The following is a 42,236-nucleotide window of genomic DNA, read 5'->3' as shown; positions in this document are numbered from 1 at the left end:
TAAGGCTGTCGCCGCGCGGCTCGCCCGATGCTTCGAACACGCTTATGACCCCGGGCGTGCGGCGCGTGCGGCGCGCTGGGACAGAGCGGCGAAGGCGTCACGCAGTGGGTCCGGGCCGATGACCTCGATTTCGGTGTCGAAACGCGCCAGCGTCGCGGCGAGTGCGGCCCAGGACCAGGAACCGGTCAGCAGTCTGGTTCGGGCGGGGCCGAGTTCCTCGACGATTCCGTCGCCGGCGAACGGGGCCACCTGTGCGGCGGGGAGGTCGAGGATCACCTCACCGCGACAGGGCCAGATGTTCGCGCTGTCGGAGCCTTTGAACCGGGCGGACAGGAACGCGGCGACGTCGCCACCTGGCACTTGCCTGGGGGTGAAGCGCGGCCCGTTGGGGACGCGCAGCGCCATCCGTTCGGCACGATAGATCCGCCAATCCTGCCGCTCGGGATCCCATCCGATCAAATACCAGCGTCCACCCCGGACCACGAGGTGGTGCGGCTGCACCCGCCGTGCCGGTCGCAACCCGGGATCCTGCGGCCCTGCCGCCGACCGGTAGTCGAGCCGCAGCTCCTCTGCGGACCGGACGGCGGCGCTCAGTGCGAGCAGAACGGCGGTGTCGACCTGGGGATCGGCTCCGCGTCCGGCCGATTCGACCGCGGTCACCTCGAGGGCGTCGACGCGCTGCCGAAGGCGGGACGGCAGGACCTGCCGCACAGTCGCCAAAGCGCGTGCGGCGGCCTCTTCGATACCCGCTCCCGTCCCGACCGCGATCCGCAACGCCACCGCGAGCGCGACCGCCTGTTCGTCGTCGAACAGCAGCGGGGGCAGCTGGCTGCCCGACCCGAGCCGATAACCACCCTCGGGTCCCTTGACCGCCTGGACGGGGTAACCGAGCTCGCGCAGCCGATCGATGTCGCGGCGAACCGTGCGTTCGCTCACAGCCAGCCGCTGGGCGAGCAGTATTCCCGGCCAGTCACGGCGGACCTGCAGCAACGACAGCAGCGAGAGCAGGCGGCGGGAGGTCACCTTCGAAGAGGCGGTCGGCATGGTGACCAGGCTGCCATAAATAGCGGACGTTCTCTGACCGGTACTGCTGACAGGGTGGCGTTGTCGCCGGAACCCTCCGGCGGCGAAATCACCTCCGAAGGGACCGATCACCATGCCGGTAAACGCTGTCGCCCACTTGAACTTCCACGGTCAGGCCCGTGCGGCCCTGGAGTTCTACCAGTCGGTGTTCGGCGGGCAGACCACCATCGCCACCTACGGCGACTTCGGGATGCCCGCCGAGTTGCCCGACGCAACCAAGGTGGTGTTCGGTCAGGTCATCGCCGACAACGGCTTCCGGGTCATGGCCTACGACGTGCCCGGTGCGGACGCACCGGTCGCCCAGGGCGCGCCCACCACCCGCCGCGCGAACGGCGCCACCCTCACCACGGAACCGTTCTTCCTCTCCGTCCGCGGCGACACCGTCGAGGAGGTCGGCGCGCTGTGGGAACGCCTCGCGGACGGGGCAAGCGTCATCGAGGAATTCGGCCCGGCGCAGTGGGCGCCCGGGTTCGGGATGCTGCGCGATCGCTTCGGCATCACCTGGATCCTCGACGTCGCAGCCGAGTACGCCCAGGCCTGACGCCATAACCCCGGGGTGCGACCGATCCGGTCGCACCCCGGGGTGCCCCTCGCGCGAAATCGGGATAGCCAGCAGCACAGGCAGTTTCGGGTGCCTCCAGCGAGCCGCGCGTGGCGCACACGCCGCTCGGCACGCACGTCGCGCTCGACCTGACGGCCACTTCGGTCAGCATCCGGACCGAGGACGGGAAATGAGACTTCCAGGAAAGGTTATGAGCGAGGGTAGTGACTGGTAGCGACCTGTATTCAACCGGTCTGTATTCCCCTGATCGCCTGGTGTTGGCGGCGTCGCCGCCAGCGTGACCAGGCCCAGATGTGGTCGGCAGCATGGCGCGGGGTGAGTATGAACAAACTGGCCGGTGCATTCCAGATCGTCATTCGACCTGGATCGACTCGAGCGCGGACCAGTGGAGGTACCCCATCATCTGGGGCTGGGTGATGCAGGAGCAGCATCGCTTCGACCAGGCCGAGGCCCAACGCACTTTCACGGCCGAGGCTCCGGATCGGTTCTGGTTGGCAGACATCTCCGAACATCGGACCACCCCATCATCGGCGGTGGTCCGGTCGAACGGATCATCAGGGTGGCGAATCGCGGTTCAATGCCATGTCACTCCCTATCACCAGCAGCCGCCCAACCGGCCAGCGGCGCGTCCGGATCCGACAGCCGTCACCGATGCGGTGACATTTTGTTCCACCGGGCGAAACTTGCGGACGGCGGCCTGGGCCAGCCCTCTCGGGCGATCAGACACGGGCCACTTCGATGATCGCGACGGCGGCACCGAGTGTAGCTATCCCGAGATGGCCGATGACCCAAAGGTGTTCGAGCCGGATACGGGAGAGCAATTTGTAGTTGCGTTCGTGGCTGAGCCGGTTGGCCAGCCAATCGTCTTCGATGAACAATTCGGGAAAGAGTGCGTCCAGCCGCTTGCGCAGGCGCTGCGCGGCGTCCATGTGCATCTTGAAGCGTTCGAAGTATTTGGCGGAAACGAGCGCGCCGAACAACCCAAGTGCGCAGACACCCCATGCCACGACACTGTCGAGTCCGTTGTCCTTCTGCACCGCGACATAACCGAGTCCGCCGATGGCGCCGATGACCACGAGGATGGTGATGATCGCACGGTGGTTCTCGGATTGACGGCCCTGGGCCCGCTGTTCGCCCCACATCCGGAGCAGGACATCGGCGCTGTCGGGCGACTGCGACACTCGTTGCTGCACGCGCCTTTCAACAATCGATTCCGCAGCAGGGCGCGTTGCCAGCGGCGGATCGATCAGCCCGTTCGACCGCCCTTGAACCCGTTCCCATTCGATTCGCCAAGCATCGACGTCGCCGTCGCAGGCTCTGACGAAAGCCTCGGTCGTCTCCCACGTGGGCAGGTGGTCGCCGCCCGCGGCTTCCGACAGCGCCGTGCGAGAACGACCGGTCATCCGAGCCATTTGGAGATACTTGGGATTACCGGCTTCCACGCGCAGCCGCCGTAGCTCGGCGGCGAAGGCTTGAACGGGGCCGGCCGAGGGGTCGAGAGGGCGCTCCGGGCGTGGCATGGCACGGTCCTCCGGGACAGCTGGTACGAGGGCGAGATCGTCGTCCGGGATTCTAGTCGTTCGGTTCCGCCCACTTTCGGACCACGCTCTCACGCTCGGCCGCGAGGACATGTGTCGTCGTCTCGCGGCAGATATCTCGCCCCGCAACCGCTGCGCGCCAACTCGACCAGCGGAGCCAGCCAGACCCGTCACGAGCTGCGGCGGGGCGTGTGCCGCTGTTGGACGATCACCGGATCGACGAGTTGACCGCAGCCACACTTTGTTGACCGTCGGCGGGCCCGGCAAATCGTTGTCGCCAGTACAAACGAGAACTGATCACATCGGGAGTACTGGAGGGAGGACAGTTGCGGTTTCGACTGCTCGGTCAATGGGCTGTCCACGACCACGAGGGAACCCCAATACTGCTGCGGCCGAAAGAGCGGCATCTGTTCGCGAACCTCGTGCTGTTTCTCGTAGAGAAGGAATATGTCGCAAAGTCGGAGCTCCACGAAAGCGTCTGGCCCGGGGAACGATTCAGCAGGAAGCTCGACAGCCAGCTGCACAATCTGCGGATGAAACTCCCGGAGGACGTGCCGACCGCCTTCGACAAGTCGCAGGTGTGCCGATTGGCGGTGGGCCGGGAGCAAGTCGACGTGTGGCGATTCCACGACCTGTGTGTCCAGGCACGGAAGCGGCCGGACCTGTGGGAAGAGGCGGTCGGCCTGTGGCCCGACGGCGCGACCTCGCAGCTTCCCGACGAACACCCCGCCTACCGTCTTCTCGAACAGAACCTGCGCCGAGGACTGCACGCGCTCGCCGCTCGGCGGATCGCGGCCGGTGACGCGAACGGCGGAGAAGACCTGCTGCGCCGACTCCTGAAATACGAGCCGGAGAACGAACAGGTCTGGCTGACCTTGATCGAGCTGACACTCGAACGTAGCCGCCCGGCCGCGGTACTCGTCCTCCGCGACGCGGAGACCGCCATGAAGGATCTCGGAATCGACGCCGACCGCATCGGTCGACAGGGACGCGACCTGATCCAGGCGACGGCGATTTCCCAGACACCCGAGGTACGGGTTCCGGCCGGTCGCAGCCCGGCACCGGTACACCGGCCCGATGAGGTGAAGGGGATACTGGGCCGCCTTCGGCGAGCCGCGGTCGTCGGTGTCGACGGTGCACCGGGAACGGGGAAGTCATGGTTGGGCACGATCGCCGCCGAAGGATCCGGCTACGAGGTCGTCCGGTGGACGTTCGGCCGCGAGGCTGCCGCCGAGGCCGGTCCGCTGATCGGGGCGATCGCGGACCACGTCGCACGTAGCGACATCGAGGTCGCCGCGCGCCCCGTGCCGGGTTCGGCCGACGCGATCGCGGAAGCCTTCGACCGGGTACCGTCGCTGCTGCTGCTCGACGACATCCACCGGGCAGTCCGAGACAGCGCGACCATGGCCTTCCTCTCCCGGCTGTTCGATCGGCTGCGCGCGACGGACAGTCGCAGCCGAGTGATCGTGATCGGACGCACTGTTCCGGCGCGACTTCTTGGCGAGGACATCCCCGTGACCGTGGGCGGCTGTACCGAAAAGCAGTGCCGGGAATTCGTATCCGCGGCGGGTGTGCGGCTGACGGACCGCCGTTTCCAGCAGTTGCACCTGCTGACTGCCGGGAATATCGCGCTGCTTCGCCTGTTCGTCAAACACGTTCTTCACCACGCAGATGGCGAGGCCGACGTCGATCGAGCGCTGTCGAGACCTTCCACTTGCAAGGGGGTGTACGACTACGTGCTCGCGAATCATCTCGGCGAAGTGACGTCGGTGGTGTTCCCGTTGGTGCTGGCGATGAGCGTGGTGCGCACTCCGCTGCCCGTGTCGTCGCTGTGGGAAGCGGCGCGTGGGCTGTTCCTCCCGCCGATCGAGACCGTCGAACTTCTTGTTCGGCAGCATGTCCTCGAGACGGTGCCCGGGACCGGCCGGAGTTACCGGCTGGCCGCGTCGGTCCGTGCGGTCCTGCTCGACACAATGCTCGACGTCGACGCGAGCGCCCAGCATGCCATTGCGGCGGACCTCCAGCGGGCTAGCGGGCGGATCGGCGAACAACTCCACCATCTCCGCGCCGCGGGCCCGACGCCCGGCACCGTCGACATCGTGAATCGCACCTGGGGCGCTGCGGTGGTCGGCGGTTTCGGCGCGGAGCTGCTCGACGTGCTGAACGACTGGCCCGTCGCGGCCCGCGTCGCCTATCCACGAATCGCGCTGGTCCGGCACGAATTGACACGATCGCTCACCGCTCTCGGCGGTCCGGGGCAACACCGCGATCCGAGCGGATCAGCACCGGGCGCCGCAGAGCGACCGCCGCACCGCTTGGTGCGGTGACAGATCCGGCCACAGCGTTGTTGTCGGCGTCGCGTGAATCGCCGCGACAATGCGGCTCAGCGTGACCACCCGAGCACGGAATCCGGCCCGTCCGAGCAGTGTCGTGAACTCGTCGGTGCCGAGGGGCCATTCGCCGTATTCCGACAATTTCCGCAGTGCGTCGCCCCGGCTCAGGTAAGGATAGAACGTCTCGGCGACCGCGGCGCGCATCTGTGTCCGGTCGAGCGGCGGCTCGGGCTGGATCTGGTCTGCGAGCAGCAGGATCCCCCGCGCAGCCAGGATCCGCCGGAATTCCTGCAGTACCCGTAGTTGCCGTGACGGTGGAACGTGGTGAATGGTGAAGGTGGATACAACGATGTCGAATGAGCCGGACTCGAAGGGCAGGGCGGCGTTGTCGGCCTCGACGAGCGTATATCGTCCGGCGTGGCTGGGTTCGATCCGTTTCGCGACCGCGTCCAGCATGCGGGGAGCGATGTCGCAGCCGACGATCTCCGAATCGGGGTGCAGGTTCTGGATGAGACGTTCGAGCGCTCGGCCGCTGCCGGTCCCCGCGTCCAGAGCGGTGCACGGACCCTGCGGTAGCCCGTGCAAAAGTTCGTCCAAAACGGCGCTACGAATCGGAGCCTGCAGGAAGTCCGCGTCGTAGGCCATGGCTCGGTTGTCCCAGTGCCGTCGGCGGTGGGCGAGCGTCGGTTCCTCCCGAAGCGATCGGGTGTACGGGCGGTTCGTCGCAGGCATCAGATTCTTCTCACGTCGACGGGATCTCGTCCGCCGCAGTATTTCGACAGAAGTTCGACGAGACGTTCTTCGGCCTGCATCAGTTGCGCATGCGAGTGCATCGGACTGCCGTGCACTACGAACAGGCAGTCCGTCGTGCTGGCGTCCACCTTCGATTTCTCGCACTGACGGACCTCCAGGCGACACAACACATCCTCGTCGTCCAGGTAGGCATACTCGCCCGCCGATACCTCGACGGGCTCTTCGGCGCCGAGCGGCACGAAACGCTCGGCACCGGTAGTCATCGCCAGACGCAGGTTCCCCGACAGCTCGGCCAGGTCATGAGCCCCGAAAGCCAGCCGTGTCTCGGCGGAGACGAGATTGTAGATGTCGACGAGCGCGTTGATCCGGGGCAGCCTTCCCCGGCGATGCAGTGCCCGCAGCAGCACCTCGGGCGCCGCGAGTTCGCCCTTGGCGGCACCGCCCAGGGAGGAGTGCACGTCACGGAAGGATTTGAGATATGGCTCGTGTTTCAAGGTGTCGATACTCGACGCGTGCAACAGGGCCTGTTCCACGGATTCGATCTCGGCGCTGAGAGCCTCGCTGTGGCTCCCGGGTACCTGCAGGCCGGACACGGCGAACGCGATCGCCTTGATACCGAGCTCTTCTACCCGGGACTCGACTTCGAGTGTAATCAAGCGTTTTCCTCCTGGTTGTGGTGGGCCGGGCGATAGCCGGGGGTCACTCCGAGGCGCCGAACCGTTGGCGCCATGCCTCGACCTGTTCCTGAAGTACCTTCGTGAAAAGAATGCCCGGATTGGTGATCCGAGCCCCGGCGCGAATCCGGTTCAATTCGTGATCGGCTCCGGGCCAACCGGTTCGGGCAGGGACGTCGTGCACTGCCGCGCTGATCGCCGCCGCGGTCTGCGGTATCACTGGTGCCGATAGAACCGAGATGGCCGAGATGAGGTTCACCGCGGTTCGCACGGTCGACGCCGCATCGTCGGGGTCGGAGGATAGAGTGTGCCATGGTCGCTTGACATCCCAGTACTGATTGCCCAGTGACCAGATATGTCGCAATTCCGCCGCCGCCACCCGGAAATTGAGCCCTGTCAGCGCCGCGGTATACCGGGCGATCCCCGTGCGCACCTCGTCGGCCAGCTGTTCTTCGGGGGCTCCTGGCGTTCCCGCGGTCGGCACCTCGCCCGAGAAGTGCTTGTCAGTGAATGTCAATACTCGATTGACGAAGTTTCCCAGCACATCGGCAAGATCTTTGTTGACAGTATCCGCAAAGATTTCCCAGGTGAAATCGACATCGTCATTCTCGGGCGCGTTGGCGATCAGGAACCATCGCCAGTAATCCGGTGGCAGCAACGCGATGGCATCGTCCATGAAGATTCCCCGACTCGCACTCGTCGAGAACTTTCCGCCGTAATAGGTCAGCCAATTGAACCCTTTGATGTAATCCGGCAGTTTCCACGGTTCAGCGCTACCGAGCAGCGTGCAGGGGAAGCTCAGGGTATGGAACGGAATGTTGTCCTTCGCCATGAACTGCGTGTAGACGACGTCGGCGGCGTTGTACCACCACGATCGCCAGTCGCGATGGTCATCGGTATGCTGGCTCGCCCATTCTCGGGTCGCGCCGATGTACTCGATCGGCGCGTCGAACCAGACGTAGTACACCTTGTTCTCGAATTCCGGCCGGTCGACCGGGACACCCCATTCCAGATCCCGCGTTATACACCTGTCCCGCAGTCCTTCGTCGAGCCACTTCCGCGCGATGGACGTGGTCAGCGTCGGCCACGCCCGCCTGGTGTCGATCCAGCGGCGCAGCCGGTCCTCGAACGCGCTCTGCCGGAGGAACAGGTGCCGGGTCGTCCGCACCTCCAGGTTCGTCGCACCGGAGAGCGTCGATCGCGGATCTACCAGTTCGAGCGGGTCGAGCAGCCGACTGCACGACTCGCACTGATCACCGCGCGCCCGTGGGTACTGGCACTGGGGACAGGTCCCCGTGACATATCGGTCGGGCAGGAAACGACGGTCCGATGGAGAGTAGAGCTGTTTGATCTCGCGTTCCTCGAGATATCCGTTGCGGTCCAGCCGATCGGAGAAGTATCGGGTGAGCTCGTGGTTCTCCGGTGAGGAACTGCGTCCGAAATGATCCCAGGACAGCCAAAATTTGTCGCCGAGTCCGCGCTGTCGTTCGAACTGCGTGTCGCAGTACTCCTTGACGCCGACGCCCGCATTGATCGCCGCTACTTCGGCGGGCGTGCCGTGTTCGTCGGTGCCGCAGACGAACAGCACCTCATGGCCCTGCGCTCGCAGGAAGCGGGAATAGACATCCGCGGGCAGCATGGATCCCACTAGATTCCCCAGATGCTTGACCCCGTTGATGTACGGAAGGGCGCTGGTTATCAGGAATCGCGACATGTAGCTCCTCGGTGACGTCGGGGTACCAGCCGGTGCATCATCGGTTCGGGCTCGACTCGAGGCCGAGTGCTCGGGCCATTTCCGCGGTGTGGCGGGTCTGCTCCCAGGGAAAGGACGGCTCGGTCCTGCCGAAGTGGCCGTACGCGGCGGTGTCGACATAGATCGGCCGGCACAGATCCAGGTCGCGAATGATTCCCGCCGGACGGAGATCGAACAGTTCACGCACGACCTTGGCGATCTTTTGCGGATCGGCCCGCTCGGTTCCGAAGGTCTCGATCATCACCGAGACGGGTTCCGAAACTCCAATGGCGTAGGCGACCTGCACCTCGCACTTCGTCGCGGCACCGGAAGCCACGATGTGTTTCGCGACCCAGCGCATGGCGTAGGCCGCCGAGCGATCGACCTTCGAAGGGTCCTTGCCCGAGAAGGCGCCACCGCCGTGCCGGGCCACGCCCCCGTAGGTGTCGACGATGATCTTTCGGCCGGTCACGCCCGCATCGGCGTACGCGCCGCCCAGGACGAATTTGCCGGTCGGATTGAGGATGAGGCGCAGGTCATCGTCAAGAAGCTCGTCCGGTATCGCCGGCCGAACGATCGACTCGAGAATTTGATCTCGCAGATCCCCTCCGACGTCCACCGCGGCATCGTGCTGAACGGAGATGACGACGGCAGGCACGCCGATGGGCTTCCCGTCTGCATAGGCGACGGTGACCATCGCCTTCGAGTCGGGTCGCAATCCCGCGATCTCGCCGGCCTTCCTGGCTTTAGTCGTGCCTGCCGCCAGTCGGTGCGCGACAGCGATCGGCAGCGGCATCAGTTCGGCCGTCTCGTCGCAGGCGTAGCCGTACATCATGCCCTGGTCGCCCGCACCCTGATCGAGGGCGTTCGCGTTGTCGACGCCCTGCGCGATATCCGGGGATTGGCGAACCAGTGCGGTCAGCACCTGGAGGTTGCCGGGTTCACACGCGAAGGAGTCGCGATAGGCGTCGTCGGTGTAACCGATTCGCTCGATCGTCTTCTCGATCACCTCGTGCGGATTGACGAGAGCGGTGGTTCGGACTTCCCCGGCCACGACAACGAGGTTCGACTTCAATGCCGTTTCGACCGCGACACGGGAGGCGGGATCCTGCCGCAAACATTCGTCGAGGATGCCATCGGAGATCTGATCCGCGATCTTGTCGGGGTGACCTTCGCTGACCGATTCGCTGCTGATGTAGTGAGACATTGCCTACCTCGATGGGGGTCGCTGGAGCGTTCGCCGCCAGCGTCCACGTCGAGTGTCGAAACAGTGTCGAAATGGTCGGAAGTCCACGCCGAACCCGGAAGTGGCGATTGCGCGTCTTCGACGGTACTTCGACGATCGCAGCCGGACTGATGCCGAAACCCCGAGCGGGTGTTCCCGATCGAGCTAGAGTCGCCGCGTGCCGCGCAGTCCCAAGAACGAACCTGCCCACACTGTGTCTCGCGATACCGCCCCGCACGAATACCGGATGACGAATCCTCCGCCCAAAACTGCGGGCGACTTCTACCACGTGTTCCTGTGCTACAAATCCGAGGATCTCGCCATCGCTCACGCCCTCTACTCCGAACTCGTGGATCGTGGAATGCGGGTGTTCCTGGATGTCATCACCGGCGAGGACTGGGCGCCGTTGTCGGCTTCGATCTCCGATGCGCTGGCGCACTCGCGCACGCTGGTTGCGTTGATGACGGAAAACTTTCCGATCAGCCCGCACTGCCGTGAGGAATTGCACGTCGCGTTGCTGGCGTCGCACTACCTCGACGACGGAGACACCTCGCGGGTGATGGCGATCGCGCGTGGGATTTCGGCCGACGAGGTGCGGCCCAAGCAACTGACCGTTCACCGGCTGCCCTTCGGTGGCCTGCCACCCGGTGAGCTGGCGGGCACTATCATCGCCAATGTCGATGCCCACTACGGGGTGTTCGGGGATGCCCCGACAGGGATGCCACAGCCGGACTGGTATCCGCGCGAGCGCCCGACCGAGCGATTCTTCCGCGGTCGCTATGCCGAGTTGTGGGATATCCACTCGGGATTGCGTGCGCGGCAGCGCACCCGGGATCGCGGGCTTCCCGTGGTCTCCGTGACCGGTGCGGGAGGCCAGGGCAAGACGTCGGTGTGCCTGCATTACGCACGCGTGTTCGGGCGAGACCATCCCGGTGGGGTGTTCGTACTCGATTTCGGCGGCAGCGGCGACCGCAGTGACGCACAGTCACGGTATGCGCTGCAGAGCCGCTACCAGGAACACCTGGCCGAAATCGCGAAACGTCTGGAGGTCGGCGGACCGGAGGATGTCGCCGCGAAACTGGAACAGCGGGGCTGGCCCTATCTGTGGATTCTCGATGACATCCCCGCGGCAGCGGACCCGGAAGATGTGGTAGCGATGTGCGCGCCGACCGCGGCAGGCCGAACGCTGGTGACCACGCGCAACCCCGAACGGTACGCCTCCGCCACCATCGCGTTGGACCGACTCGATCCCAGCTCTTGCGTTGGCCTGCTCACCGCGTATCGGCCGGCGCAGCGGTCGGAGCGAGGCGCGGTCCGCGACATCGTGTCGATACTGGGCGAGCATCCCCTGGGCCTGACCATCGCTGCAGGACTGACCACCACCGCGGAGTTCACCGGGTATGCAGAGCTGCTCGAGCAGCTATCCTCCACCGAACCCGACGAACTCGAAATTGCGCAGTGGACACCGGACCTCCCTGCCGGGTGCGCTGTTCCGTTCAGCCGCACCGTGCTTCGTTCCTTCCGGACGCTGGGCCGCGCCGGTCAAGACGTACTGAGCGCGGCCAGCACCCTCGCTGCGGCGCCGATCCCGCGCGCCTTACTCGCCTCGATCGTGGCCTCGGTGACCGATGCAAGCGAGCAGGAGATCGGCGCGGGAATCGCGACTGCTTCCGCGCGCAGCCTGCTCGAAACCGACGGTCCGGACTACCGAATGCACGCGCTCGTCGCGCGAGCGGTTCGGCTGCTGGCTCGACCCGCGCCGCGGCGCAAGCGGTTCCGGGATGCGGGGCTGATCGAACTCACCGCTGCAATGGAGAACACCCGCGAGAGTGGAAGGCACCCACAAGTCAGGAAGTATCTCCCGCACATTCGTGCTGTCGCCGGGTTCGGCGTAGCGGGTGATCGCTGGCAGGTGGGCGACGACGAACTGCACTTGCTGAACGAAGCAGGGCGAGTACACATCGACCTCGATCGTCGAGCGTTGGAGATATACCAGCTGCTCTACGACGCCTGTCCGGTCGAAGCGGTCGGTATGCACACCCACTGTGTCGCTCTCAATGGGCTGGCCGTGGCGCACGAATACTCCGGCGAATACACAACCGCGTCGACCCTCGAGCACCAGCTGGTAGACCTGCTGACGGCCGAATGCGGTAAGGACGCTCCCGAGACACTGACCGCACTGAACAATCTCGCCGTCCTACAACACAAGATGGGCCACCACGACGAGGCATACGACATGCAGGTGGAGGTCTACCGAGGACGGCGACGTCACCGTCGGCTCGGGCCCATGCACCGTGAAACGCTGGTCGCCTGGAATAACCTCGCCATCTACCGCGGCCACCTCGGTCACTCGCCGGAGCAGCGACGTTTCCATCGACGTGTCGCGCACCGCCTGTGGATCGCGGCTTGCGACCGTTGGTCTGCTGTCGCCCGACCAGACGACCGGGACGCCTTGGACGCACTCCACGGTCTCGGGTTGAGTTATCGGGCGCTGGGGGACCGCGAGCGCGCCTTGCCGATCATCACCGACGTCTACGAGCGGCGCTCACGGACACTGGGGCTCGACCATCCCGACACACTGGATGCCATGGAGAACATGCTGATCGTGCAGGAGGAGATCGATGAGCGAGACCGGTGACACCTTCGACTTGCTGCTGTGGCGTCGTCTCGAAAACCAAGGCCCCGATCATCGCGACACCATGGGGACGCTGGCGAATCTCATGCGCGGGCGCTTGCGCGGTGGCACCGCTGCGGACAGCGAGCTTGCCGACCTGCCGGAGACCGTCACCGCCAATGGTGTCCGCCTCGCTGGCGATGGAGTCGATGACGAGATCGACCTGATCGAAGCGGCGATGGCACTGCACGGACATCGCGCCGAGGCCTTCGGCGACGAGGACCCGCGCACCCTGGTCGCACGCAGCTATCTGGCCTACGCGCTGGCCTTCGCCGATCACCTCGACGGGCAACTCGAAGCCGCCGCAGAACTCGCTCAGGATGCCTACGAGGGATTGGCCGACGCCGCCGAAACCGGGGATGTCGGCCCGCACGATGTGCAGGTCGCGAACCTGATACACCAGTGGATCGCCGAGCGCCTCGATCAGGACGGCTGAGCGATCTCCTCACACCGGAGGTAACCCGGCCAGATCGGCGCGTACCTCGGCGGCCCGGGGTGAACCCATCGCCTCGAGCATCTCGAGCGACTCGGCCCAATACCGCCTCGCATCCAGGATCCGACCTCCTGAGACCGCCACCGCGCCCAACCCACGCAACGCCATCGCCGTCTCGAACCGACCAACCGATCGGGCGTCGGATTCGATCGCGTCGCGAAACGCCTCGTCGGCCGCGCGGGGTTGCCCGGCGCGCAGATACAGCCATCCGAGCCCGTTCGCCGCCCGCGCGGCATCCATGTGCATGCCCAGCTCACGTGACAGACTCCGGGACTGCTCGAGGTACTGGACAGCGGAGTCGACCTGTCCCAGCGATGATTCCGAGATGCCGAGCCCGCGCAGTGTTATCGCGATATTGCGGTGGTTTCCGACCTCGCGATAGATCTCGAGCGCCGCCCGGTCCAGCCGGATCGCCTCGGCGAAGTCACCGCGACGTCGGTGAACGGCTGCCTCGTGCGCCGAGGTGTTCGCGAACCCGTGGATGTTGCCGAGCTCCTCGAACAGCTGGCGGGCAATGCGGTATTGCGCCATCGCCGCGTTGTCGTCACCGCGCTGATGCCACACCACTCCGAGGTTGCTGCGGGTCATCGCCTCGCCGAGACGGTCACCGGCCCGGACCGCGGCCTGCACCGCATGCTCATGACTGTCGGTCCACTCGAACAGACGTTTGGTGCGAAAGAAATAGCCGCGCAACAGAAATGCCAGCTGCCAGCGCGCGGTGTCCAGTGCGGGGTGGTCCTGTGCGCACAGAGCAACCATCGTCGAACGTTCGGCCTCCAGCCACGACAGCGCCTCCTCCGGGGTACCCAACGACGTCGCCTCGACCGTGATCGCAGGCAACGCGATGCGATATCGCAGAGGCTCGATCAGTTCATCGGCCCGACGGGCCGTGTGCAGGTAGTAGTCGAACAGCCGCTGTCGTGCCACAATCGCCGGCTCGGCGCGAGGAGAGCTCTCCGCGACTTCGGCGGCATACAGATGGACGAGATCGTGCAGTTCGACACGATCGTCGGCGTTCCGCGTGATCAGGTGCGCGCGGTCGAGTACGCGCAGATGACCAGCAGCGGTCTCCGGGGTCACCCCCGCCACCGCGGCGGCGGCATCGGGATGAACACCGGCGCCCGGGACAAGCCCCAGCCGCTCGAAAGTCGATGCCACCTCGTCGCGCAACTGTTGGTGGGACCACGACACAATGGTGCGGGGGTCCGAGCTGGGATCCTCGTTCTCCAGAATGCTGAGACGGCGCCGGTTGTCCGCCAAGCAGGTCACGAACGAAGCGAGCGGTGCAGGGGGTCGCGCCTTCACTGTTTCCGCGACGATCCGAAGCGTCAACGGCAGCCCCGCGCACGTCGCGATCAGAGACGACACGTCGTCTCCTTCGCCGACCCGGTCGCCGAGGGATCCGCGCAGCAGGGTCAGCGACTCCTCGTCGGACAGCGGAGGCACACGCACGATCTCGGCGCCGTACCGGACTGCCAACCCGGTCAGCGCATACCGGCTGGTCACCAGCACCGCGCACGACGGCGCAGCCGGCAACAGCGCAAGCACCTGTTCCTCGGCGCGGACGTTGTCCAAGACCAGCAGAACCCGCCGGTTGTCCAGTACCGTCCGGAGAAAGGCCGAACGGCTATGCAGGTCATCCGGGACCGTTGCCGGGTCCACGCCGAAAGCGCCCAACCATCCCGGCAAGATCTCCTCCGCACGCGCCGGGCCCCCGACACTCCAACCCCGAAGATCGGCATACAGAATCCCGTCCGGAAATCTGTGGGCCCGTAGACCTGCCCACCGTACCGCCAGCATCGTCTTACCCACACCAGGTCGCCCTGTGACCACCGCCATCGCAATACCGGCATCGCCGGGCCGTGTCAGCAGCTCGTCCAGCTCTCGAAGCTGGTCATCGCGTCCGACGAATTTCCGCACCCCGGGCGGCAACTGCCGCGGCACAGCAGACACCTGGTCACGACGCTGTTTCGCAGACGCGGTCACGGATCGACCGCTGTCAGCGAGGACCCTCTCGTACAGTCCGTCCCAGTCTTCGACCCTGGTGACCGCAGCGGGTATATCTGCCAACACGGCCCGCATCGCAGGCCATGTGGCCGATCGATCCGGAATTGCCCGTCCCCGTTTGGCGTCGTACCACACGCTCTTACCGATTCCGCTGAGATTCGCGGCGGCCCGGTCGCCTCCCAGATGGCGCACCGCACGCTCGATTGCTGCGTGAAATCGAGAGCGGGCACCGGGCCCCGGACGAGCCACATCTACCTCCGAACCACTCGCACCGGCGCCGGACAAAATCGCCGGACACCATAGCGGCTCAACCAGCATCGACCGGCCAGTCCGGCACCAGCGGTCGCCGGACACGATTGCCGGACATCGGCTTCCGTACCGACTCTACGTCTATGCCGAAACAAAATTGCCACCCGACAGACCACGCGTCGCCCGGAGCATCGGAGAAACCGACGCGAAGCAGTCTCGCCGTCACAGCTACTTCGCCGCCTGATCGACCGGACATCAACCTTCGATTGGTGAGTGCCGCACTCGACGTCGTGCACGAAGCGCTCGCTGAGTTGATCGAAACCATCGAGCAGAACCGCACGGCCGCGCCACAGACAGCGGCGGCCATCCGCCTCCTGGTTACCAGAATCGCCGAGGCGGCGAACCTGCTGGTGGCGCGATGAACGCCGCTCCGATCGGACTGGATCCGCTGACGTACAACATCTTCGCCGCTTCGTTCGACCTCGGTTCCCCTGAGCGCACCCGTGCTTTTCGGGACGTCGCCGCAGTCGCCGAGGAGTACCTGGCGCCCTTCATCACCAAGATCGCCGTCGATATGCTGCCCGAAATCACTGCGGCGGTTCGGAGCACTCCCGGCGCGGCAGTTGTGTTCCAGGGGCGCGACGGCTTCGCCTTCGGCCATGCGTTCGCCGCGCTAGCGCCTGAATTCTATGCGGCACATTGTGTCCCGATGTATCTGTCGCGGTCGCTCGTGCACAGCGCACTGTGCGCACTAGAGAACTCGACCAGCGCCGCATTTCCGGACGTCGAGCCATTTCGCCAGCACGCGCGTTGGAGCGGCGACTTCAGGGCGGCCTGGCATCGGCTCACTGCTTACTTTCTGGCCAACGGTATCCCGATCGGCGCACCCGGTTCCGTGGTCCACCTGGTCGATACCGGATTGAAGGGCAGTATCCAGGAGATGCTGGCCGCTGTCTACCCACAGACCGCCTTCGTCGGGCACCTGGCCTTCCACGCCGCCGCCGCGGCGGATCCGCACCCGGGCAGCAAACGAGGCTACCTACTGCATCTCGACGCCGTGGACAGCAGCAACGGCAATGCGGTTGGTGCTACGCTGCCCGCAGACAAAAGGCTCACATTCCTGCACCGCACCGCAATACTCGCGGTCGAGCGTCTGGTGCAGGGAAGCCACTGCAGCCCAACTGGGTTCGGCCCGAACGGCAAACCCCATGCGCCACGCGCTCGCCATGACCCTCGTCCACTGGAGCACATCGATCCGGCTCGGGTCAGTTCGCCCTATGACGACCCCCGGCTGCGTGAGGGGATCCGGAGCATACAGATCACCGCTATATGTCGGCAGGCGGCTGCCTTCGCGGACCGTGCCGCCACGGGTCCGAATTGGTTCGATTCGGTCGAGCACTCGGTGTGTTACGTAGACCTCGCCCGGCGCAGCGACGCCTTCGTGGATCAGGTCCGTGCCTGGGTCAGCGGCGACTCGGCATGCGACGACCGCCTCCGCACCATCCTTGACGCGTTCGTGCCCCGTACCTGATAGGCGCAGTAGACACAGTCAGCTTCACACCCAGCCCGCGTCGGCGGCAAGCTCCGATCCGGATGACTGCGCACCGAAGCAATGCCGCCGCGATACTGCACCAGCGGCTGCACCGACGATTGGCGACGTCCTTCGGGTCCGTGTGGGGTGTGGTCAGTTGGTGCGTTTAGGCTGGGGTGTTTGCGCGTTCTGGCCTGGACGCCAGGTTTCTCGTCAACCGACAGCACGAATTCGTCGGTGCCAAGTGGTTGCCCGTCGAAGAACCGGGCGTAGAGGTCGAGCACTCGGCCGGCCTTGACCGCGAAATAGGGTCGCGGGGGAAGATCCACGACCGATGCTGCCAGGGCTTGATCGCGTCGTCGGCCAGCCAGCGCCGCACGGTCGAGGTCGAGATCCGGTCGGTGATGCCTCGGGTCGCCGCCTCGCGCGCCAGTTCCGGGCAGCTCCAGCGCGCCAGCGGCAGCCCGGACCAGGCCGGCAGCTCACACGCCAGGGCCTTTGACCTCGGCGAGGACCCTGCGGCGAACGCTCGCGGCCCGCCACTGCGAGGCAAGTCGGCCAGATCCTTGATCCCGTTGCGGCAGAACCGTTTACGCCACTTCCGGACAGTGTCGGCACATACTCCCAGAGTCATCAGATGATCAGGGCTGTGCGCGCAGTGCTTTTCTGTCGATCTTCCCGACGGCGGTGACAGGTAGGCTGGTGACCTTGCGGATCATGTCAGGGAGTTTGAAGGAGGCCAGTCCGCAATCGATGAGGAACCCGCGCAGGTCGGCGAGGGTCGGCGTCTCGCCGTCGACAACCACGACGGCGCAGACCTTTTCCCCCTGACCGTGCGGCACTCCGACCGCCGCTCGTCGGTGGACTCGCAGGTGCGGATCAGCACCGCGTCGTCGCAGATGTCGAACTCGATGCCCGGAATCATCACGTGCGCCAGCACGTCGTGCGATGCCGCGGGCTGATGCGCCAGCTCGAAACAGGCCCACCCGTAAGCACGCCAGCCACGCACCGGCGCGTGCTCGAGCGCGGCCCCGACCAGCGGCCACGACGTGCCGCTCCACGCCTGGGTGGACTCTCCCCCGAGGGTGGAACGAATATGGTCCCGGTCGACGGTGACCGATCCGATTGGGTTGGCGCCGAGGTGGATTCGCCCCTCGCGCTCGTAGGCGACGTAGCCGGACAATCGCCCGGAGCCGGCGAGTGCGGCGGTCACCGTGACCGGGTCGGGCCCGCGCACGATGGTCTGGTGATAGTCCCGGCTGCGGAGGGTCGTCTTCTCGGACATCAGCGGTCGGCCTCGGTTGTGCGGGGATGTCCTGTGCCGAGGTGGCGGGTCAGAAGCGACAGGATCGTCTGCGCGGTGACCGGAGCGGTGTATTCGAGTGCGAGGTTATGTCCGCTGTGCGGCACTACTTCGGCCTCGACTACGGCCGCGGGCCCGAAGACGGCGCGTCCGGACGCGGCGAGGGCAGTCGACGACGAGCAGTCCGAGGCGAGAAATCCGCAGGTGAACGGATCGTCGGCTCCGTTCACGGTGAGGACGGGAATGTCGATGGCTTGCATCGCCTCGAACACGGTCCCCGGCGTGACGGTGGCCAGCATGGGCATAGCGGTGGTGTCCTTGCTCTTCTCGTCGGCGGCGATGACCTGTGGATCGGTATCGGCCGGGTGGTAGAACATCGCGCGTGATCCGGCTCTCGTGGTCACGTATCCGACGTCGAGACCGGATCCGCCGAATCGCGGATCTAGCACGGAGGGAACGAGATTCGGCACAAGGCGAGTGAGGATGTCGTCGACATTGAACATCGGGGTGAACGGGGTGGCGACCAGTGCGTCGACGTCGTGATAGCGCGCCGCTTCGAGCAGACCCACCAGCGAACCACTGCTGTGACCGACGATCGCGACGGTGTCGAACCGAGCTCCGTCGAAGCTGCCGTCTCGCAGGGCGGACACCAGATGATGGACCGCATCCGCCTGGTCACCGTAGCCGAGGGCAGTGCTCGGCGGGTGAGAGGAAGCGCCGGACCCGAGCAGATCGATCCGCAACGTCGCGAACCCGGCGGCCTCCGCGGCGTGCGCATACGAATATGTCGGCCATCGGTACGGGAAGTCCCAGTAACTGCGGTTGGTGGTAGAGCCGTGCAGCAGGATCTGCACTGCACGAGCGCCCTGCGGAGTACACAGCGTTCCCGCGACGGTCAGGCCCGAATCGGGAAGTGCCTCACCACTACCACCCTCGACACCTGGTTGTAGGCACGCGACGACACGCCCCCGACGCGGGTGAGGCGTTGGGCGCACGCACCTGGTTCGTCGCCACCCGAATACGCGAACCGTGTGCCCGCCGAGCGCCATCTGTAGCACGTCGTATTGCGCCCGACCGGCGACCTGGACTACTTCACGGTGGGCTCGAGCACCGCTACAAGCGGTGACCGGCCTCCGGAATCACACCCGAGCCAGATCGGGCGCTCGCCGACGATCCAACCACCGCGGTACCGCCGTCGTGCTTCTGTCCCGAGTCGCCAGCGGCCGGAATGCGCATAGCGCCAGGACGACTCAGCAGTTACCGCACATAGTGTGTCACTATCTGCGGTAACTCCTTAGCGTGACTTTTCTCGTCAATGTCTCTCAACCCCCGATTTGAACCCGCTCCGGCGCGGTGATGTCGTGCCTACAACTCGCTCGGTTCGGCATCTGCTGGACCAACCTGCTGGTAGGGGCGGTGGCGTTCGGCCCAGCGGACGATCGGCGGCACAACCAGACCGGTCAAGGCGAAGACGGCGCCGACGATCCACCATCCCGGTACCCCCCACCCGATGCACAACGTGATCAGCAGGGCGGGGCCGAGCGTGATTCCGTAGCCGAGGCCCATACCGAACATGCCCTGGTACTGGCCGACGGCATTTCGTGGAGCCAAAGCGAACGACAGCTCGAAACCGCCTGCGGCGTGATAGATCTCGCCGATCGTGTGAATGATGACCCCGATCGGCAACAACGCCACGGCGAGCCACACGGGGACATCGACCAGTAGCGAGATCAGCACGGCGGCGCCCAGGAAGGCGAAGCCCGCGCGGCGAAACGCGCGCCCGCCCGCGGCGAGGGTGGTGATGCCGCGACTGACCCGGACCTGGAAAGCGACGACGACGACGGTGTTGATCAGTATCACCATCGACACCGACCAATGCGGTGCTAGGATCCGGTCCACCAGCCACAGCGGCACGGCCGTGGTCAGTACGGAGTACTGGATCGCCATCACGCCATCCAGCAGGGTCAGCACGAGGTAGGGGCGGTCCCGCAGCGCCACCCATCGCCGCTCGGTCCCCTGAGATGTCGGCGCAAGGTAGGGCAGCAAGCCCACGAGCAGCGCCGAGACCGCGTACGTCACACCGCTGCCCGCGATCAGCACCATGTACGCCGAGCGGGTGTCGACGGTGATTCCCCAGCCGGCTAGCACCGCACCCACCGAGATACCGAGGTTGGTGACCGAGCGCAGGTACCCGCGGAACTCGGCGGGGCGCTCCCCGCCGTACTCCTGCACGAGCGGACCGCGCGCGGCCTGCCCCGCCGATTGTCCGATAGTAACGAGGCTCGCGAACAGCACGAACATCCAGAAGTCGCGCACGAAGCACAGGCCTGCCGTTGCTACCGCGCCGAACCCTAGCGTCAGCGCATAGACCGACCGCGCGCCCCGCCGGTCGGCCAGGTGACCGAACGGTATCCCGGCTGCCAGCGCCACCGCCCCCGCCACGGTCAGACCGGCACCCACCTGGGTCGCAGACAGGTGCACCACCCGGGTGAAGTACAGCACCCCGGTGGTGAGGTAGACGCCGAAGCCGATGGTGCTCACCAACGTGGCGGCCGCGAGGAGCCGGGCCGGACGGCCACCGTTCGGAAGTACCTGTGTGGTCCAGCGATGCAGGCTGGCGGTGTGGCTCATCCAGTTGCCGAATCCTTGGTCCGCCTGGTGTCGGCCGCGGTCACGAACCGAACGGATGCGGCCAGTTCTTCGGCGAGTTCCCGCGCCCGCGCCGAGGTCTCCGCACCGACGACGATCATCGCGACCCGATCGAGGGAATCCCGCAGCGGGCGGATCACGGCGCCGGGCTCGATCATGAGTTCCGCGTGCAGCACCGCCGGGTGGGCGCGGACCTCGTCCCAGCCCTCGACCGCGACGACCGTGCCCGGCGGCGGAGTCAGGTAGCGCACCGCCGCGCCGCGGGTGGGCTCGAACGGGCCGGGTGCGGGTGGTCTGCCGAGCATGTCGTCGATGATCAGCCCGAACAGTTCGATACCGGGGATGGTGTACTCGAGCATCGTGTGGATCCGGTCGCCGCCGAAGCGGCCGTGCACCTCGCCCAGCACGACGCCGCGTGGCGTCAGCCAGACTTCGACATGGAAGGCCCCGACTCGCAATCCGAGGGAGAGCAGTGCCGCCGATACCGTTTCGCAGATCTCCTGGCGGCGCGGCTCGGGCAGGTCCGCGGGCAGGGTGTGTGCGATCTCGACGAAGAACGGCGGCGGGACGGTCTCTTTCGCGGTGATGGCCAAGACCATGGGCTGGCCGCCCTGGAAGATCCCCTCGACACTGAACTCCGGCCCGGACACGAACTCCTCGACCAGGAAGGCCCGCGCGTCGGGCAGCAGCGCCATCGCCGCGGACAGGTCGACAACCGAGGAGATCTGGCTGACCCCGGTGCTGCCCATGTCATCGCGTGGTTTGACGATGCACGGCCCGGCGTGCGCCCGCAGAAAGTCCTGCGCGTCTGCCGCGCTCGTACAGAGCCGGACAGCGGGCTGGACGAATCCGGCGGCGGCCAGCGCCGCCCGGCACGCGTCCTTGGTGCGGATCCGGCGGATCACCTCGGGCGGGTTGCCCGGCACACCGATCGCCGCAGCGGTGTCGGCCGCCGCGACCTGAGCCATTTCCAGCAGGGCGTACACCGCCGCGATGGGCTCGCCCGCCGCGACCCGCCGACGCGCCCATCGCGCGGTTGCCTCCGGATCGGTGAACCCCATGACCGCAGTCTCATCGGCCGCGGCCGCGATCGAGGGCGTGGCCGCGAGGGCTGGTGAGGTGACCAGCGTGCGGATCCCCCGGGCGGCGGCCTGCGCCAGTGCCGCCTCGCCCTGATCCACACTGAACGGCAGCTCGCGGGCACCGCCGACGAGCAGCAGGGTCGGTTTCATTTCCCGACCCCCGCCGCGACTGGACCGCGCTGACGCAACGATCGCCTCACCGGTCATGGTCTGCCTCCATCGGCGACGGACCGGCCCCATTTCCGACCGGAAATTGGTGGTGCTGACAGAATTTCATGATTGGCCTTTCGCTATGTCTGGGCCGGGGGAGCGGCCGAGGGTGAGGTAGGTCCAGCCGGCGGCTCGCCACCGGACTGCGTCGAGGCCGCTGCGGCCGTCTACCAACTGGGGTGTGTGCGCGAGGGCGGTGAGCCGCGCGGGGTCGAGATCGGCGAACTCGCCCCACTCGGTCAGGTGCAGTACGGCGTGCGTGCCGATCACGGCATCGGCGACGTTGTCTACGTAGTCGAGTTGCGGGTGCGCCTTGAGCGCGTTGGCTCTCGCCTGTGGGTGCGGGTCATAGACCACGACATTCGCGCCACGTTCGTGCAGTGCCGCCGCGACGGCGAGCGCCGGAGAATCGCGGACGTCGTCGGTGCCGGGTTTGAAAGCCGCGCCCCAGACGCCGATCCGCCGGCCATCGAGCGATCCGCCGCACGCCTGGCTGGCCAGCTCGACCATCCGCGAGCGGCGTCGGCCGTTGACAGCGTCGACTTCACGCAGGAAGCCGAGAGCCTGACCGGCCCCGAGCTCCTCGGCTCTGACGACAAACGCACGGATGTCTTTTGGCAGACAGCCGCCACCGAAGCCGACCCCTGGCTGGAGGAATTGCCCGCCGATGCGGGTGTCATACGACAGCGCCTCGGCCAGCTGATGTACGTCGGCACCAGCCGCTTCGCACATTTCCGCCATGGCATTGACGAACGAGATCTTGGTTGCCAGAAACGAGTTCGCGGCCGTCTTGATCAGTTCCGCGGTCGGCAGGTCGGTTTCCACCACCGGCACGCCCGCCGCCAGCAACGGTGCGTAGACGGCACGTAGCGCGAGTTCGGCCGGTTCGTCTCCGGGCGCGAAGCCGAAGACGAGGCGGTCCGGGCGCAGGGTGTCGGCAACGGCGTGGCTCTCGCGGAGGAATTCCGGACTCCACGCCACCCGCACGCTGTTTCCCGCTGGTGCGAGACGCCGGATTCTGGCGGTGATCCGGTCAGCCGTGCCGACCGGCACGGTCGATTTGCCGACCAGGACGCACGGCCCGGCCAGCTGCGGCGCCAGCGTCGCGACGGCCGACTCGATCTGGCCGAGGTCCGCACCGCCGTCGGCACGCTGTGGCGTGCCGACGGTCAGGAAGTGCACTTCGCCGAATTCGCCCGCCTCGGCATACGAACCGGTAAATCTCAGCCGGCCGGATTCGACGTTGCGGCGCATGATGTCGTCGAGGTTCGGTTCGAAGAACGGAGGTCGGCCCTGTGCGAGCATGCCGATCTTCTCGAGATCGGTGTCGACCCCGAGCACGTCGTGCCCCAGCTCGGCCATGCACGCCGCGTGTGTCGCGCCGAGGTAGCCGCAACCGATCACGGTAATCCTCATCGGATCGTTCCTCGCGGCCGTGGATCGAATTGCCGAATCCGGTCGCACCCTTCGGCCAGCGATTCGTCGTCTTTGGCGAAACAGAAGCGCAGCAGGGACTCGCCGGTCGTCCCGCGATAGAAGGCGCTGCCGGGCACCGATGCCACCCGCCCACGCTCGAGGAGATCCATCGCGGCTCCGGTCGAGCCGGTGAACCCCCAGTCCGATATGTCGGCGAGCACGTAGTACGCCCCCTGCGGGACGATCGGCACCGTACCGGCCGCCTGCAACGCGTCGCACAGCGTGTCGCGTTTGCGCTGGTAGTCCGACGCGAGCCCGGCGAAGTAGCTTTCGGGCAGCGCGAAACCGGCTGTCGCGCCATATTGCAGCGGGTTCGGCGCGCAGATGTAGTACAGGTCGTTGACCAGCGCGATCGCCTGTGCCATCGGCTCGGGCGCCACCGCGTAACCGAGGCGCCATCCGGTGATGCTGAAGGTCTTGGACAGACCCATGACGCTGACCGTGCGGGGGGCGAGGCCTCCCACGGTCGCCGGTGAGATGTGCGGCCTGCCGTCGAAGCGGATGTACTCGTAGATCTCGTCGCTGATGATGAGCAGATCGCGCTCGTGCGCCACTCGCGCAACCACCTCGAGCTCGGCGCGGTCGAACATCTTGCCGCTCGGGTTCGATGGCGTACAAATGACCAGCGCCCGGGTGTTGGGCTGTAGCGCGGCCCGCAGCGTCTCCTCGGTCAAGGTGAACGTCGGCGGCGTGAGGGTCAAGAACTGTGGCTCGAGGCCGGCGACGATCGAGCAATTGAGGTGGTAACCGTAGTACGGCTCCATTACCAGGATGCCGTCGCCCGGGTTCAGCAGTGCGTTCACCGTGGTCGCGAACGCGCCCGTCGCGCCGAGCGTCACCACGATCTCGGTCTCGGGATTGGCGTGAATGCCGTTGTCACGCACCAGCTTACCGGCGATCGCATCGCGAAGCGCGCGGATTCCCTCGGGGTAGGTGTACGTGCTGTGGTTCGCCTCGATCGCCGCTTTCGCGGCCTCGGCGACCACGGGTGGTGTCGGCAGATCGCAAATACCCTGCCCGAGATTGATTGCTCCGACGCGGTCGCTCTCCCGGCTCATCCGCCGGATGTCCGACAACGCCAGACCGTACAGGCGTTCGGCCAGAAACCGAGGTGTGCGACATTCGGGCGCTGTCATCGGCTGACCTGCCAGTGCACATGAGGGACCTCGGCGCTCGTCGAATCAGGGAGACCTAGGCGACGCGAGAAGTCCGCGATGGTGCGGCGAAGTCCCTCGACGAGGCCGATGCCGGGGTTCCAGTCGAACAGTCCGCGGGCTTTTGCGACGTCGGGTCGCCGGTGCGTCGGATCATCCTGTGGCAAGGGCGCGAAAGCGAACTCGGACCGTGACTCGGTAAGATCCCGAATCGCCCGAGCGATCTGCTCGATGGTCACCTCGACGGGGTTCCCGAGGTTCACCGGCCCCGTGACGTGCTCGGCGTTCATCAGGCGGACCGCGCCCTCGACGAGGTCGTCGACGTAGCAGAACGATCGGGTCTGGGTGCCGTCGCCGTAGATTGTCATAGGCTCGCCGCGCAGCGCCTGGACGGTGAAATTCGATATCACCCTGCCGTCGTTCTCGTCCATCCGCGGTCCGTAGGTGTTGAAAATGCGCGCGACCCGGATCGGGACGTCGTATTGCTGCGAGAAGTTGAACGCGAGCGCCTCCGCGCAGCGCTTTCCCTCGTCGTAGCAGGCGCGGATGCCGATCGGGTTCACCTGACCCCAGTAATCCTCCGACTGCGGGTGCACGGCGGGATCACCATATATCTCTGAGGTGGACGCGACGAACAACCGTGCCCCAGCTGCCCGCGCCGCCTCGAGCGCATGCAGGGTGCCCACGACACAGGTCGTGATGGTCCGAACCGGGTTGCGCTGGTAATGGATTGGAGAAGCCGGGCAAGCCAGATGGAAGATCTGGTCCGCCTCGAAATGGAACGGCTCGCAGACATCGTGCCGTACGAATTCGAATCGAGGGTGACCGAGCATATGCTCGATATTGTGCCGCGACCCGGTGTAGAGGTTGTCGAGGCACACGATTGCGTGGCCTTCTCCGAGCAGTCGTTCGCAAAGGTGTGAGCCTATGAAACCGGCGCCGCCGGTGATGACGATTCGTTTCGAATGCATCGAATGTGTTCCCTTTCATGACGGCCCGGACCACAGTCGGTGGTACCGGCCCATCGTCAGCGCATCGAGGATCCGCCGTTGCAGTCGATTGTTTCGCCGGTGATGAATTCGCTCTCCACCAGGAATCTGATCGTGCGGGCGACATCGGTGACGTCACCGATACGGCCGAGTGGCGTGTTCTCGATGAATTGGCGCATCATGTCCTGCGGCGTGACCCGTGCGTGGAATCGCGTGTCGATCATTCCGGGAGCGACGGCGTTGACACGGATCTTCGGTGCCAGCTCCTTCGCGGCACCCCTGGTGAAGGAATCGACAGCCGCCTTCGAAGCGCCGTACGCAGTCGCGGTCGGGGCGCCGTGCCGCAACGCGATCGACGTCACGTTCACCACGCACGGATTCGTGCCCCGCTCGAGCAAACCAGTGCACAAGCTGGTGAGCCGCATGGCGGACACGGCGTTGAGCACGAAGGTGTCGGCGAGGTGGGACCACGTAAGGTCCTTGACCGACTGCCGCTCGAGCATTCCGCCGGCGTTGTTGACCAGGACGTCGAGGGCCGGCAACAGCCCGGCGATTTCATTGACAAGGTTCTCGCAGCCGATATCGGTGGTGAGATCGGCGCCGACAAGATCGACGCTCTCGCACAATGGCGCCAACTCTTCGCGCAATGCGACGGCCTCGGCCTTGGATGTGTTGTAGTGCAAGATCATTCGGTTTCCCGGTGCCAGCTCGCGCGCGGTCGCCGCGCCGATGCCTGTTCCAGCGCCGGTGATCAGAATCGTCTTATTCACTGATATCCCTATTTCCGTCCGGCGAGCCGGAACCCCCGGCGGTGATCGAGTCGGCGCGGTTCCCGAACCGCAGGGCCAGCACCTCTGGAACCCGCATGTTGATCGCGTGCTTCCGCGCCTGATCAGTGCACGCCCCGACGGAATCCGCCCAGGCGGGACTCGTTTCCCAGCAGCTCCTGATCGACGCGGCGAGCAACTCGGCCACCTCCCCGGCCTCGATGTTTCCGTTCACGACCGAGTGCTCGAGCGCGAGGCGCAGTTCGGTCCTGGCATTCACCACGCACATCGTCCATTTGGGAAGAACGGTCATCGTGGCGCCCGGCTGCACGCCGAACACGCCGATGTTGCGACGTATGCGCGAATCCGAGACCGTATTGATAGCAACCTTCAGGTAGGTGCCGAGGATTTCCGACCGGGCGAGCTCCGGATAGAAGTCACGTAGCCTGGTCAGGGTCCGCGCGGCTCGCTCCTCCATTTCCGGATGGCCCGCGGTGAGATACTGCCTGTATTCGACCGGGAATTCGCAGGTTTCCGGATTCATCACGACGTTCATGATGTGCGCGGCAGGCGGATGGTAGATCATTGCGCAGTGCTCGTTGAGCGGGCTGAGCATGCCACCGTAGGAATCCTCGAGCTTCAGGCAGGTGAAGTTCTTGTCCGTGCCGTCGGGCAGATCCACATAGAGGATTTCCCGCAGCGCCATGAACAGCCGGGGGAAGTTCAGTGCCGGGTTCAGCTTCCTGGCCATCCCGAAGGCGGCGGTCGCCGCGCACAGGCTCACCTGGTCGGCGATCAGGGATTCCGCGGAGCCGTCCGCCGAGGTGTATTCGACGAGGTACCGGCCGTCAGCGCGGCGGTCGATGGTGGTGACGGTGCTGCCTTCGCGAAAGTCGACCCCGCACTGCCGAAGTTCCCAGTCCAGGACGGTCGACACCAGCACGGGGTTCATTCCTCGTTGCGGCGTAAGGAATCCGGCCGCGACGTCGAGAACGCCGGGGACGTCCGGGATCTCCCGGCAGATAGCGGACGGCTCGCCGAACACCGCGTTCGCCGGGTCCTCCTGGCAGCGCTGTCCGTAATGGGAGCGGATGACATCCATATTGGCTCGGCACTGGCCGACGATGTCGTGCCCGTCGTTCATCATGCTCTGCGAGGCGATGATGCGGCTGTAGGTCTTGCCGCTGTAGATCAGTTCGGGGAAGAACCGATCGTTCACGATACGGCCGTCGAGACAGTCCCTGGCGCTCTGCGGGTCGAACGGATACTCTGCGCCACTGTGGTTTTCGCTGACGATATTGCTGGTCTGCGTGCACACCGGGTACGTCCCCGCGAACCGCGCCCGTTCCTTCTCGAGAACGATGACGGCATAGCCCGCGCGGCTGCGCGTGATCGCGGCGAGGCAACCGGCGACCCCCGCGCCGACGACGACATGCAACTCCGTGCGCTTCATGGTCAGCCCCTCGAAATCGCTGGGGCCTTGGCATATTTCGCCTGAACGTGTTTGAGCGCGGCCGCGAGACCGCGGATATCGGCCTCGGTGTGGTTCGCGGCAATGCACACACGCAACTGCGCGGATCGCCTGCGCACGATTGGGAAGAAGACAACGGAGACGTAATACCCTTGCCGCAGCATCTCTTCGCCGGCCGAAATGGCGTCCTGCTCGTCGCCGATCATCACCATGCGGATCGGGCTGAACGGCAGTGGCTCGCCTATCAGCTCGTCGAACAGCGTGACGCGTTCCCGCAGGGTCTGTTGCAGCCGGGCGATCGTGCCGTCCTTGTGCAGGTCGACGACGGCCCGGCAAGCATGTACCGCTTGGAAGGTCTGCGCCGCGGAGAAGGAGTAGACCTGCCCGTAGGACCGGATCAGACGCTCACGCCATTCACCGGCGACCAACAGCCCGCCGCCGTAGGCGCCGAAACCCTTGGACAGCGAGAAGGTGAGGATCACCCGGTCCGGGACATCACCCGCGATCTCGCTGAGCAAGATGCCTTCGCCGCGCTCACCGAAAACCGTCATGCCGTGCGCGTCATCGATGTAGAGGAAGAAGTCGAGTTCCTCGGCCAGGTCCAGGAGCTCGCGGGCCGGGCAGAGGCCACCCATCGAATAGATGCCATCGGCGATATACACCGCCACCTCATCCCGGGCTTTCGCCTGCAGTACCTGTTCGCGCAGCGCCTCGAGGGAATTATGCGAAATGGTCTCGACCCTCGCCTCGACGGCCAGCACCGGCTTCAGGTACTGCATGGATGAATGCGCGAACTGGTCGAAGATCAGGCAGGTCTTGCGGGGTTCGTACTGGTCGATAAGCACACCGCTTGCCAGTAGCGGCATCAGCGAGATATGCGCGGTCGTCGTCGACGGAAAGGTGATCACCCGGCCCCGATACAATTCCGACAGTTCCTCCTCGAGGAGACGCTGCGGCTCGATGGAAAACCGTGAGCGTGCACAGCAGAAATTCATTCCCCACTGCTCGTCGACGGATTTCGAGGCTTCGATCACCTTGGGGTGCAGATCAAGCCCGAGGTACGAGCAGTTGACGAACTCTACGACGTCGGAATTGTCGGGGAGCAGAACGCGTTTTCCGTTTCTTCCCTGCACGGTCACTTGCATCAGGTTGGCCTTGATCGCACGCTCGTAGTTGGCGGCCGCTTCCTTGACGACAAACGGTGTGTTCCGCAGCTTCGAACTGCCAGGTGGTTGCACTGCTCGATCTTGGCGGTCGCGGATTAGCTCTGGTGATGTCACATATTCGATTCAACATGGTCCGCTGGCCCGCTGCAATATTCGGAATTGGACCGGATGTCTGTCCAACAATGCGCTGCTGTACACGATTTGGACCTTTTCGAATGGCTGTTAACATTCCACTTCGAGGCGCAGGGCGGCATCGAGCCGGGCGATTATCAGAGTCCGGACCCCCGGCCAGGTTTCGGTGCCGCGCAGGTCCATCCAGATTATGACCAGCCTGGACAGCAACTCGGTGAACGGTTCGATTTCCGGGTGGTTTTCCACAAGATGCTGCTCCACGACCGACCTCGGCGGGGCGACCTGCTGGTCGGTGCGTTCGAGCTGCGCCTCGTGCCATAGCTGCAGGAGTTCCCCGCCGGTCTCGAGAACCGAATCGCTGTGCTCGGCGAAGTCCTGGCTCGGCCAGCGCTGGGCGGTCTCGACTTTGGCGACCGTCGAGGCACTGTGCAAGATCCTCCGGCCCAGCTCGGCCTGCGACAATCCATGCTGGATGCGTTGTCGGCGTACCTCGGCACCGAACCTGTGCCGTGCGGAGACATGCGGCGTCAAATCGCTCATTCGCCTGCTCAAGACGGTTCCCCCCCAGGTGCTGGTCGAGCGCGAGCCATCCGGCGGGCCGCTCGGCGGCGGGAATCATCGCACCCTTACGGATCGGGCCAGTATCAGTCGCTTCCCATGCTGATCCCACAACGGCACACCGGCATCGGTCGATCGACCTATTCGGCTGCCCACGTTCCGGATTCGCGCGGGACCGCGTTGTCATTACCGACATCTCCAGGGAGGTTCTGCGAACGTTATCGACTCGCGCGATCGCGCCTCAAATCTGGTGCTTGACCAGCAACGCCAGCAGCGCCGACGCCGAACCGGCGCTCAGCTGATCGGTCAGCTGACCCCACAACCGCCGATCAGCGGCCTGCCGCCCATCGGTGACCAACCGTTCCAGAGTGCGCAGACCCGGCAGCAACGCCTGGCGTTTACGCAGCCAGTCGACCGCGCCGGCGAACATCGCTTTCGGTCCGGGGGTAGTGGCGCATCCGGCCGGAATCCGGCGCTAGTACTGCAACGACACCTGCGTTAGTTGGTGCTGGTAGATCTGTTGTGTGGTGTTGGATCGTGTTGTGGCCGAGTTGGTTTCGTTGATGTCGCGGATCGGGGGTCGGTTCGTGCGTTCGGAGCCGCGGGGGCGGGCGCAGCGCGTCGAGGCCGCCGGACTGGTACTTGGCCTTCCGCACGTAGATCGACTGCCGCGAAACCCCGTATCGGACAGCCACTTCCGCAACAGGTGATCCGTCAAGGACTTCAAGGACCGAACACGGCTGCCGCGACTGGAGCAGGCGCGGCAGGACGTAACGCGCCGACTAGTGAAAATCTCTGCGCGACTGGGCGTGCGGGGATACGAGGCGATCCACCGTGAGCTCGCCGCCGCCGAGGGGCGCGAGGCGTCGACCTATCCGACGCCGCGGGCGGTGGCGGAATTGATGGCCGGATGTGTCATACCCGCATCAGAGATGCTCGTGACGGTGGCCGACCTGTATTGCCGGCACGGGGAACTGGTCGGTGCTGTCGCCGAGGCCGGCTCTGGTCAGGGGGTCGACGTCGAGGTGTCCGGTCACGATCCGCAGAGGATGCATCGGGTGCGGATGTCGCTGATCATGCGTGGGCATCGGGTCTCGAGCAATATCACCGCCACCGAACCGTGGTGGCGGGCACCGAAGCGCCGCAACGACGCGGTGGTGGTCAACCCCCCCTTCAACCGGGTGCTGGGAGCAGCCGATCTCACCTGGGACTACGGTGCGCCGCCGGAGCGCAACGCGAACTTCGCCTGGCTGCAGGCCGCGCTGAAAGCAACGACGGAGCAGGGGCGGGCAGCGGTGCTCATGCCAGTGTCGGCGGCGGCGTCATCGGATGAAGACGAACAATCGATCCGCAAAAAGCTGGTGGATCAGGGTGCAGTTCGAGCGATCATCCGGTTGTCGAGGGACCTGTTCCCGGTGTCGTCGGTGGATACGACGGTGTGGGTGCTGCAACATCCACGCCGTCGAGGACCCCAGGCGCGCATCGTGATGGTCGATGCGACCTCGCTGAAGATCAAAACGCGCGAGCGTGAGCGGCCGGTGCTCGCAGGTGCGGAGCAGATCTCCGCACTGGTGCGGGATCCCTTCGCTCTGGCTCCGGGGGAATCTCGCAGCGTCGTAGTCGAGCACGCGATCGGGCCGGCACGGGTGGTCGCGGTACCGGTCAGCGCGGTAGCGGCGCAGAACTATCGGCTGACACCACACACCTATCTAGCCGACGAGGAGATCGCTGGCGAAGTGCGCCTCCAGCGGATCACCGAATCCGCTCACTCGGCCCAGACGGCGCTCGCGGAGGTCCGCACTCCCCGATCCGTACCGCAACTGTTCGTGCGCGAGGAAATCCTGCCATCCGGGTATCCAGCGAACTGGAAAGTACGCAAACTCGGTGAGCTGTGCGAGATCAAGGCGGGCACGCGCCGACTCACCAAATCACAGATCTCCACGAGTGACGATGCGGACGTACCGGTGCTCAGACCCAGCAGCCTCAAAACCAGGCGCATCCTCGACGAAGCTCTCGACCGCACCACCGAGAAAGTAGCCCAGGAATTCGCGGAATACCGCCTGCGCGCCGGTGATCTGCTCACAGTTCGAGCCGGACAGGTGCAGGATGTTGCCATAGTCGGTGCAGACATGAACGAGTGGCTGTTCGACTCCAATCTGACCCGCATCCGCGTCCGAGAGGGCGTCGAGGTCGACTCCGGCTACCTTCTCGAATTTCTGCTCTGTCGGCGGACCGGCGACCGGATCAAGGCAACCGCCTTGGAACATGTCGCGCCGACGATGAGCGCTCGGGAACTCGCCGACCTCGAGATTCCCGTGCCGCCACTTGAACAACAGCGGGCGATCGCCGTCGCGCTGGCAGAACGCGAGCAGCGCATCGTATCTCTGCGCGCGGCACTTCGGGCTGAAGAAGAGGGGCGTGATGTGCTGGCAGAAGCATTGGTCACAGGTGTCGTCGGGATCGACGGGATGTAGTCGGCGGAATCCCTCGGTACGCGCCGCACGATTGACCGCCGGGGTCCGCGATAGCCGACGGGGTCGTCTGACTGATCGACGTCGTGCGCAACTGGTGGGGCTGACACGCTGCCAGTACCAAACCTACGTGCCACGCGGGGACCCACTGTCCGGTTTGCCCCACTCGGGTGGCCCTCGTGTGGGATTTTGAGCGCCGAAACCCTTGATGTCAATCTTCCGAACGGAATCCGCATCGTTGCGTGCGGATCAGCAGAAGGTCAATCGACGGCGGGTGTTCGTTGTCCGAACAGCCGTCTCCAAGACGTAGATCTCGCGGCGGTAGTCCTCGAGGTTGCCCGCAGCCGCGCGCCAGCTCGGCAACATCCGCGAGGTCGCCAAGACCCACTACATCGACGTGCCCGAAACCGTGCCGTGCTCGAAGCGTGGGCGCACGGGGAGAGCCCGAAAACGTGAGATTTCTGTGAGATGGGTCGAATCCTGAGCCCTCTGCTGAACGAGGAAACCCCTTCCGACGCTGGTCGGAAGGGGTTTCCTGTGTCGGGCTGACAGGATTTGAACCTGCGACCACTTGACCCCCAGTCAAGTGCGCTACCAAACTGCGCCACAGCCCGTTGCGTCCGCTCCGCGGGCGCTTGAAGAGATTACCGCAAGAGCCGGGGAGGGGGCTAATCGCCTAGTCAGAGTAGGTTCAAGGTGGCTGCATGTTGGGGGAGTGGGGCAGCGGTAGGGGGCCGAAAAGCAGGTCGAAGGCGGCTTGGTGGGCCTGGTGCTGCGGCATCTGCCAGGTAGGGGTGGGGCACCATCCGGGGAGTGGGCCGAGCACGAATAGCGAGTACCGCGCTACTCGGGATTTGGGTGGTTGGCGGGGCTAGGTTCATGCTGGTGTTCGGTTGGCGGGGAAGGAGATCACTGTGCCTACGGCGAATTTCGGTACGAAGGACGATCCTGGTTTCGAGCTGGAGCAGAGTCCGGATCTGATCGTGGTGCGGACCCACGCGGGGCGCGGGGTCCGGCGGAAGAGCGGGTCGGTGCGAACGCCGCTGGCCGGTGAACTCGATGACGCCACGTTGGTGCAGGCCTACCCGGAGGCGGGGGTCGAGGTGTATCGGCTGCCTGCCGGGGCGTCGGTGGAGGAGCGCAAACCGGTGCTGAACGCCGCGCCGGCAGTGCGGTTCGCCGGGCGCGTGCTGGTGGACCCGGGTACCGATGAGCCGGTGCTGTACACCGAGAACATCTTCGTGAAGTTCGTCGACCGGGTCGATCACGAGCATTGTCTCGATGTCTTGGCGACGGCGGGCTTGCGGGTGAAAGAGGTGGTCGAGTATGCGACCAACGCGTATTTCACCGCGGCGCCGGAGGGCACCGGTCAGCGGGTGTTCGATATCGCGAATTCGCTGCTGAGCCGCGACGACGTCGAGTACTGCCACCCGGAGCTGATCCGCCGCCGTTCCCGCAAGGCGATCTTCCCGCAGCAGTGGCATCTGAAGAAGACGATGGTCGACGGCGCGGCGGTCGACGCGCACGCCGGGGTGGAAGCGGCGCACACCGTCACACGCGGCGCCGGGGTGACGATCGCGATCATCGATGACGGTGTCGACATCGACCATCCCGAGTTCACCGGTGGCCGGAAGGTGGTCGCGCCGCGCGACGTCACTTTGCAGATCAACGATCCGCGCCCCAAGGACGTGTTCGGCACCGGCCCCGACAACGGCGAGAACCACGGCACCGCATGCGCGGGTGTGGCGTGCGCGAACGGCAAGGCCGGGGCGTCGGGAGTGGCGCCGGAGGCCGCATTGATGCCGATCCGGCTCGCCTCGGGCCTCGGATCGCAAGCCGAGGCGCGTGCCTTCCAGTGGGCCGCCGATCACGGTGCCGACGTCATCTCGTGCAGTTGGGGTCCGCCGGACGGCGCTTGGTTCCGGCCGAACGACTCGCTGCACAACAAGGTGGTGCCGCTGCCAGCGAGCACGCGGTTGGCCATCGAACACGCCGTCACCACCGGGCGCGGCGGCAAGGGTTGTGTGGTGCTGTTCGCGGCGGGCAACGGCAACGAGTCCGTCGACAACGACGGCTACGCCAGTTTCGCCAAGGTCATCGCCGTCGCGGCCTGCAATGACACCGGGAAACGCAGCGTCTACAGCGATTTCGGAAAGGCGGTGTGGTGCGCGTTCCCCAGCAGCGACTTCGAGCACGAACAGTTCGGGCATCCTGCCCCGCGCACGCCGGGCATCTGGACGGTCGACCGGCGTGGCCGGGACGGCTACAACCCGGGCGATCCCGACTCCGGCGATGGCGCGGGCAATTACACCAACGACTTCGGCGGCACCTCGAGCGCGTGCCCGGGAGCTGCCGGTGTGGTGGCTCTGGTGTTGTCGGTGAATCCGGATCTGGCCTGGCATGAGGTGAAGGATCTGCTCAAAGGAGCCTGCGACAAGATCGATCCGCAGGGCGGCCGCTACGGTGCGGACGGGCACAGCGACAAGTACGGCTACGGCCGGCTCAACGCGCTCACCGCGGTTCGAGCGGCCCGGCCGGCGGTGCCCAGCCCGCTGCCGGTGCACTGAACCACCGAATGCGGGTGCGACTATGTTGCGCGCCGACCCGACCCGCATGACAGGCGTCAGGTCGCGCGGGAGCATGCGAGGGAGGCGCTGGGTGGAGCTGTCGCGCGGCAGGTCGCGCGCGATCCTCGGCTGCTGGCCGGGAAAGACCGAGTAGGTGAGGCAGGACAACGATCGGCTGATCGTGGTGGACGCCGCGAATGTCATCGGCTCGCGGCCCGATGGATGGTGGCGCGATCGGGCCGGTGCGGCACGGCGACTGCTCACGAAAATGTCCAGGCTCGATGAGCGCCTGGAGCAACCGGCCGAGTTGGTCGTCGTGCTGGAGGGGGCGGCGAAGGCCGCGGTCACTTCGCCGGACCCGGAATTCGCTGATCTCCATATCGTGCGGGCGGACGGTTCGGGAGATGACGCGATAGTCGGTGTCGTAGCCGCGGCGCTCGCGGAGGGCGGCGATCGTCCGATCACGGTCGTGACGGCGGATCGGGGGCTCCGTGACCGTGTCGAGGCGATCGGGGCGACCACGGTCGGTCCTCGCTGGCTCCTGGACCGCATCGGGTCGTAGCGATCAGAGATGTCGCGGCTCAGCACACATTCGGCGTTTCACCTGTTCGTCCAGTCCGATTTGATGCAGTCTGTGCGGTATGACCGCCTCCGACGCTGTGGGGATGCCTCTGCTGTACCTGGTCGAGATCTCCGAGCCAGGGTATTTCGGCCAGCCGTGGTGGAAGATCGCCAGCGCGGGCCGGCCGAGCCAGGTCACCGCCGCGCTGATGGAACTGGCCGTCCGGACCGAACGCGATATCCAGCGTGGTCGCAGCGACGGACGCTGCTGGTACCGCTACGACGTGCGGTGGTCGGACGGGTCCATGCTGGAGTGTTTCCAGGGCACCATTCGAGCGGTGCTGATCCCCGGCGAGTTGCGCTGTCTGGCTCTCGCCATTGCCTCGGCCTCGGGCGCCGACCTCCGCTCCGTCGAGCGGCCGCCGCACTGAGCATTGTCCGGTACCGCGGCGTCCGGAATCCGCAGCCTCTCTAGAGCAGGCTTTCGTCGTGCTCGGCCGCGGCGAGGGTGGGCTTCCCGAACCGTGGATGCTCAGTCGAGCAGCGCTGGGTCTTTGTTCTTCGCCGGTGCGAGATCCGCGTCATGCGACGAGAAGTGCTTTCGCTAAGCAACTAAGAGTGCTCAGCGCGATGACGGCCCGGCGACGTGACGCGCGCAGACTACACACCCAAGGGTGGGATCAGGCCCACCCGGGGTTTGCTGGACGATCCCTGAGGTTCCTGGTTGCGCGGTTGTAGACGGCGGACAGTAGTAGCCGACACCAACGCCGCCGCTACTAAGGAACCACGAGATGCAGCCGAGCTACGTTCACCACGTAAGGCAGCAAATTTTCGATTACGGGGACACCAGGTCCTACACCTACCTTCGGGAAGCCGGGCGAGAACTCACCGAGGACGTCGTCACCTACCTCGAGCTCGACCGCGACGCCAGGGCTGTCGCCGCCTGGCTGGCCGACCGTCCGGAATCGGCGCAGCCGGTCGTGCTCCTCTACCACGACGGGCTGGCGTTCCTGCGGGCCTTTCTCGGGTGCTTGTACGCGGGCGTGATCGCCGTTCCCGCGCCTTTGCCGCACGACGAGCGCAGCACCCAGCGGTTGGTCGGCGTGATCGCCGACTCCGGCGCGGAACTGGTCCTCACCACCAGTGACGTCCAGCCGCTGGTCGCGGACGCGACAAGCCAGATCGTCGCCGCGACCGATGGTCCGCTCGGTGACCCCGACGACTGGCGGATGCCCGGCATCGACTCGGGAACCATCGCCTTCCTCCAATACACCTCGGGCTCGACGGGTACCCCTAAGGGCGTCGTCGTGACGCACGGCAACCTCATGCACAACGAAGCCGCCATCGCCTCGATCGGGCTGAACGATGCCGGTACGGGAGTCAGCTGGATTCCGCACTTCCACGACATGGGCTTGATCGGCTCGCTGCTCGGGGCGTTGTACGTAGGAGCGAACCTGGTCTTCATGGCGCCGACGACCTTTCTCAAGCGTCCGGTGCGCTGGCTGCAGGCCATCAGCACCTACCGCGCCGCCTGTACCGCCGCACCGAACTTCGCCTACGACCTGATTGCTCGCCGGGTGACCGATGAGCAGGTGGCCGAACTCGACCTCAGCACCCTCGAAGTCGCGCTCAGCGGCGCCGAGCCGGTTCGCGAACAGACGATCGCGGCGGTGCTGGAGCGCTTCGCGCCCGCTGGTCTGCGCCGCACCGCGATGCGGCCTGCCTACGGGCTGGCCGAGGTGACGCTGATGGCCAGCGCCGGAGCCATCGCCGCCGAGCCCGTCTACCTGGACGTCGGCCGCGCGACCCGGCTTGTCGGCTGCGGTCGGGCGGTACCCGGTCTGGAGATCCGCATCGTCGACCCGCACACGCGGCAGCAGCTTCCGGAGGACGAGGTCGGCGAGATCTGGATTCGTGGAGACAGTGTGGCGGCGGGCTACTGGAACCGTGCCGAGTCGACCCGCGAAACATTCGACGCGTATATCGGCGCCGAGGGGCCTTTCCTGCGTACCGGCGATCTCGGACTGCTGCACGATGACGAGCTGTTCGTCACGGGCCGCAGCAAAGATCTGCTGATCATCAACGGCCGCAACATCTATCCCCAGGACATCGAAGACCTGGTACGCGATCTGCACCCCGCGCTCGGCGCCGCCGGTGTGGCCGTGTCCGTCGACGCGGGTGGCCGGGAGCGGCTCGTCGTGCTACAGGGCGTGAAGACGGCCCTGCAAGGCGGCACAACGCTCGCCGAGCTGTCCTCGGCGATCAAGAACGCCGTCGCTCGCGGATTCGACATCGCCGCACCGAATGTCGTTCTCCTGGAACCCCGATCGGTGCACCGCACCACCAGCGGCAAGGTCCAGCGCAGCTCGATGCGGGAGTCGTTCCTCGCCGAGCGCCTCGAGAGCGTCCTGCTCGAGGATCTGGAACCGGCGCTGAGCCGAGCACTGACCGCCTGACCCGTCCATACCCTGTTGAGGAGCCGAAACATGTTCAGCACCACCGTCACCCGCCCGGCAACCATCGAGGATTGGCTCGTGGAGCGCGTGGCCGACTACACCGAACGCGCACCCCACCAGATCGATCCCGCGGTCCCGCTCGCCGAGCTCGGCCTGGACTCCGTGTCGGCGGTCAACCTGTGCGGCGAGATCGAGGACCAGTGGTCGCTGGAAGTGGATCCGACTCTGGTCTTCGAATACCCCACCATCGCCGACATCGCCGCTCATATCGCGGCCGAATTCGCCCTGGCCGCATGACCGACATCGCCATCGTCGGCCTCGACTGCCGATTCCCGCAGGCACCCGATCCGGCAGCGCTGTGGCAGCTGCTGATCGACGGACGCGACGTGATCACCGAGGTTCCGGCGAACCGCTGGAACGCCGACGACTTCCATGACCCGGCCGGTGCGCCCGGCACGATCAACACCCGCAGCGGCGGCTTCATCGACAATGCCGATGCGTTCGACGACGAGTTCTTCGGCATCACTCCGCGCGAGGCCGAGGCGATGGACCCGCAACAGCGGTTGCTGTTGCAGGCCACCTGGCGGGCCTTCGAGGATGCCACCCTCGACCCTCGCGGCGAGGCCGGCTCGCGGACCGGGGTCTTCGTCGGGGTGATGGCCAACGAATGGGCCAACCTGCAGATGAGCGACTATGCCGCGATCACGCCGCAGCACGGCTCGGGCAACGGGTACTTCATGACCGCCAACCGGCTGTCCTACCAGTTCGACCTGAAGGGGCCGAGCATCGCGGTCGACACTGCCTGCTCGTCCTCGCTGGTGGCGATCCATCTCGCCTGCGCGGCATTGGCTTCCGGGGAATGCGACCAGGCGATCGCCGGTGGCGTCAATCTCGTGCTCACCCCGGCCGTCGGTGTGTTCTACACCCAGGCAGGGCTCTCCGCGCCGGACGCGCGGTGCAAACCGTTCAGCGGCAACGCCGACGGAATCGTGCGCGGCGAGGGGGTAGCCGTGCTCGTGCTGCGGCCGCTCGCCGACGCGCAGGCCGCCGGCCTGCCGATCTACGCGGTGATCAAGGGCAGCGCGGTCAACTCCGACGGGCGAAGCAACGGCATCACCGCACCGAACCGCTGGGCACAGCAGCAGGTGATCGGTGCGGCGTGCGATCGGGCCGCGGTCCGGCCCGAGGACGTCGATTTCCTCGAGGCGCACGGCACCGGCACCGTGCTCGGCGACATGATCGAAGTCAAGGCGCTGGGGCAGTTGCACGGGAAGAACCGGGTGCGTCCCTGCGGAATCGGTTCGATCAAAGGCAATCTCGGCCACACCGAGGGCGCTGCCGGCGTCGCGGGCTTGATCAAGGTCGCACTCGCGCTGCACCACGGTGTGGTTCCGCCGTCGAGGTTCGCCGACCAGGAGAACCCGCGGCTGCGGATGGCGCAGCACGGCCTGCGACTGCTCGCCGAACCGATGTCGCTGGAGCGGCCCGCGTACGGCGGTGTCAGCAGCTTCGGCATCGGTGGCACGAATGCCCACATCGTGCTCGGTAGCGCACCCGAGACGGAATCTCCCTCGTTGTCCGGCGGCGGCGTGCTCACCCTGTCGTCGAACGACGCGGCAGGGCTGCGGCGCAACGCGCATCGCTTGGCCGAGTCGTTGGCAGCGGTGCCGCCGGATCACTTCGCACAGCTCTGCTGGACGAGCAATCGCGCCAAGGCGTCGGGCGCACACCGGCTCGCGATCGTCGCCGCCGACCGCGACGACGCGATCGCACGTTTGCGTGGCGACCTGGAATGCGGTGTCGCGCAAGCGATCAACGTCGGCTGGATGTTCACCGGCCAAGGCTCGCAATTCGCGGGAATGGCCAGGGCGTTGGACGCGGCGAGCCCATTGTTCCGGCGTGCCCTCGCGGTGGTCGACCACGCCATGACGGCCCACCTCGGCCGTTCGGTGCGCGATCTGCTGCTCGACCGGAGCGGCGACACTCAGCGATGGAGTGAGCGGTCGGGCATCGACACTCAGCGATGGAGTGAGCGGTCGGGCATCGACACTCAGCGATGGAGCGAGCGGTCGCGCATCGACACTCAGCGATGGAGTGAGCGGTCGCGCATTGACATCGACAGGACCGAACTCGCGCAACCGGCGATCTTCGCGATGGAGTACGCGCTCGCCAAGTCGTTTGCCGACGCCGGCGTCCGGCCCGCCTGGCTGATCGGTCACAGCATCGGCGAATTCGCGGCCGCCGCGGTGGCCGGGGTATTCGACCTGGACGACGCCTGCCGACTGGTTGTCGCGCGCGGCGCGCTGATGCAACAGCTGCCGGACAACGGCGCGATGCTCGCCGTGCGCGCGGGCACCGAACAGATCGCCGAGCTGCTCGCGGGCGAACCGGAGGTCGCGCTCGCCGCCGTCAACGGACCCGGAGAGCTCGTGCTCTCCGGTGCGGCCACGGCGCTGGGCCGGATTCGGGACGCGCTCGCCGCGCGTGCGGTGAGCACCAAGGAGCTCAACGTCTCCCACGCATTCCACAGTCCGCTGATGGCGCCGATGCTGGAGCAGTTCGAGGCGGTCGCCCGCGAATGCACCTATCGTGCTCCGGTTCTTCCGATCTACTCGACCGTGCACGGCCGCCTGCTCGACGAACACGAGGCGATGGACGCCGCCTATTGGACCGAACACGTTCGCGCCACGGTCCGCTTCGGCGATGCTGTCGAGGCCGCTCTCGGAACCGGTCCCACGCACGTGATCGAAGTCGGTCCGCGCCGCGTGCTCGCCGCTCTGGTCGGCCGGATTCGTCCCGATCTGGCAGCGCGCTGCCTGGTACCCAGTCCGGGGCCCGCCGCGACGGGCAACGAATTGGCCGAGACACTGGCCGCGCTGTACCGCGACGGATTCGACCCGAACTGGGACGAGCTCTATGAACCGGCACACCGCGTGCGCCGTCGCCTGCCGGTGTACGAGTTCTCCACCGAGCACCGGTTCTGGGTCGAACCCCCCACCCTCCCTTCGACTTCCGCCCACACCGAGGAAACCACCATGGACCAAGTGATTTCATTCTTCCGCGAGCAGAACGCGGTGCTAGCGAGCCTGGTGGCAGGCACGGGGAACAGTGTCGCGTCGCAAGCGGCCGTGCCAGCGATGGCGGCGCCGCAGTCGGTCGCCCCGCAGACGGCCCCGGGGCCTACGGCCCTCGCCCCGGACGCGGCCGCCGGTGTGGTCCGCGCGGAACTGTCCAGGGTGAGCGGATTCCCCGTCGATCGACTCCGCGACGCGCAAACACTCAGCGACGACCTCGGATTCGATTCGCTGATGCTGACCGACCTGTTCGCCGGACTCATCCGCAAGCTGCCCGGACTGAGCATCGACCCCACCTGGTTCACGCGGACGACGACGCTCGGCGACGTGATCGGTTACGTCATCGGCCAGGTCGGCGGACCCGGTTCCGGCGCGCCCGCCGTGCGCCCGGGCGCGACGGCTGCGAGCGCGTCCGAACCCAGGCCCGCCGCCGTCGAGGCGGAGTACCGGATCGCCGACTTCGCGGAGGTGAAGGCGATCGCCGACCGGCTTTCCGGCGCGGAAGCCCTCGGTCTGTCCAATCCCTACTTCCTTGTCAACGACGGGGTCACCCGAGACACCTCGGTGATCGACGGGGAACCGGTGATCAATTTCTCCAGCTACAACTACCTGGGTCTGTCCGGCCATCCGGCCGTCGTCGCGGCGGTCCAGGACGCCGTGGCGCGCTACGGCAGTTCGTGCTCGGCCAGCCGGATACTCTCCGGCGAGAAGCCGGTCCACCGCGAGTTGGAGGCCGAACTCGCCACCCTGCTCGGCACCGAGGACGCCATCGCGCTCGTAGGCGGCCACTCCACCAACGTCACGATCATCGGCCACCTGGTGGGACCGGAAGACCTCGTGATCCACGACGCGTTGGCGCACGACAGCATCCTGCAAGGCTGCAAGCTGTCGGGCGCGACGCGGCGGCCGTTCCCGCACAACGACCACGCCGCGCTCGACCGGCTGCTCACCGAGATCCGGCATCAGTACCGGCGGGTGCTGATCCTGATCGAGGGCGTGTACAGCCAGGACGGCGATATTCCCGATCTGCCCGCGATCATCGCGATCAAGAAGAAGCACAAGGCGCTGCTGATGATCGACGAGGCACACAGCGTCGGCGTGCTGGGCGAAGGCGGTGGCGGAATCGGCGAGTACTTCGATGTCGATCGCGACGATGTCGAACTGTGGTCCGGCACCATGTCGAAGGCGCTCGCCGGCTGCGGAGGCTACGTCGCGGGCAGTGCGGAGCTGATCCGCTTCTTGAAATACACGACGCCCGGATTCGTCTACAGCGTCGGTATGACGCCGATGAACGCG

Annotated in this window: 33 protein-coding genes, 1 tRNA gene and 1 pseudogene (1 of these 35 running past the window's edge); 14 read left to right on the top strand and 21 right to left on the bottom strand. The window is 66.0% G+C overall.

What is annotated here, in order from left to right; genetic code table 11:
* Window positions 1-42: 42 nt before the first annotated feature.
* Window positions 43-1,044, bottom strand: coding sequence for a helix-turn-helix transcriptional regulator (locus NA4_RS06525; RefSeq protein WP_067465438.1), 1,002 nt, complete (start codon window positions 1,042-1,044; stop codon window positions 43-45).
* A 112-nt stretch (window positions 1,045-1,156) separates the two neighbouring features.
* Between NA4_RS06525 and NA4_RS06520 the strand changes: the two genes are divergently transcribed.
* Entirely contained in the window at window positions 1,157-1,624 is a 468-nt protein-coding gene (locus NA4_RS06520; RefSeq protein ID WP_067465402.1) for a VOC family protein, read from the top strand.
* 740 nt (window positions 1,625-2,364) lie between these two features.
* Here the strand turns inward: NA4_RS06520 and NA4_RS06515 are convergent.
* A complete protein-coding gene (locus tag NA4_RS06515) occupies window positions 2,365-3,165 on the bottom strand; it encodes a helix-turn-helix domain-containing protein (protein WP_157128844.1) in 801 nt (266 codons plus the stop codon).
* Window positions 3,166-3,716: 551 nt separating this feature from the next.
* Here NA4_RS06515 and NA4_RS06510 point away from each other — a divergent pair.
* On the top strand, window positions 3,717-5,510 hold the full coding sequence (locus tag NA4_RS06510; protein ID WP_157128843.1) for an AAA family ATPase: 1,794 nt from the start codon (window positions 3,717-3,719) through the stop codon (window positions 5,508-5,510).
* On the opposite strand, the gene NA4_RS06505 is transcribed toward NA4_RS06510, so the two are convergent.
* The 4 genes from NA4_RS06505 to metK form a co-directional block, all read right to left on the bottom strand.
* Window positions 5,463-6,248, bottom strand: a complete 786-nt coding sequence (locus NA4_RS06505) for a class I SAM-dependent methyltransferase (protein WP_067465393.1) — start codon at window positions 6,246-6,248, stop codon at window positions 5,463-5,465. The genes NA4_RS06510 and NA4_RS06505 overlap by 48 nt on opposite strands.
* Window positions 6,248-6,862, bottom strand: coding sequence for a B3/B4 domain-containing protein (locus tag NA4_RS06500; RefSeq protein ID WP_169810989.1), 615 nt, complete (start codon window positions 6,860-6,862; stop codon window positions 6,248-6,250). Before NA4_RS06500 ends, NA4_RS06505 begins: the two co-directional genes overlap by 1 nt.
* A gap of 106 nt (window positions 6,863-6,968) precedes the next feature.
* A complete protein-coding gene (gene metG, locus NA4_RS06495) occupies window positions 6,969-8,657 on the bottom strand; it encodes a methionine--tRNA ligase (protein WP_067465387.1) in 1,689 nt (562 codons plus the stop codon).
* 37 nt (window positions 8,658-8,694) lie between these two features.
* Window positions 8,695-9,882 carry a methionine adenosyltransferase gene (gene metK / locus NA4_RS06490; protein ID WP_067465384.1) on the bottom strand — a complete coding sequence of 396 codons (1,188 nt, stop codon included), beginning with the start codon at window positions 9,880-9,882 and terminating at the stop codon, window positions 8,695-8,697.
* A gap of 265 nt (window positions 9,883-10,147) precedes the next feature.
* Between metK and NA4_RS06485 the strand changes: the two genes are divergently transcribed.
* A complete protein-coding gene (locus NA4_RS06485) occupies window positions 10,148-12,538 on the top strand; it encodes a tetratricopeptide repeat protein (protein WP_157128842.1) in 2,391 nt (796 codons plus the stop codon).
* Window positions 12,522-13,010, top strand: coding sequence for a hypothetical protein (locus NA4_RS06480; RefSeq protein WP_067465378.1), 489 nt, complete (start codon window positions 12,522-12,524; stop codon window positions 13,008-13,010). Before NA4_RS06485 ends, NA4_RS06480 begins: the two co-directional genes overlap by 17 nt.
* A 9-nt stretch (window positions 13,011-13,019) precedes the next feature.
* Here the strand turns inward: NA4_RS06480 and NA4_RS06475 are convergent, their stop codons facing one another.
* Complete coding sequence (locus NA4_RS06475) at window positions 13,020-15,011, bottom strand: tetratricopeptide repeat protein (protein ID WP_169810988.1); 1,992 nt, start codon at window positions 15,009-15,011, stop codon at window positions 13,020-13,022.
* 581 nt (window positions 15,012-15,592) lie between these two features.
* Here NA4_RS06475 and NA4_RS40115 point away from each other — a divergent pair.
* Together NA4_RS40115 and NA4_RS06470 are read left to right on the top strand one after the other, a co-directional pair.
* Entirely contained in the window at window positions 15,593-15,745 is a 153-nt protein-coding gene (locus NA4_RS40115; RefSeq protein ID WP_157128841.1) for a hypothetical protein, read from the top strand.
* On the top strand, window positions 15,742-16,854 hold the full coding sequence (locus tag NA4_RS06470) for a hypothetical protein (protein ID WP_067465372.1): 1,113 nt from the start codon (window positions 15,742-15,744) through the stop codon (window positions 16,852-16,854). The genes NA4_RS40115 and NA4_RS06470 overlap by 4 nt, the downstream gene beginning before the upstream one ends.
* A gap of 166 nt (window positions 16,855-17,020) precedes the next feature.
* On the opposite strand, the gene NA4_RS43605 is transcribed toward NA4_RS06470, so the two are convergent.
* The 13 genes from NA4_RS43605 to NA4_RS06405 all read right to left on the bottom strand — a co-directional run bounded on the left by NA4_RS43605 (window position 17,021) and on the right by NA4_RS06405 (window position 30,280).
* A complete protein-coding gene (locus tag NA4_RS43605) occupies window positions 17,021-17,488 on the bottom strand; it encodes a helix-turn-helix domain-containing protein (RefSeq protein WP_218022258.1) in 468 nt (155 codons plus the stop codon).
* A 7-nt stretch (window positions 17,489-17,495) separates the two neighbouring features.
* Entirely contained in the window at window positions 17,496-17,660 is a 165-nt protein-coding gene (locus NA4_RS43600; RefSeq protein WP_373862762.1) for a hypothetical protein, read from the bottom strand.
* A gap of 478 nt (window positions 17,661-18,138) precedes the next feature.
* On the bottom strand, window positions 18,139-19,011 hold the full coding sequence (locus tag NA4_RS06455; RefSeq protein ID WP_067465362.1) for an alpha/beta fold hydrolase: 873 nt from the start codon (window positions 19,009-19,011) through the stop codon (window positions 18,139-18,141).
* Between the two features lie 511 nt (window positions 19,012-19,522).
* Complete coding sequence (locus tag NA4_RS06450) at window positions 19,523-20,788, bottom strand: MFS transporter (protein ID WP_067465359.1); 1,266 nt, start codon at window positions 20,786-20,788, stop codon at window positions 19,523-19,525.
* A complete protein-coding gene (locus NA4_RS06445) occupies window positions 20,785-22,038 on the bottom strand; it encodes an ATP-grasp domain-containing protein (protein ID WP_067465356.1) in 1,254 nt (417 codons plus the stop codon). Before NA4_RS06445 ends, NA4_RS06450 begins: the two co-directional genes overlap by 4 nt.
* Window positions 22,039-22,161: 123 nt before the next feature.
* The gene (locus NA4_RS06440; RefSeq protein ID WP_067465353.1) at window positions 22,162-23,514 is read right to left on the bottom strand and encodes a UDP-glucose dehydrogenase family protein; all 1,353 of its coding nucleotides are present in this window, start codon (window positions 23,512-23,514) and stop codon (window positions 22,162-22,164) included.
* A complete protein-coding gene (locus tag NA4_RS06435) occupies window positions 23,511-24,710 on the bottom strand; it encodes a pyridoxal phosphate-dependent aminotransferase (protein WP_067465350.1) in 1,200 nt (399 codons plus the stop codon). Before NA4_RS06435 ends, NA4_RS06440 begins: the two co-directional genes overlap by 4 nt.
* Window positions 24,707-25,699, bottom strand: coding sequence for a UDP-glucuronic acid decarboxylase family protein (locus NA4_RS06430; RefSeq protein ID WP_067465347.1), 993 nt, complete (start codon window positions 25,697-25,699; stop codon window positions 24,707-24,709). Before NA4_RS06430 ends, NA4_RS06435 begins: the two co-directional genes overlap by 4 nt.
* 56 nt (window positions 25,700-25,755) lie before the next feature.
* The gene (locus NA4_RS06425) at window positions 25,756-26,487 is read right to left on the bottom strand and encodes an SDR family NAD(P)-dependent oxidoreductase (RefSeq protein WP_169810987.1); all 732 of its coding nucleotides are present in this window, start codon (window positions 26,485-26,487) and stop codon (window positions 25,756-25,758) included.
* Window positions 26,480-27,937, bottom strand: coding sequence for an FAD-dependent oxidoreductase (locus NA4_RS40110; RefSeq protein ID WP_067465341.1), 1,458 nt, complete (start codon window positions 27,935-27,937; stop codon window positions 26,480-26,482). The genes NA4_RS06425 and NA4_RS40110 overlap by 8 nt, the downstream gene beginning before the upstream one ends.
* A 2-nt stretch (window positions 27,938-27,939) precedes the next feature.
* Window positions 27,940-29,193 (bottom strand): aminotransferase class I/II-fold pyridoxal phosphate-dependent enzyme, encoded by a 1,254-nt coding sequence (locus NA4_RS06415; protein ID WP_067465338.1) that lies wholly within the window; start codon window positions 29,191-29,193, stop codon window positions 27,940-27,942.
* A gap of 150 nt (window positions 29,194-29,343) precedes the next feature.
* Window positions 29,344-29,793: a helix-turn-helix domain-containing protein gene (locus NA4_RS06410; protein ID WP_067465335.1), complete on the bottom strand. Its 450-nt coding sequence runs from the start codon at window positions 29,791-29,793 to the stop codon at window positions 29,344-29,346.
* Window positions 29,794-30,052: 259 nt separating this feature from the next.
* On the bottom strand, window positions 30,053-30,280 hold the full coding sequence (locus NA4_RS06405; protein WP_281179979.1) for a DUF4158 domain-containing protein: 228 nt from the start codon (window positions 30,278-30,280) through the stop codon (window positions 30,053-30,055).
* Between the two features lie 55 nt (window positions 30,281-30,335).
* Here NA4_RS06405 and NA4_RS44025 point away from each other — a divergent pair.
* Together NA4_RS44025 and NA4_RS06400 are read left to right on the top strand one after the other, a co-directional pair.
* Window positions 30,336-30,461 (top strand): annotated as a pseudogene (locus tag NA4_RS44025) (IS701 family transposase); the annotation flags it as partial.
* 135 nt (window positions 30,462-30,596) lie between these two features.
* The gene (locus NA4_RS06400) at window positions 30,597-32,285 is read left to right on the top strand and encodes an N-6 DNA methylase (protein WP_084496854.1); all 1,689 of its coding nucleotides are present in this window, start codon (window positions 30,597-30,599) and stop codon (window positions 32,283-32,285) included.
* A gap of 537 nt (window positions 32,286-32,822) precedes the next feature.
* Here the strand turns inward: NA4_RS06400 and NA4_RS06395 are convergent.
* Window positions 32,823-32,896: transfer RNA gene (locus tag NA4_RS06395), tRNA-Pro, on the bottom strand.
* A 300-nt stretch (window positions 32,897-33,196) separates the two neighbouring features.
* Between NA4_RS06395 and NA4_RS06390 the strand changes: the two genes are divergently transcribed.
* From NA4_RS06390 to NA4_RS06365, 6 genes are all read left to right on the top strand, one after another.
* A complete protein-coding gene (locus NA4_RS06390; protein WP_067465326.1) occupies window positions 33,197-34,849 on the top strand; it encodes a S8 family peptidase in 1,653 nt (550 codons plus the stop codon).
* Between the two features lie 154 nt (window positions 34,850-35,003).
* Window positions 35,004-35,411, top strand: a complete 408-nt coding sequence (locus NA4_RS06385) for a PIN domain-containing protein (RefSeq protein WP_067465323.1) — start codon at window positions 35,004-35,006, stop codon at window positions 35,409-35,411.
* A 79-nt stretch (window positions 35,412-35,490) separates the two neighbouring features.
* Window positions 35,491-35,841, top strand: a complete 351-nt coding sequence (locus tag NA4_RS06380; protein WP_067465320.1) for a hypothetical protein — start codon at window positions 35,491-35,493, stop codon at window positions 35,839-35,841.
* A gap of 360 nt (window positions 35,842-36,201) precedes the next feature.
* Window positions 36,202-37,866 (top strand): fatty acyl-AMP ligase, encoded by a 1,665-nt coding sequence (locus NA4_RS06375; RefSeq protein ID WP_067465317.1) that lies wholly within the window; start codon window positions 36,202-36,204, stop codon window positions 37,864-37,866.
* A gap of 30 nt (window positions 37,867-37,896) precedes the next feature.
* Complete coding sequence (locus tag NA4_RS06370; RefSeq protein WP_067465314.1) at window positions 37,897-38,163, top strand: acyl carrier protein; 267 nt, start codon at window positions 37,897-37,899, stop codon at window positions 38,161-38,163.
* A protein-coding gene (locus NA4_RS06365) for a type I polyketide synthase (protein WP_067465311.1) crosses the window boundary here: on the top strand, window positions 38,160-42,236 show its 5' portion. Its footprint extends 351 nt past the window's final position; the window shows 4,077 of its 4,428 coding nt (coding positions 1-4,077); the start codon lies at window positions 38,160-38,162; its stop codon lies beyond the right edge, outside the window. The genes NA4_RS06370 and NA4_RS06365 overlap by 4 nt, the downstream gene beginning before the upstream one ends.

Origin of the sequence: Nocardia amamiensis NBRC 102102 (genome assembly GCF_001612745.1) — a bacterium.
GTDB classification, from domain to species: Bacteria; Actinomycetota; Actinomycetes; order Mycobacteriales; family Mycobacteriaceae; genus Nocardia; species Nocardia amamiensis.
The sequence above is the reverse complement of the archived record's forward strand: the minus strand, read 5'-3'. Positions and strand labels throughout refer to the sequence as shown.

Excerpts from the sequence above, each read along its gene's own strand:
- NA4_RS43605 (WP_218022258.1), bottom strand. The coding sequence starts at position 17,488 with ATGACTCTGGGAGTATGTGCCGACACTGTCCGGAAGTGGCGTAAACGG.
- NA4_RS06485 (WP_157128842.1), top strand. The coding sequence starts at position 10,148 with ATGACGAATCCTCCGCCCAAAACTGCGGGCGACTTCTACCACGTGTTC.
- NA4_RS06525 (WP_067465438.1), bottom strand. The coding sequence starts at position 1,044 with ATGCCGACCGCCTCTTCGAAGGTGACCTCCCGCCGCCTGCTCTCGCTG.
- NA4_RS06510 (WP_157128843.1), top strand. The coding sequence starts at position 3,717 with ATGAAACTCCCGGAGGACGTGCCGACCGCCTTCGACAAGTCGCAGGTG.
- NA4_RS06520 (WP_067465402.1), top strand. The coding sequence starts at position 1,157 with ATGCCGGTAAACGCTGTCGCCCACTTGAACTTCCACGGTCAGGCCCGT.
- NA4_RS06435 (WP_067465350.1), bottom strand. The coding sequence starts at position 24,710 with ATGACAGCGCCCGAATGTCGCACACCTCGGTTTCTGGCCGAACGCCTG.
- metG (WP_067465387.1), bottom strand. The coding sequence starts at position 8,657 with ATGTCGCGATTCCTGATAACCAGCGCCCTTCCGTACATCAACGGGGTC.
- NA4_RS06505 (WP_067465393.1), bottom strand. The coding sequence starts at position 6,248 with ATGCCTGCGACGAACCGCCCGTACACCCGATCGCTTCGGGAGGAACCG.
- NA4_RS06450 (WP_067465359.1), bottom strand. The coding sequence starts at position 20,788 with ATGAGCCACACCGCCAGCCTGCATCGCTGGACCACACAGGTACTTCCG.
- NA4_RS06430 (WP_067465347.1), bottom strand. The coding sequence starts at position 25,699 with ATGCATTCGAAACGAATCGTCATCACCGGCGGCGCCGGTTTCATAGGC.
- NA4_RS06470 (WP_067465372.1), top strand. The coding sequence starts at position 15,742 with ATGAACGCCGCTCCGATCGGACTGGATCCGCTGACGTACAACATCTTC.
- NA4_RS06370 (WP_067465314.1), top strand. The coding sequence starts at position 37,897 with ATGTTCAGCACCACCGTCACCCGCCCGGCAACCATCGAGGATTGGCTC.
- NA4_RS06480 (WP_067465378.1), top strand. The coding sequence starts at position 12,522 with ATGAGCGAGACCGGTGACACCTTCGACTTGCTGCTGTGGCGTCGTCTC.
- NA4_RS06410 (WP_067465335.1), bottom strand. The coding sequence starts at position 29,793 with ATGAGCGATTTGACGCCGCATGTCTCCGCACGGCACAGGTTCGGTGCC.
- metK (WP_067465384.1), bottom strand. The coding sequence starts at position 9,882 with ATGTCTCACTACATCAGCAGCGAATCGGTCAGCGAAGGTCACCCCGAC.
- NA4_RS06445 (WP_067465356.1), bottom strand. The coding sequence starts at position 22,038 with ATGAAACCGACCCTGCTGCTCGTCGGCGGTGCCCGCGAGCTGCCGTTC.
- NA4_RS06380 (WP_067465320.1), top strand. The coding sequence starts at position 35,491 with ATGACCGCCTCCGACGCTGTGGGGATGCCTCTGCTGTACCTGGTCGAG.
- NA4_RS06515 (WP_157128844.1), bottom strand. The coding sequence starts at position 3,165 with ATGCCACGCCCGGAGCGCCCTCTCGACCCCTCGGCCGGCCCCGTTCAA.
- NA4_RS40110 (WP_067465341.1), bottom strand. The coding sequence starts at position 27,937 with ATGAAGCGCACGGAGTTGCATGTCGTCGTCGGCGCGGGGGTCGCCGGT.
- NA4_RS06375 (WP_067465317.1), top strand. The coding sequence starts at position 36,202 with ATGCAGCCGAGCTACGTTCACCACGTAAGGCAGCAAATTTTCGATTAC.
- NA4_RS06440 (WP_067465353.1), bottom strand. The coding sequence starts at position 23,514 with ATGAGGATTACCGTGATCGGTTGCGGCTACCTCGGCGCGACACACGCG.